General features: G+C 68.3%; 44 protein-coding genes and 1 riboswitch (1 of these 45 running past the window's edge). Of the genes, 24 read left to right on the top strand and 20 right to left on the bottom strand.

Translation table 11 applies throughout. The annotated features are described in order from the left end of the window. Positions 1 to 333 carry the 5' portion of a response regulator transcription factor gene (locus tag ACTOWK_RS16340; RefSeq protein ID WP_441331211.1) on the bottom strand. It extends 237 nt beyond the left edge of the window, so only the first 333 of its 570 coding nucleotides appear in the window; it begins with the start codon at positions 331 to 333; its stop codon lies off the left edge, out of view. Positions 334 to 500: 167 nt separating this feature from the next. Next, positions 501 to 3,104, bottom strand: a complete 2,604-nt coding sequence (locus ACTOWK_RS16335; RefSeq protein ID WP_441331172.1) for a glycoside hydrolase family 3 N-terminal domain-containing protein — start codon at positions 3,102 to 3,104, stop codon at positions 501 to 503. A 134-nt stretch (positions 3,105 to 3,238) separates the two neighbouring features. On the opposite strand from ACTOWK_RS16335, the gene ACTOWK_RS16330 reads away from it, so the two are divergent. Then, positions 3,239 to 4,264, top strand: coding sequence for a LacI family DNA-binding transcriptional regulator (locus tag ACTOWK_RS16330; RefSeq protein ID WP_441331171.1), 1,026 nt, complete (start codon positions 3,239 to 3,241; stop codon positions 4,262 to 4,264). A 71-nt stretch (positions 4,265 to 4,335) separates the two neighbouring features. On the opposite strand, the gene ACTOWK_RS16325 is transcribed toward ACTOWK_RS16330, so the two are convergent. The 9 genes from ACTOWK_RS16325 to glnA form a co-directional block, all read right to left on the bottom strand. Further along, the gene (locus tag ACTOWK_RS16325) at positions 4,336 to 5,898 is read right to left on the bottom strand and encodes a sodium/sugar symporter (protein WP_441331170.1); all 1,563 of its coding nucleotides are present in this window, start codon (positions 5,896 to 5,898) and stop codon (positions 4,336 to 4,338) included. 397 nt (positions 5,899 to 6,295) lie between these two features. Then, entirely contained in the window at positions 6,296 to 8,974 is a 2,679-nt protein-coding gene (locus ACTOWK_RS16320; RefSeq protein WP_441331169.1) for a TonB-dependent receptor, read from the bottom strand. Between the two features lie 478 nt (positions 8,975 to 9,452). After that, on the bottom strand, positions 9,453 to 10,835 hold the full coding sequence (locus ACTOWK_RS16315; protein ID WP_441331168.1) for a S8 family serine peptidase: 1,383 nt from the start codon (positions 10,833 to 10,835) through the stop codon (positions 9,453 to 9,455). 555 nt (positions 10,836 to 11,390) lie between these two features. After that, positions 11,391 to 11,750: a VOC family protein gene (locus ACTOWK_RS16310; protein WP_441331167.1), complete on the bottom strand. Its 360-nt coding sequence runs from the start codon at positions 11,748 to 11,750 to the stop codon at positions 11,391 to 11,393. 23 nt (positions 11,751 to 11,773) lie between these two features. Further along, positions 11,774 to 12,625, bottom strand: a complete 852-nt coding sequence (locus tag ACTOWK_RS16305; protein ID WP_441331166.1) for a helix-turn-helix transcriptional regulator — start codon at positions 12,623 to 12,625, stop codon at positions 11,774 to 11,776. Between the two features lie 172 nt (positions 12,626 to 12,797). Further along, a complete protein-coding gene (locus tag ACTOWK_RS16300; RefSeq protein WP_441331165.1) occupies positions 12,798 to 14,171 on the bottom strand; it encodes an ammonium transporter in 1,374 nt (457 codons plus the stop codon). Between the two features lie 20 nt (positions 14,172 to 14,191). Then, positions 14,192 to 14,530 (bottom strand): P-II family nitrogen regulator, encoded by a 339-nt coding sequence (locus ACTOWK_RS16295; protein WP_031373127.1) that lies wholly within the window; start codon positions 14,528 to 14,530, stop codon positions 14,192 to 14,194. Between the two features lie 46 nt (positions 14,531 to 14,576). Beyond that, entirely contained in the window at positions 14,577 to 15,392 is an 816-nt protein-coding gene (locus ACTOWK_RS16290; protein ID WP_441331164.1) for a TorF family putative porin, read from the bottom strand. 689 nt (positions 15,393 to 16,081) lie between these two features. Beyond that, positions 16,082 to 17,491, bottom strand: coding sequence for a type I glutamate--ammonia ligase (gene glnA / locus ACTOWK_RS16285; protein ID WP_441331163.1), 1,410 nt, complete (start codon positions 17,489 to 17,491; stop codon positions 16,082 to 16,084). Positions 17,492 to 17,783: 292 nt separating this feature from the next. Here glnA and ACTOWK_RS16280 point away from each other — a divergent pair, with 292 nt between their 5' ends. The 6 genes from ACTOWK_RS16280 to ACTOWK_RS16255 all read left to right on the top strand — a co-directional run bounded on the left by ACTOWK_RS16280 (position 17,784) and on the right by ACTOWK_RS16255 (position 21,727). Continuing rightward, complete coding sequence (locus ACTOWK_RS16280; protein WP_441331162.1) at positions 17,784 to 18,590, top strand: undecaprenyl-diphosphate phosphatase; 807 nt, start codon at positions 17,784 to 17,786, stop codon at positions 18,588 to 18,590. A 47-nt stretch (positions 18,591 to 18,637) separates the two neighbouring features. Continuing rightward, complete coding sequence (locus ACTOWK_RS16275) at positions 18,638 to 19,129, top strand: DUF2750 domain-containing protein (RefSeq protein ID WP_441331161.1); 492 nt, start codon at positions 18,638 to 18,640, stop codon at positions 19,127 to 19,129. Positions 19,130 to 19,166: 37 nt separating this feature from the next. Continuing rightward, a complete protein-coding gene (locus ACTOWK_RS16270) occupies positions 19,167 to 19,721 on the top strand; it encodes a hypothetical protein (protein WP_441331160.1) in 555 nt (184 codons plus the stop codon). 125 nt (positions 19,722 to 19,846) lie between these two features. Further along, a complete protein-coding gene (locus ACTOWK_RS16265; RefSeq protein WP_441331159.1) occupies positions 19,847 to 20,395 on the top strand; it encodes an META domain-containing protein in 549 nt (182 codons plus the stop codon). Continuing rightward, positions 20,392 to 20,784: a DUF4377 domain-containing protein gene (locus ACTOWK_RS16260; RefSeq protein WP_441331158.1), complete on the top strand. Its 393-nt coding sequence runs from the start codon at positions 20,392 to 20,394 to the stop codon at positions 20,782 to 20,784. Before ACTOWK_RS16265 ends, ACTOWK_RS16260 begins: the two co-directional genes overlap by 4 nt. Positions 20,785 to 20,872: 88 nt before the next feature. Next, positions 20,873 to 21,727, top strand: a complete 855-nt coding sequence (locus tag ACTOWK_RS16255) for a DUF4377 domain-containing protein (RefSeq protein WP_441331157.1) — start codon at positions 20,873 to 20,875, stop codon at positions 21,725 to 21,727. A 22-nt stretch (positions 21,728 to 21,749) separates the two neighbouring features. On the opposite strand, the gene ACTOWK_RS16250 is transcribed toward ACTOWK_RS16255, so the two are convergent. From ACTOWK_RS16250 to ACTOWK_RS16225, 6 genes are all read right to left on the bottom strand, one after another. Beyond that, the gene (locus ACTOWK_RS16250) at positions 21,750 to 22,223 is read right to left on the bottom strand and encodes an RDD family protein (protein ID WP_441331156.1); all 474 of its coding nucleotides are present in this window, start codon (positions 22,221 to 22,223) and stop codon (positions 21,750 to 21,752) included. Positions 22,224 to 22,317: 94 nt separating this feature from the next. Beyond that, complete coding sequence (locus ACTOWK_RS16245) at positions 22,318 to 22,944, bottom strand: YbhB/YbcL family Raf kinase inhibitor-like protein (protein WP_441331155.1); 627 nt, start codon at positions 22,942 to 22,944, stop codon at positions 22,318 to 22,320. Positions 22,945 to 23,005: 61 nt separating this feature from the next. Beyond that, a complete protein-coding gene (locus ACTOWK_RS16240) occupies positions 23,006 to 25,081 on the bottom strand; it encodes a tetratricopeptide repeat protein (RefSeq protein WP_441331154.1) in 2,076 nt (691 codons plus the stop codon). Between the two features lie 160 nt (positions 25,082 to 25,241). Beyond that, complete coding sequence (locus ACTOWK_RS16235) at positions 25,242 to 26,231, bottom strand: YheT family hydrolase (RefSeq protein WP_441331210.1); 990 nt, start codon at positions 26,229 to 26,231, stop codon at positions 25,242 to 25,244. A gap of 7 nt (positions 26,232 to 26,238) precedes the next feature. Then, on the bottom strand, positions 26,239 to 27,048 hold the full coding sequence (locus tag ACTOWK_RS16230) for a lysophospholipid acyltransferase family protein (protein ID WP_031373115.1): 810 nt from the start codon (positions 27,046 to 27,048) through the stop codon (positions 26,239 to 26,241). Between the two features lie 347 nt (positions 27,049 to 27,395). Then, complete coding sequence (locus tag ACTOWK_RS16225) at positions 27,396 to 28,715, bottom strand: sugar MFS transporter (protein WP_441331153.1); 1,320 nt, start codon at positions 28,713 to 28,715, stop codon at positions 27,396 to 27,398. Positions 28,716 to 29,122: 407 nt separating this feature from the next. Here ACTOWK_RS16225 and ACTOWK_RS16220 point away from each other — a divergent pair, with 407 nt between their 5' ends. The 6 genes from ACTOWK_RS16220 to ACTOWK_RS16195 all read left to right on the top strand — a co-directional run bounded on the left by ACTOWK_RS16220 (position 29,123) and on the right by ACTOWK_RS16195 (position 40,828). Then, on the top strand, positions 29,123 to 30,211 hold the full coding sequence (locus ACTOWK_RS16220) for a glucokinase (RefSeq protein WP_441331152.1): 1,089 nt from the start codon (positions 29,123 to 29,125) through the stop codon (positions 30,209 to 30,211). A 201-nt stretch (positions 30,212 to 30,412) separates the two neighbouring features. After that, on the top strand, positions 30,413 to 33,100 hold the full coding sequence (locus ACTOWK_RS16215; protein ID WP_441331151.1) for a TonB-dependent receptor: 2,688 nt from the start codon (positions 30,413 to 30,415) through the stop codon (positions 33,098 to 33,100). 194 nt (positions 33,101 to 33,294) lie between these two features. Continuing rightward, positions 33,295 to 35,700 carry a family 20 glycosylhydrolase gene (locus ACTOWK_RS16210; protein ID WP_441331150.1) on the top strand — a complete coding sequence of 802 codons (2,406 nt, stop codon included), beginning with the start codon at positions 33,295 to 33,297 and terminating at the stop codon, positions 35,698 to 35,700. Between the two features lie 226 nt (positions 35,701 to 35,926). Next, positions 35,927 to 36,565, top strand: coding sequence for a tetratricopeptide repeat protein (locus tag ACTOWK_RS16205; protein WP_441331149.1), 639 nt, complete (start codon positions 35,927 to 35,929; stop codon positions 36,563 to 36,565). A gap of 217 nt (positions 36,566 to 36,782) precedes the next feature. Then, positions 36,783 to 37,979, top strand: a complete 1,197-nt coding sequence (locus ACTOWK_RS16200) for an EAL domain-containing response regulator (protein WP_441331148.1) — start codon at positions 36,783 to 36,785, stop codon at positions 37,977 to 37,979. Between the two features lie 8 nt (positions 37,980 to 37,987). Beyond that, the gene (locus ACTOWK_RS16195; protein ID WP_441331147.1) at positions 37,988 to 40,828 is read left to right on the top strand and encodes an ATP-binding protein; all 2,841 of its coding nucleotides are present in this window, start codon (positions 37,988 to 37,990) and stop codon (positions 40,826 to 40,828) included. A 374-nt stretch (positions 40,829 to 41,202) separates the two neighbouring features. Here the strand turns inward: ACTOWK_RS16195 and ACTOWK_RS16190 are convergent, their stop codons facing one another. Together ACTOWK_RS16190 and ACTOWK_RS16185 are read right to left on the bottom strand one after the other, a co-directional pair. After that, positions 41,203 to 41,865 (bottom strand): ankyrin repeat domain-containing protein, encoded by a 663-nt coding sequence (locus tag ACTOWK_RS16190; protein ID WP_441331146.1) that lies wholly within the window; start codon positions 41,863 to 41,865, stop codon positions 41,203 to 41,205. 268 nt (positions 41,866 to 42,133) lie between these two features. After that, a complete protein-coding gene (locus tag ACTOWK_RS16185; RefSeq protein WP_441331145.1) occupies positions 42,134 to 43,639 on the bottom strand; it encodes a hypothetical protein in 1,506 nt (501 codons plus the stop codon). A gap of 344 nt (positions 43,640 to 43,983) precedes the next feature. On the opposite strand from ACTOWK_RS16185, the gene ggt reads away from it, so the two are divergent. The 3 genes from ggt to ACTOWK_RS16170 all read left to right on the top strand — a co-directional run bounded on the left by ggt (position 43,984) and on the right by ACTOWK_RS16170 (position 47,479). Next, positions 43,984 to 45,714, top strand: a complete 1,731-nt coding sequence (gene ggt / locus ACTOWK_RS16180) for a gamma-glutamyltransferase (RefSeq protein ID WP_441331144.1) — start codon at positions 43,984 to 43,986, stop codon at positions 45,712 to 45,714. A 294-nt stretch (positions 45,715 to 46,008) separates the two neighbouring features. Further along, positions 46,009 to 46,089: riboswitch (S-adenosyl-L-homocysteine riboswitch) on the top strand. A gap of 12 nt (positions 46,090 to 46,101) precedes the next feature. Beyond that, positions 46,102 to 47,082, top strand: coding sequence for an ATP-grasp domain-containing protein (locus tag ACTOWK_RS16175; RefSeq protein WP_441331143.1), 981 nt, complete (start codon positions 46,102 to 46,104; stop codon positions 47,080 to 47,082). A gap of 43 nt (positions 47,083 to 47,125) precedes the next feature. Continuing rightward, positions 47,126 to 47,479, top strand: a complete 354-nt coding sequence (locus ACTOWK_RS16170; protein WP_441331142.1) for a gamma-glutamylcyclotransferase family protein — start codon at positions 47,126 to 47,128, stop codon at positions 47,477 to 47,479. A 108-nt stretch (positions 47,480 to 47,587) separates the two neighbouring features. On the opposite strand, the gene ACTOWK_RS16165 is transcribed toward ACTOWK_RS16170, so the two are convergent. After that, entirely contained in the window at positions 47,588 to 49,078 is a 1,491-nt protein-coding gene (locus tag ACTOWK_RS16165) for an AAA family ATPase (RefSeq protein ID WP_441331140.1), read from the bottom strand. A 377-nt stretch (positions 49,079 to 49,455) separates the two neighbouring features. Between ACTOWK_RS16165 and ACTOWK_RS16160 the strand changes: the two genes are divergently transcribed. From ACTOWK_RS16160 to ACTOWK_RS16125, 8 genes are all read left to right on the top strand, one after another. Further along, entirely contained in the window at positions 49,456 to 50,364 is a 909-nt protein-coding gene (locus ACTOWK_RS16160; protein ID WP_441331139.1) for an AEC family transporter, read from the top strand. A gap of 181 nt (positions 50,365 to 50,545) precedes the next feature. Then, positions 50,546 to 51,175, top strand: coding sequence for a nucleotide-binding protein (locus ACTOWK_RS16155; RefSeq protein ID WP_441331138.1), 630 nt, complete (start codon positions 50,546 to 50,548; stop codon positions 51,173 to 51,175). A gap of 163 nt (positions 51,176 to 51,338) precedes the next feature. After that, the gene (locus ACTOWK_RS16150) at positions 51,339 to 51,815 is read left to right on the top strand and encodes a SixA phosphatase family protein (protein WP_031373099.1); all 477 of its coding nucleotides are present in this window, start codon (positions 51,339 to 51,341) and stop codon (positions 51,813 to 51,815) included. Further along, entirely contained in the window at positions 51,806 to 52,513 is a 708-nt protein-coding gene (locus ACTOWK_RS16145; protein ID WP_441331137.1) for a YceI family protein, read from the top strand. The genes ACTOWK_RS16150 and ACTOWK_RS16145 overlap by 10 nt, the downstream gene beginning before the upstream one ends. Continuing rightward, a complete protein-coding gene (locus tag ACTOWK_RS16140) occupies positions 52,510 to 54,444 on the top strand; it encodes a phospholipase D family protein (RefSeq protein WP_441331136.1) in 1,935 nt (644 codons plus the stop codon). Before ACTOWK_RS16145 ends, ACTOWK_RS16140 begins: the two co-directional genes overlap by 4 nt. Before the next feature lie 553 nt (positions 54,445 to 54,997). Next, positions 54,998 to 55,189, top strand: coding sequence for a hypothetical protein (locus ACTOWK_RS16135; RefSeq protein WP_441331135.1), 192 nt, complete (start codon positions 54,998 to 55,000; stop codon positions 55,187 to 55,189). A gap of 349 nt (positions 55,190 to 55,538) precedes the next feature. Continuing rightward, entirely contained in the window at positions 55,539 to 55,898 is a 360-nt protein-coding gene (locus ACTOWK_RS16130; RefSeq protein ID WP_441331209.1) for a hotdog fold thioesterase, read from the top strand. Between the two features lie 68 nt (positions 55,899 to 55,966). After that, the gene (locus ACTOWK_RS16125) at positions 55,967 to 57,013 is read left to right on the top strand and encodes a LacI family DNA-binding transcriptional regulator (RefSeq protein WP_441331134.1); all 1,047 of its coding nucleotides are present in this window, start codon (positions 55,967 to 55,969) and stop codon (positions 57,011 to 57,013) included. The last annotated feature ends 658 nt before the right edge of the window (positions 57,014 to 57,671 follow it).

Raw genomic sequence — 57,671 nt, 5'->3', positions numbered from 1 at the left:
GCTCGCCGGCTTGGGCAGATAGTCGTCGGCGCCGCGCTTGATCGCATCGACCGCGGTAGCGACGCTGGCGTAGCCGGTCACCAGCACGATGCGCATGTCGGCGCGCAGTTCGCGCAGCGGCCGGATCAGTTGCAGCCCGGATTCATGACCCAGCTTGAGGTCGATCAGGGCGAACGCCGGCACCTGCCGCAAGGCCAGTGCCAGGGTCTCGGCGATGCTTGCCGCGGTGCGGGTTTCGACGCCGCGGCGGCCCAGGCTGCGCTGCAGGGTCGCGGCATAGGCCGCGTCGTCGTCGACGATCAGGCCACTGAGAAGCGGGCGTGCACTGCTCATTGCGTTCATGCGCGGCATCCTAGTCGATGGCCGCGCGGCGGTCCTGCGGCAAACTGCCACAGGACAAAGTGTCCAGGGCGTGGTGCGCCCTCACCCCAGCCCCTCTCCCGTGAACGGAAGAGGGGCTCAAGCGATGAAGCGAGTACCCACGATTGCAACCGGGCGGCTCACTGGCGCTTGCAGTCCGCGACCCGGTCGGCGTCGGTGCCGTAGGCCACCTCGTGCAGGGTGATCGTGGTGCCGGCCGAGGCCTGCAGGCCGAACGGCACCTCGAGCTTGGCCATGTCGGCGCCGCCGGCCCGCACGCACTTCAAGGGCACACCGACGCGCAGCCACTGGCCGCGCGGCAGGCTGCGCAAGGTGTCGCCGAACGGGACCCTGGACTCGCACTTGGGGCCGCAGGCGGCGATCAGGTTGGTCTCGCCGGCGCCGACCGCATCGACCTTGAGATCGATCAACAACTGCACGTCGCCGTTGGTCTCGCGCACCAGTTCGACCGGCGTGTCGGCGACCCATTCCACTTTCGCATCGCCGTTCCATTGCAGGCGCCAGGCGTCTTCCTGCGCTTGATGGTCGACCGCGGTGATCGCGAGCGCACGATCGGCCGTCGCCAACGGCGGCTTGCTCGCCTCGCTGTGTTTGCCTTGCGAGCCGACGCGCAAACGCCAGGCCCGCGGCAAGGCGCCGCGGCCGAGGAACTGCATCGAACGCTGGTCGAGATCGGCCGTGCCCGGGTCTTCCGGCAGGGCCGCAACCTCACCGCCTTGGGCATAGCTGAGGCCGTAGCCGAAAGCGAACTGCGGCGCGTAGTCCGCATCGCCGACGTTGGCCACCTGCACCGCGGTCTTCGGCCACGAATAAGGCAGCTTGCCTTTGAAGTCGTGGACGATGCCGCCATTGGCGTCGCGCAACAGCACGTCGGCGATGCCGCCGCCTTCCGAACCCGGCAACCACGCAGCGACGAAGGCATCGGAGGCGTTGATCTCGCGATTGACCCACAGCGGCCGGCCCGACAGCAGCACGCTGACCACGGCGATGCCCTGCGACTTCAAACGCTGGATCAGCTCGAGTTCGCGATTGCGGGTCGGCCGGAACGCAAGCGTGCGCAGGTCGCCCTGGAATTCGGCGTAAGGGTCCTCGCCATAGACGACGATGGCGACGTCGGGCTTGTTCTTGTACTGGCCGTCGACGGCGAGTTCGACCTGCCCCCCCGCGGCCTGGATGCGTTCGCGCAGACCCGACCAGATCGATTGCGCGTTCGGGAAATCGGCCGGTTTCAAGCCGGTGCCCTGCCAGTTCAAGGTCCAGCCGCCGGATTGCTTGGCGATGTCGTCGGCACCGTCGCCGACCACCAGGATGCGCTGTTGCGGCCGCAACGGCAGCAGGCCGCCCCGGTTCTTGAGCAGCACCAGCGACTCGCGCACCGCCTGGCGCGCGACCGCGCGATGCTTGGGGCTGCCGAGCAATTCGAACTTGCCGCCGAGCGGGCGCTTGGACGGCGCGCCGGCTTCGAACAGGCCCAGACGCAGTTTGACCCGCAGGATGCGCGCCACCGCATCGTCGAGCCGCGCCATCGCGATCTCGCCGCTGCGCACTTGCTTGAGTGCGTTGTCGTAGTAGCCGCGCCAACTGTCGGGCGCCATCAACATGTCGACGCCGGCATTGAACGCCGCCGCGCAATTGTCGTTGCTGCAACCGGTCAACTGCCCGTGCGCGTTCCAGTCGCCGACCACGAAGCCGTCGAAACCCATGCGCTGCTTCAACACCTGGGTCAGCAACTCGCGGTTGCCGTGCATCTTCCGGCCCTGCCAACTCGAGAACGAGGCCATCACCGTCTGTGCGCCGGCGTCCAGCGCTGGCGGATAACCGGCGCCGTGCACGTCGCGCAGTTCCGCCTCGCCGATGCGCGCATCGCCCTGGTCGCGGCCCTCGAAAGTGCCGCCGTCGGCGAGGAAATGCTTGGCGGTGGCGATCACGTGCGCGCCGTCGAGGAATTGCCTGCTGCCGAGCTTGCCCTGCAGGCCTTCGATCGCCGCCGCGGCATAGCTGGCGACTACCCGCGGATCTTCCGAGTAGCCTTCGTAGGTACGGCCCCAGCGATCGTCGCGCGGCACCGTCAGGGTCGGCGCGAAAGTCCACTCCATGCCGGTCGCGCGCACTTCGGCCGCGGTGGCCTCGCCGATGCGCCGGATCAGCTCGGGGTTGCGGGTCGCGCCCAGGCCGATGTTGTGCGGGAACAGGGTCGCGCCGACCAGATTATTGTGGCCGTGCACGGCGTCGATGCCGAACAGGATCGGGATCGCGACCTTGCCGTCGCGGGCGTCCATCGAGGCCGCATAAAAGCGGTCGGCGATGTCGAGCCACTCCTGCGGCGGCGCGTCGTAGCGCCCACCGGGCTCGGAAATGCCGCCAGGTTCGGAGTTGCCGCCGGCCAATACCGAGCCCAGGTGGTATTTGCGCACATCCTCGGGCGTGGCGCTGTTGATGTCGGCCTGGACGATCTGGCCGACCTTTTCTTCGATGCTCATCTTCGCCATCAGCTCGACGATGCGCCGTTCCAGCGCCTCGTCGCGCGGCAAAGGCGTCTTGAGCGCCGGCCACTGGGCCGGATCGATCGTCGCCGCGCGATCGGCCCCGTCGCCAGCGGCCGCGGCGGCCAGGGCCGGCAGCAAGGCCAGGGCGAGCGCGCACAGCCGCCAGCGCCGCCGCGATCGGCACACTTGGATCGATGGAACCGTGGCGCGAACGCGTTCGCTCGTCGATGCATTCATGGTTCACTCCTGTTGGGGCGATACGATAGGGCGTGTTCTGCGAGTCCGTTCGTCGTCGTCGCACGCAATAGATGAGTATTCGGCGCGCATTCTGGCAAAATGCGCAGAACACGCGGCAAGGGAAAAGACCGGTCATGCGAGTACGCATCGAAGATGTAGCGGAAGCGGCGGGCGTGTCGATGAAGACCGTCTCGCGCGTACTCAACCAGGAACCGAACGTCAGCGAGGAGACGCGCAAGCGCGTCGAAGCCGCTGCGCGCAAGTTGCAGTACCGCCCCAATCCTTCCGCACGCAGCCTGGCCGGCCAGCGTTCGTTCCTGGTCGCACTGCTCTACGACAACCCGTCGAGCAACTATCTGATGGAAGTGCAGGCCGGCATGCTCGATGCCTGCATCGCCCATCACTACAACCTGATGCTGGCGCCGGTGACCTACGGCGAACGCAAGTTTCTCGCCCACGTCGACGAGATCATCCAGCACTCGCGCGCCGACGGTCTGGTGCTGACGCCGCCGTTGACCGACCACCCGGGCCTGATGAAGCGCCTGGGCCAGCTCGGCATTCCCTACGCCAATATTTCGCCGAAGTTGCGCGGCGGCCGCATCGGCGTGGTCCTCGACGAGGAACGCGCGGTGCGCGAGATGATGGCCCATCTGGTCTCGCTGGGTCATCGCCGCATCGCCCACATCAAGGGCCATCCCGAACACGGCGCCAGCCAGTGGCGCTTGAACGGTTACCGCGACGGGCTCGCCGCGGCCGGCATCGCCTACGATCCCGAACTGGTGATCGACGGCGACTTCCACTACGACACCGGCGCGATCTGCGCCCAGCGCCTGTTGTTGATGACCGACCGGCCGACCGCGATCTTCGCGGCCAACGACGACATGGCTGCGGGCACGATCCGCACCGCCAGCGAGATGGGCCTGTCGATTCCCGGCGATGTCTCGGTGTGCGGCTTCGACGACACGCCGATCGCGCGCCAGATCTATCCGCCGCTGACCACGGTGCGCCAACCGACCCGCGAGATGGGGCGCCTGGCGACCCACGAGCTGTTCAAGCGCATCAAGGCGCCCGACGGTGGCCAGATGATCACCGCCGGCTACGAGCTGCAGTTGCGCCAGTCGACCGGGCCGATCGGCAAGGGCCGCACGCGCCGGCGCTGAGCCGGCGCGCAGGCAGTGCGCCGGGTCGACAGGCGCGGCGCGCGGCGCCCACGGGCCTCGCGCGCACGCGCTCACCAGAACAGCGCGTACAGCGCGACCAGGATCGCCAGCACGGCGATCGCAGCGATGTTGAACGAAGACGCGGTGGCATAGCTCACGCCGTCGGTGTGGATGCGGTCGCGGCCGGCGCCCGACGGCGTCAGCAAGGACACCGCGACCGCCAGGATCGCCGCCAGCACGAACACCACGCCGACGCGGTTGACGAAGGGCAGCTCCGGCCAGGCTTGCTTGAGCACGATCGACAGCGCCACCGAGCCCACCGCCGCGGCGAGCGCGCCGGCTTCGTTGGCGCGTTTCCAGAACAGGCCTAGCACGAAGATCACCACGATGCCCGGGGTGAAGAAGCCGGTGTATTCCTGGATGTACTGGAAGCCCTGGTCGAAGCTGCCGAGCAGCGGCTGCGCGGTCATGATGCCGATCACGATCGACACGGCCGCGGTGATGCGGCCGATCCGCACCAGTTTGCGCTCCGATGCGTCGGGGCGATGCTTGGCGTAGAAGTCGAGAGTGAAGATGGTCGCGACCGAATTGATCTTCGACGCCAACGAGGCCACGATCGCCGCGATCAGGGCCGCGAACACCAGGCCCAGCGCGCCGGTCGGCAACAACGCCATCATCGCCGGATAGGCGTCGTCGTTGCGCTCCAGACCCGGCGCCAGCATCACCGCGGCGATGCCCGGCAGCACCACGATGATCGGCAGCACCAGCTTGAGGATCGCCGCGAACACGATGCCCTTCTGCGCCTCGCGCAGGTCCTTGGCGGCCAGGGCGCGCTGGATGATGTACTGGTTGAAACCCCAGTAGCTGACGTGCGCGACCCACAGGCCGCCGACCAGCACGCCGATGCCGGGCAGATCTTTGTAGAAGGGGCTGTCGGGCGGCAGGATCATCTTGAAGTGCTCCGGATGCGTCGCCCACAGCGTCTTGAAGCCGGCGACGATGCCGGCGCCGTCGCCGATCTTGCTCAGGGTCAGTCCGGCGACCACCAAACCGCCGAGCACCAGCAACGACACCTGCACGATGTCGGTCAGCGCGACCGCCTTGAGCCCGCCGTACAGTTGATAGGCCAGGGCGAAGCCACCGAGCAGGCTCAAGGCCAGCATCTGGTCCATGCCGGTCACCTGCACGATCGCCAGCGAACCCAGCCACAGGATCGAGGTCAGGTTGACGAACACGTACAGGCCGAGCCAGAACACCGCCATCAGGGTGCGGATGCGGTTGCCGTAACGCTCCTCGAGGAACTGCGGCATGGTGTAGATGCCGTTGCGCAGGAAGATCGGCAGGAAGAACTTGCCGACCACGAGCAAGGTCGCGGCGGCCATCCATTCGTAGGACGCGATCGCCAGGCCCAGCGCGTAGCCGGAACCGGACATGCCGATGATCTGTTCGGCGGAAATATTGGCGGCGATCAGCGAAGCGCCGATCGCCCACCACGGCAGCGCCTTGCTGGCGAGGAAGTAATCCTTCGCGGTTTTTTCGTGCCCGGCTTTCTCGCGCGAGACCCATTGCGCGAGAGCGAACACGCCGGCCAGGTAGACCAGGACGATAAGGGTATCGAGCAAGGAAAGTTTCATGCGTTCCTGTCTGTCCGGGGCGGTGTCTTTGCCGTTCTACGCGCTACCGCACGGCGCGGCCACGGCCGCGGCCGCTGTTCGTGCATGAATTCGATTGCAGTGACGATGGCGCGTGTCGGGGAGGCGGCTTGGCGGGGGGAGGATGGCGCTGGCGCCCGCCCCACTACAAAGCCGGATACGTCCGCCGCATCGATCTCTCCAAGCCGGCCTGAGCCAAAGTCCGCCCGCGAAACCCGACGGGCGTCATTCCCGCGAAGGCGGGAACGACCGATGAGAGATGAGGTCAGAACCGCAGCGTCTTCGTTTGCATGCTCCGCAAATATCCCCCGCCCCGCCCGCACGACGTGGGGTTTCGTGCGGCACGGAGCGAGGGGCTTGGAACATGGACCGACCGCCATCAGAAGTTCCAGCGCACCCGTACGCCGTAGCTGCGCGCATCGTTGAGGAAGCGCACGTTGACGCCGGAACCGACCAGGGCCTTCTGCGACACGTCTTTGTTGGTCAGGTTGCTGCCCCAGACTTCGAAACGCCAGGCGCCGTCGAGCGTGGTGAAGCCGGCGCCGGCGTTGATCTGGGTGAAGCCCTTCTGCTCGTCGGGGAAGCCCGCGGTCGCCGAGTCCTCGATGCGATCGACAGTGCCGGCGGTGTCGCGCAGGAAGATCACGTCGCGGTCGTTGTACTGGGTCAAGAAAAACGAGGAGCGGTACGCGGCCAGCACCTGCCAGTCGAAGGTGCCGCGCGAAAATTCGATCGCCTGCTGCAGGCGCGCGTTGACGGTGTACTTGGACGACAACGGCAGCTCGTTGCCGGACAGATCGATCTGCGAAGTGATGCCGCCGTTGCCGAAGTCCTGGCTGCGCACGTCGGCGACCATGCCTTCCTTGATCTCGGTCTGCAGGTACAGCGCATTGAGGTCGAGGGTGAAGCCGCCGCCGAAGCGCAGGCGGCTCTCGGCCTCGATGCCGTACAGCTCGGACTTGCCGACGTTGCGGTTGACCAGGGCGAAACCGGTGGCCTCGCCGTCGGGGTTGAAGGCGATCACGCTGAGGTCCTGGAAGACCTGGTCGTCGTAGTCGTAATAGAAGCCGCTGACGTTGAAGGTCGAGGTGCGGCCGAGAAACTCGAACGAATTCTTCGAGCCTATCTCGAATGCGGTCAGCTTCTCGGGCTTGTAGGTCTCCGGGATCACGTTGACGTCGAAGCTGTCGTTGAAGCCGCCGGCCTTGTGGCCGGTCGAGACGGTCGCGTACAGCAGGTTGCGGTCGCTGAGGTCGTACTCGAAGCCCAGACGCCAGTCGACGAAGTCGAAGGCGCTGGCGCCGTGCTGCGCCGACGGCACCCCGAGCACCAGGAAGCTGTGCTGGCCGTTGGCCGGGCAGTCGACGGTGTTGCCGCCGGTGTCGGGGCGGTCGACGCAGGTGCCGTTGGGGCGGCTGCCGTCGACGATGCCGGCCAGCTGCTGCTGCATGGTGTCGCGCGCACCGGCCCGGAGCACGCCCTGCAGCAGGAACCGCGCAAGGTCGGCATTGCTGGTCAGACCGGTGACGTCGAACGAAGGACGATCGAGCAGGGTCGGCTTGAAGCCTTCGGTGCCGAGGCGGGTCTGGAACACGCCGCCGTCGCCGCCCAGGCCGATGGTCCAGTTGCCGCCGATGCCGTCGCGCGACTTGCGCTCGTCGGTGTAGCGCACGCCGCCCTTGACCCGCAGACGATCGTTGACGTCGAAGGTGCCGTCGCCGAACGCCGCCCAGGACTTGCCGTCGACGTCGGGCATGGTGAACTCGGTGCCCGAGTAGAACGCGCCCTTGTCGGCGAGGGCGAAGAAGCCGACCTGTTGCTTCTCGTGGAAGTAAAAGCCGCCGGTGGTCCAGCGGAAGCGCGCGTCGTCGGCCGACGACAGGCGCAGCTCGTGGGTCTGCGACTGCGAACGCGCCTGCAGGTAGTTGGTGCCGAAGTTGTCGTAGTCGATCCCGCCCCAGCTCGCCGGCTGGCCGGCCGGGCGCTCGCGCAGATCGCGCCCGGGCCAGGTGTTGCCGTCGGACGCGGAGTTGATCTGGAAATAATCGACGTCGCGATAGCTGCCGTTGTACTCCAGGTTCACCGGGCCGAAGTCGTAGCGCACCGTGCCCTGGAAACCCCACAGCTTATTGTCGACCTTGCCCTGCACGCCGCGATAGACGATGTCGCGCAGCTCGATGTCGTCGGCCCCGAAGCCTTCCTGGGCGGCGCGGAACAGGTTCGCGCCCGGATAGCCGGTGCCGAGTTCGCGGCCGACGTCGAGCATCGCGAACACCGACAGCTTGTCGTCGGGTTCGTACAGGAACGACAAGCGCCCGGCGCTGTCGTCCTGGATGCCGGCCGGCTGGATGTGCCGCCACGCGCCGACGTTCTCGAACCCGGCCTCCTTCTCGATGTGGTAGCCGGCGAAGCGCAGCGCGGCGTACTCGCCGAGCGGGAAGTTCAGCGCGGTCTCGTAGCCTTTCTGATCGCGGTTGCCGACCTCGCCCTGCACGTAGCCGCTGAAGCGGCCGCCGAGCTCGGGTTTTTTGGTGACGATGTTGAGGGTGCCGGCCAGCGCGTTGCGGCCGCGCAAGGTGCCTTGCGGGCCCTTGTTGATCTCGACGCGTTCGAGGTCGTAGAACATGCCGCCGAGGCCGCGCGGGCGTGGGATGTAGGCGCCGTTGACATGCGGCGCGGCGCCGGGGTCGCCGAGTTCGGTGTTGTTGGACGAGCCCACGCCGCGGATGAAGACTTCGGTCGCGCCTTCCTGGTTGGCGATGCTCAGGCCGGGCACGGCGACCTGCATCTGGCGCAGTTCGTTGTTGATGCCGAGCCCGCGCAGATCGTCCTGCGACAGCGCCTGCGCGGTGCCGGCGTACTTCTGCAGGCTTTGTTCGCGGCGCTCGACGGTGACGATCACCGAATCCAGATCGGTGGCCGCCTTGCTCGACGACGGCTGCGCGTCGGCGGATGCCGGGGCGGCGTCCTGAGCGGCGGCATGGCCGGTCAGCAGCGCGGCGAAGATCGCAAGACTCAAGGTCGAACCGCGGACACGCTGGTGCATAGGCACGTTCATCAGGACATCCCCTCCCCGGGGCCGGCTGCGAGCCGATCGTGTTGTCTGTGGTGTAAGCGCGCGCCGGTCCGACAGGCCGGCGGCAGTGCGCAAAGCTTGTAGCGCGGCTATGACAGCGCTGTCAACTTACGGACAGGATGCGGCAACGCAGCATGGTTGCGTCGCGCCGCCGCTCGCCGCGGCGAAGCCAGGACGACTGTCCCGAGGGAGCGTGATGCGGATCACGCGCAGCGCGTATTCACCGGCGCGTAAGCGTTTTCAACGGGCGCGGCGCAGGCGTGCGTCTGCGACCAAAGTCGAGGGCGCGAGCGATCGCGCCGATAAAACCCGCGGCACATTGCTCGCCGCTTCATGCGCACGAGTTTGCGCAATGCATCACGCGTGCGCGCGCGTCGCCGCGGCGCTCGCGCGGCGCGCCAACGAAGAACCCCGGCCGCAGCCGGGGTTCCTGGTTCTGCCTTGCGAACGAGAGCTGCGCTTACGGCATCGCGTCGGTCGCCGCGTCGGCATCGACGATGCCGGTGCCGATCAGCTGCGGCGGCACAGGCGGGATCGGGAACGGACGCGCGGTGGCCTTGATCAGGCGTTCGATCACCGCCGGTACTTCGTCCGGCGCCGGCTTGGACTGCATCAGCGCGACCACGCCGGCCACGAACGGCGCCGCCATCGAGGTGCCGTTGTAGTTCGCGTAGCTGGGCGCGCCCGGCGTGGTCGTGCCGGTGTTGAGCGTGGACAGGATGCCGACGCCCGGCGCCGCCACGTCGACCACGTTGGTGGTGCCCCAGTTGGAGAAGCTGGCCTTACCGCCGGCCGAGGTGTTGGCGCCGACCGTGATCACGTTGAGACAGCTCGCCGGCTGGAAATTGGCCGCGTTGGCGTTGCTGTTGCCGGCCGCCACCACCACGGTCACGCCGCGTTGCACCGCGCCGTTGATCGCGGTCTGGAAGGTCGAGCTGCAGGTACCGCTGCCGCCGAGGCTGAGGTTGATGACCACGGCCTTGTTGGTGCCGACCGCAGGCACGCCGGCGACGCTGCCGCCCGAGGCCCAGGTGATCGCGTCGGCGATGTCGACCAGGGTGCCGCCGCATTTGCCGAGCGCGCGCGCGGTCAGCACCTTGGAGCCGAACGCCGTGCCGGCCACGCCGGTCTGGTTGTTGGTGACCGCCGCGGCGATGCCGGTGACGTGGGTGCCGTGCCAGCTCGACGGATTGGTGCCGCACCAGTCGCCCGGGTCGGCGGGATTGCTGTCGCGGGCATTGCCGTCGTTGGCGGTGGTGACGTTGGTGATGAAGTCGTAACCGGTCGGCGAGGTCAGGTTGGCGGCGAGATCGGGGTGCGCGGTGATGCCGGTGTCGATCACCGCGATGATCTTGCCCTGGCCCTGATAACCGTTGTCCCAGGCGGTGTTGGCGCGGATGCCGCCGGCGGCGCCGTGCAGGCCGTACTGCGAGGGATAGCCGGGGTCGTTCGGGGTCAGGATCGGCTGGAAGATCGAGTTGGGCTCGACGTAGGCGACATCGGGGTTGGCGGCGATTTGCTGCATCAGCGTGGTCGCCTCGACCACGTCGAGCGGACGACTGACTTCGATCAGTTCGGCGCCGGTCGAGACCGGGCCGGCGTGCTTGATGGTCAAGCCTCTATGGCCGAGCGTACCGACCGCGGCGCTGAGTTCGCGCTGCAAATACAGGGCTTTCGGCGTGCCCGACTTGTAGGCGACGACGAAGCCGGCGACCGGCCGGTCGGGATCGAGGCTGCTGAGGTTGACGCGGTCGGCGGCGAACGCCGGCGCGGTGAGGAGGATGGATACGCTGGCGACCGCCAGCGCATGCCGACGGAGCGTGGACTTTGATGGCTGAGACATTGCGAAACTCCCGTGAGGTTTCGTAAGCCGCACAATGCGGCGGAACCGTCCTGGTTCTCTCTCGCGATCGACTGTTCGAGGACTGCTGCCTTGCGCGAGCGCGTCCGGACGTGGAGCGGACACAGCGCTATGTCCGCGCTAGGCAGCCTAGGCGCTCATGCCGCGCACGCAAGGCGCAAACGCATCTGCATCACAGCGCGTTCGTGAACCCGCGGGATGGATACGGGATTCGCCTGCAAGCCTCGCGTGTTGGCTGAATGGCGAAGCGAATCGCGCGTGTTGAAGCCATACGTGCACACTCGCCGGAACTGCGACGGAACGCGTGAAGACGTCGCCTGGCGGTTTTTTCGTCATCGGAAAATCGCAACCGAGAGTGGCACGGCAACGCGTCGCGGCCGCTGCATCGCTGATGATTCGCTGTCTGCTTCATGAGGATGCACGCACGGCGATCGCAGCGAGGTCGCCGCGGCACTCGGGTGCGGCGGCTTAGTCGCTGCGATGCCGAAAACACCGAATACGAGCGATGCGTCCTGCCTCGTCGGTCCGGCTTCCCACTTACTCCATATAGACGGCTTCGACGTTGTGGCCGTCGGGATCGAGCAGGAAGGCGGCGTAATAGCCGGTGCCGTAATCCTCGCGCAAGCCGGCATCGCCGTTGTCGCGGCCGCCGGCCTTGACGCCTTCGCGATGGAAGCCGTCGACGGCAGCGCGGCTTTCGGCGCGGAAGGCGACGTGGGCGCCGCCGCGCGCACCGGCATCGGGATACAGCCATAGCGCCGGCGCGTCTTTCGGGCCGAGCCCGGCGCCGCTGTCGTCGCTGGAGCCGACGACGTGGCCGAGCGGCTTCAGTGCGGCACGGTAGAACTTTACGCTGGCGGCGAGATCGCGCACCTTCAAACCGATGTGGTCGTACATGACGGAACCTCCTCGAAGGGAGGTCAGCTTGCCGCGCCGCGGCCGATGCGTTCTTGGAAAATATTGCGGTCGCCGCGCGCGGCCTGGCGGAAACGGCGCGGCGAGACGCCGGCGGCGCGGTGGAAGCTGCGGCTGAAATTGGACAGGTCGGCGAAACCGCTGTCGTAGGCGACGTCGGTGATCGCCCGCTGCGGGTCGGCCAGCAGCGAGGCGGCACGGCGCAGGCGGGCGCGCAGCAGGTATTGATGCGGGGTGACGCCGAGCGCGGCGGCGAACAGGCGCAGGAAATGGAAGGCGCTGACCCCGGCGATGCGCGCGCCGTCGTCGAGACCGACCGCACGATGCGCATTCGCGTCCAGCCACATCGCCGCTTCCACCGCACGGCGGCGGTCCGCGGCGCGCGGCCGCAACCGCCTGCCGGTGGCGCCATCGACGGTGTCGATGCAACGCCGTGCCAGCAGCAAGCCGACTTCGTCGACGCCGAGATCGCTGCGGCCCTCGGCCGCGGCCTGGGCGAGTTCGCCCAAGACCATCAGTTCCGGCAAGGGCGGCACGCCGCCGGCGCGCCACAAGGCGCTGTCCGCACCGAGTTCGTCGACGAACGCCGGCGACAGATGAAACGACAGGCATTCGTCGCCGCAGCCGTGATGCTCGTGGGTGCACAGGAACTCATCGTCGGTGTGGCCGATCAACAGACTGCCGGCAACCAGTTCGTAGGCCTCGCCGCGCACGCGATAACCGAAGCTGCCGCGGCGCACGTAGGAGATGCAATGGCTGCGATGGCGCTCGACGAAGGGCGCATCCCGTGGACCGGCCCCGCAGCGGTAATCGACCGCGGCGAGCGATGCGCCTTCGCTGAGCGGGGTGATGTGCATGCGGCCGATGCTAGGCCTGCAGGGCAGCGGAGGCAATGGCCGTGGAACGCTTTTCGGGCTGCGGTGAAACTCTTCCGATTGGACGAGCTGTTCACCCCTCACCCCAACCCCTCTCCCGCAAGCGGGAGAGGGGCTTTACCGCGAGTGCTGCAGCCGCCGACGTGCTACGAACTCAACTCTCGTAAGCCGACTCGCCGTGGGTGGTGATGTCCAGGCCTTCGCGCTCGGACTCCTCCGGCACGCGCAGTCCGACCGCGAACTTGACGATCGCGAAGGCGATCACCGAGACCACGCCCGACCAGACCACGGTGATGCCGACGCTCAGCGCCTGCACGCCGACCTGCTGGGCGATGGTCTCGTTGCCGGCGCCGAGGCCGAAGCCACCGAGCGCGGGCGAACTGAACACACCGGTCAACAAGGCGCCGATGATGCCGCCCAGGCCATGCACGCCGAACACGTCGAGTGCGTCGTCGGCGCGCAACAGGCGCTTGAGGCCGTGCACGCCCCACACGCAGACCGCGCCGGCGATCGCGCCGATCGCGATCGCGCCGAACGGGCCGACCGTGCCGCAGGCCGGAGTGATCGCGACCAGGCCGGCGACCACGCCGGAAGCGCCGCCGAGCATCGACGGTTTGCCCTTGATCACCTTCTCCACCAGGCTCCAGGCCAAGGCGGCCGCGGCCGTCGCCAGCAAGGTGTTGAGGAAGGCCAGCGCCGCGCCGGCGGTGGCTTCGAGGTTGGAGCCGGCGTTGAAGCCGAACCAGCCCACCCACAGCAGCGATGCGCCGATCATGGTGAAGGTGACGTTGTGCGGCTTGATCGCCTCGCGTCCGTAACCTACGCGCTTGCCGACGAAGTAGGCGCCGACCAGGCCGGCGATACCGGCGTTGATATGCACCACCGTGCCGCCGGCGAAGTCGATCGCGCCCTTGGCGAACAGATAACCGTCGGGGCCGTACCAGACCATGTGCGCGATCGGCAGGTAGGCGAAGGTGAACCAGATCGCCGAGAACAGCAGCACCGCCGAGAACTTGATGCGCTCGGCGAAGGCGCCGACGATCAGCGCGCCGGTGATGCCGGCGAAGGTCGACTGGAAGGCGATGAAGACGTACTCCGGCAAGGACACGCCGGCGGTGAAGGTGGCCGCGAGCGAGGCCTTGTCGACGCCATTGAGGAACAGTTTGTCGAAGGTGCCGATGAAGGCGTTGCCGCCGCCGAAGGCCAGCGAGTAACCGTAGGTCACCCACAGCAATACGATCAGCGAGAACACCGCCAGCACCTGCATCAGCACCGACAGGACGTTCTTGGAGCGCACCAGGCCGCCGTAGAACAGGGCCAGGCCCGGCACGGTCATCAGCAGCACCAGCAGGGTCGAGGTCAGCATCCAGGCGACGTCGCCCTTGTCGACCACCGGTGCCGCCGCGGCGGCGGCCTCCTGCGCCTGCGCGGCGCCGGCCGACAACAGCGCCAGCACCGGTGCGGCGGCCAGGGCCAGCGCGCCTGCGTTCCGCTCGCGCGAGCGGGATTCGATCATCGTGTGTTTCATTTCGTTTCTCGCGTGGAGGGTCACAGGGCGTCGTCGTCGAGTTCGCCGGTGCGGATGCGCACCGTGTTCTCGACCGGCAGGACGATGATTTTTCCGTCGCCGACCTTGCCGGTGCGTGCGGCGTTCTGGATCGACTCCAAGGCCGCGTCGAGCAGGCTGTCGGGGACCGCGCACTCGATCTTGAGCTTGGGCAGGAAATCGACGACGTACTCGGCGCCGCGGTACAGCTCGGTGTGGCCCTTCTGGCGTCCGAAGCCTTTGACTTCGGTGACGGTGATGCCCGACACGCCGACTTCCGTCAGCGCCTCGCGCACCTCGTCGAGCTTGAACGGGCGGATGATGGCAATGATCAGTTTCATCTCGCAGCTCCGTGGTGGTTCGTGTGCAGTCGTGCGCCGGGCGTGCTCAGAACGCCTTGGTCACGGTCAGGGTGAAGGCGTCGTCGGCCAGGAAGTTGTCGTGGGCGTTGGTGTACAAGGCCTGTTCGGCATCGGTGTCGCTGTAGGCGGCGGCGACCGAGAAGCCGTTGTCGAAGCTCTTGGTCACGCCCACTTTCCAGTCGGCGTACTCGAAGTCCTTGTTGTGCTCGATCCACTGCTTGCCGCCGTGGACGTTGAGCGTCCAGCTCGGCTGGAAGGTCCAGTTGAGGTTGGCGTCGAGGTAGCCGCTGCCGTCGGAATCGGCATAGCCGAACAGGTCGGTCACGGCATAGGAGTACTTGAGTCCGACCGAGACCGTCTCCGACGGCGCCAAGGTGCCGCCTAGGTAGATCTCGGTGGTGTCGGGGCTGTTGAAGCCGCTCGGGTAATCGCCGGGGTAGTAATAGGTCAGCACGCCGACGTCGTAGGAGAACAGCTCGCCGGCCTTGCCGCGGTAGCCCACGTAGCCGTCGAGTTCGAGGCTGTTGGAGATGTCGTCGCCGATCACGACGGTGTCCGACAGCCAGCTGACGTTGCTGCCCCAGGCGCCGAGGTAGAAACCACTGTCGTGCGCGTACTCGATGCCGCCCTGCAAGGCGGGGTTCTGGTTGTTCTGCGACACCCCACGAAACAGGTAGTCGCTGGTCAGGCTCACCGAGCCCGAGGTTCCGGCGTGCGCGGACGCGGCCGCGAGTGTGGCGAACGCGAGCGCGGTGGCGAGCGCGGCCCTGGCTCGCGCGGTTTTGGCCCGCACGGTCTTGCCGGTGGCGCCGGCGTGTTCGGTTTTGCGATGTAACGACATGACGCAGGCTCCTCATAAGCGGTGGCCCCTCCCCGGTCATTGCTTCGTTGCGTTCCGGCCGCGTCGACGCGTGCATCGCGATGAGCCGGAGGGACGTGCGGTCGGACTCTGCGGTCCGCGCCTACGTCGAATGGCTGTCCTCCTGTGGTCGGTCGTGTCCGTGGCGGCGCCGGCCGATCGGTCGCGGCTCGATGGCTGCGTACTCGTCGCGCTGATGGCGATGCCGTGGTCGAAGATTTCGGTCGTCGTGCGCTTTGCTGTTTGTGTCCTGCGTTGGTTGCGGCAAGCCGCTCCCGCGACGTCGGCCGCAGGCCGATATCGGACGGATGAGGGCGAGTGGCGTCGCCCGGGTGGGTTCGTCTTCCCTGAAAGCGACACGGCCCGGAGCGTTAGCCCCGGGCCGTGTGCTGGTTTACCGCATGTCGCGCATCGCCTCCGCGCGCCGCCGCGTCGCATCCCGCCGCGCCGCATCGTAGCGGCGCGGGCGATCGGGATAACGCTTGGCTGGCACGAGGATGGATGCGTTCATGGCGATTAGACGGCGTAGTACATCTGGTATTCGAATGGGCGAGCCGGGAGCTTTCCGGAATGCGTTGAAGCGCATTCCGGCCCGGTGAGCGCCCGGTCCACAAGGACCGGGCCGGACATCCGCCGATCCGAAGATCCGATATACATCTGCGGCAATCTCCTTAGACGGCGTAGTACATCTGGTATTCGAGCGGATGAGTCGCGGCGCGGAACTTGGTCACTTCCTGCATCTTCAGCGTGATGTAGCTGTCGATGAAGTCGTCGGTGAACACGCCGCCGGCCTTGAGGAAGTCGCGGTCCTTGTCGAGCGCTTCGAGCGCCTGGTCGAGCGAGTGGCACACGGTCGGGATGCCCTTCTCCTCTTCCGGCGGCAGGTCGTAGAGGTCCTTGTCGCTCGGCGCGCCCGGGTCGATCTGGTTCTTGATGCCGTCCAGGCCGGCCATCATCAGCGCGGCGAAGGTCAGGTAGCCCGACTGGATCGGGTCGGGGAAGCGCATCTCGATGCGGCGCGCCTTCGGGTTGGCGACGTAGGGAATGCGGCAGCTGGCCGAACGGTTGCGGGCCGAATAGGCCAGCATCACCGGCGCTTCGTAGCCCGGCACCAGGCGCTTGTAGCTGTTGGTGCCCGAGTTGGTGAAGGCGTTGATCGCGCGCGCGTGCTTGAACACGCCGCCGATGTACCACAGCGCCATCTGCGACAGGCCGCCGTAGCCATCGCCGCTGAACAGGTTGACGCCGCCCTTGGCGAAGGACTGGTGCACGTGCATGCCGCTGCCGTTGTCGCCGACGATCGGCTTGGGCATGAAGGTCGCGGTCTTGCCGTTGCGGTGGGCGACGTTCTTGATGATGTACTTCATCGTCAACAGCTCGTCGGCCTTGGCGACCAGCGAGTTGAACTTGGTGCCGATCTCGCACTGACCGGCGTTGGCGACTTCGTGGTGGTGCACTTCGACTTCGATGCCGACCTGCTCGAGGGTCTTGCACATCTCGGCGCGGATGTCGTGCAGCGAGTCGAGCGGGGCGACCGGGAAGTAACCGCCCTTCACGCCCGGACGGTAACCGCTGTTGCCGCCTTCGTATTCCTTGCCCGAGTTCCAGGCGGCTTCTTCCGAATCGATGTGGAAGAAGGTGTGGCCCATCTCATTGGCGTAACGGACCGAGTCGAAGATGAAGAATTCGGGTTCCGGACCGAAGAAGGCCTGGTCGGCGACGCCGCTGGACTTCAGGTAAGCCTCGGCGCGCTTGGCGACGCCGCGCGGGTCGCGCGAATACGCCTGCATGGTCGCCGGGTCGAGGATGTCGCAGGTCAGCACGACGGTCGGGTCGGCGGTGAACGGGTCCAGGAACGCGGTCGAGGGATCCGGCAGCAGGATCATGTCCGACTCGTTGATGCCCTTCCAGCCGCTGATCGAGGAACCGTCGAACATCTTGCCGTCTTCGAACAGCGAGGGCTCGACGATGGACTTCGGGAAGGTCACGTGATGCTGCACGCCACGCATGTCGGTGAAACGCAGGTCGACGAATTCGACCTTGTGATCCTTGATGAGCTTTTCGACCTGTTCGAGAGACATGTTCGTTCCGGGAATGGGGAGTCAGGGTAAGAGTCGTGCAACGCGAGGGCATTGGAGCCGCCTGCCTTACAGGGAAGCAAGCGTCGTGCCAACTTTTATCTATCGCTAAGTTACTGAAATAAATGATAATCGCCGCTCCGCCGCCGTCTGGACGCACCATATAAAGGCACGAAACCGAGCAGTCGCACCAAGTTAGTGCAACACGCTTTCCGTTATTCTGGCGCGCCGCCGCGAACCCCCGATCGCGTCGCCGGCGCTCCTTTCCGCCCCCGACTCAAGACCCCCGCCCCTAATGACCGACCTGCTCGCCGCCCTGCTCCTCGGCATCATCGAAGGCATCACCGAATTCCTGCCGATCTCCAGCACCGGACATCTGCTGATCGCGCAACACTGGCTCGGCCACCGCTCCGACCTGTTCAACATCTCGATCCAGGCCGGCGCGATCCTGGCCGTGGTCGTCATTTACTGGCGCCGGCTGTGGACGTTGGCGACCGGCTTCGGCCAGCGCGACAACCGCGACTACCTGTTCAAGCTCGCCCTCGCCTTCGGGGTGACCGCGGTGCTCGGCATCGCGGTCAAGAAGGCCGGCTTCTCCTTGCCCGACCAGGTCCTTCCGATCGCCTGGGCGCTGGTGCTGGGCGGCGTGTGGATGATCGCGGCCGAACATTTCGCCGCCAAGCGCGCCGCCGCGCTCGGCGAACGCAGCGAGATCACCTGGGCCGTCGCCACCCTAGTCGGCATCGCCCAGGTCGTCGCCGGCGTGTTCCCGGGTACCTCGCGCTCGGGCGCGACGATCTTCATCGCCCTGCTCGCCGGCACCACCAGCCGCGCCGCGGCGACCGAGTTCACTTTCCTGATCGGCATCCCGACCATGTTCGCGGCCAGCGGCTACGAACTGCTCGGGGTGCTCGGCACGCCCGCCGCCGCCAACGAAGACTGGAACGCGCTCGGTGTGGCCTTCATCGCCTCGGCCGTGACCGCCTTCATCGCGGTGAAGTGGCTGTTGCGCTATATCCAGACCCACCGTTTCACGGCGTTCGCGATCTACCGCTTCGTGTTCGGCGCCGCGCTGTTGCTGTTGATGCCGTCCGGCAGTTGAATCGCATCGCCCCTGATCGCACCGCCCCACCGGCAGGAGCCGCCGCCATGAACGAAGCCGATCGCGCCGCCGAGCAGGAATTGCTCGACTACGCACAGCTGTCCGGGCCCGAACGCTACGCCGCCTTCGTCGCCGCCATCGCGCACACCGGGCAGCTATGGGTCGCCGAGTCCGGCGAGTTCGTGCTGACCCTGTTCGACGGCGATGGCCAGGAACTGCTGCCGGTCTGGCCCTCGACCGGCACCGCGCGCGCCGCCCTGGCGGCCGCGCCGAACCTCAAGGGCTATGCGCCGGTGCTGCGCGAGCTCGACGCCTGGCGCAGCAACGCCGCGCCGGCGCTGACCGAGGCCGGCCTCGGCGTCGGCGTGTTTCCGAACACCACGATGCAGTGCGCGGTGGTCACCCCGGCGGAACTGCTGGGGCATATCGACGCGGTGCTCGCCGATGAAAGCGAGCAGGAAGACGACGGCGACGGCGGCCTCGACCTGGAACGCGCCCAGCGCGAGCTGGCGCAGAAGTTCGCCAAGCCGAAGAGCTGAACCCCGAACGACGCAACGGCGCGTTTGCCCAGGAGCTGTGGGCATTATCGCGCTCGCGGCGCATCCTCTTCGACAAGGAGTCGTCATGCACCGAACCTGTTCTGCGGTAGCGCTCGTCGCGGCGCTCGCAGCCTGCGCGCAGGCTTCTTCCACCGGATCGAAACGCCCCGTCCCGACGTATCCGCAGCCGCAGACCCAAACCGGTCTGTTGCGCGCCTTCGATTGGTATCCGCTGACGGCCACCGACGCGCAAGGCCATCGCGTCCGCGAATTGCGCGGCGCGCGCAAACGTGGACTGATGGCGCGTTTTCGCGACGACGGTGCGTATGAACTCAAGGGCGTGTGCAATACCACCGGCGGTGCGTATCGGATCGAAGGCGAACGGATCGTGCACGACCAACGGATCGACGCGGTGCAGACCGTGGCAGGCTGCCGCCACGGCGCAATGATGGAGCGCGCTTTTTTCGCCCAGCCCCTGATCGGCGCGCGCTTCTCCATCGACACCCAGGGCCGCGCACCGATCCTGCGCGTCGCCGCCGACGACGGCGCACGCATGGAGCTGATCGGCCTGCCGGCCGCGCCGGCACGTTGAAGCGCGTTCGCGCGACCTGTTTTCTTCTTCGACAACGTGACCGAACTCGCGTTTACCCGAGCCGCGGCGATGGCGCGCAACGACACGCACGACTCAGGCTGTGCCCTCTGGCCAAGGAGGCCCTCATGCCCTCGTCCTGTTCCGTTTCCGTCGATTGCCGCCGTGTGCATCCGGTAGCGCTGGTCGCCGCACTGCTGTTCGCGCCGACCGCCTGCGGCGGCGACGGCCGGCCCGGCCACACCGAGGCGGCCGAGGCGACCGTGCCCGAGCGCGCGGTCGAACCGGGCGGCGTGCGCCCGGCCGCGACAACCCAGCGCCCGCCACCGCCGAAACCGGATCCGGGCCCGCAAGGCCTGGCCGGCTATCGCTGGCAGATCCTGCTCGCCACCACCGCCGACGGCCGCGCGCTGCCGGAGCTGCAATCGAACGAGTTTTCGCAGATCCATTTCGAGTTCGGCGACGACGGCCGCGTGAGCATCGAGGGACACTGCGGCGAAATGAGCGGCGACTATCGCCTGCGCGGCGACGTCGTCGAGGTGTCCGGTGAGGCCCAGCAGGCCCTGGGTGTACCAGCCCACTTGCCCAGGCGACTTCGATCGCGGTCCACGAACAGCTGCTCTCGCCTTACCGCTACCGCCTGGAAGGCCAGGGCGTGCGGCAGCGCCTGCGCTTGACCAGCCGTAACGGCACCCAGTTGGTCTTGCAGACGCAGGATGCGCTGTGGGGCAGCAAGCCGGTCGAGACGACGCTCGAGGTGGCGGCAAAAGAAGTCGATTGCGAAGGCCTGCCGGCCGCCGCATCCGGTTGCCTGTGGGTGCGCGAACTGCACTACGTCCTCGGCCGACGGGTGTCGGCCTCGGATTGGCAACGCTTCTACGGGCCGATCGAGGGCTATCGCCACCCACCCGGGGCGCACGAACTCGTGCGTGTGCGCCATTACCCGCTGAGGCTGCGCGACCGCCTCGTCAGTGCGTATGCGCTGGACTACGCCACGCCGTGGACGCCGGAACCGACCCACGAGAACGGCAGCGCAGGCGGAGCGGTCGCTCATGACCGGCCCTGACCGACCCGCGGCTGAACGCGGCCAACCCCATGGCTCGCGCAGGGCCGTTGATCCTGTCTTCGCAGCAAACATTGGATCATCGCGCCCCATGACTATCTCCCGCCCCCTGGTTTTCTCCGCCGCCGCGCTGTCGCTCGCCCTGCTGGCCGCCTGCGCCGCGCCTTCCACCCACAACAATGGCGATGCCGCCAAGCCCGCCGGCGACACCGCCGCTACGGCCGACCCCGCCGCGCCGGCGGCGGCCGCCATCGACCTGGGCGGCTACAAGTGGAATCTCGACTCGGCCACCGACAGCGCCGGCAAGCCGATCGCCACGCTCCAGCGCGAGGGCAAGTACGGCCTGCAACTGAGCTTCGTCAAGGACCGCGTCGGCGTGTCCGGCGGTTGCAACCACGTCGGCGCGATGTACGTGGCGAAGGGCGACCGTATCGAGATCAAGCAATTCCAGACCACGCTGATGGCCTGCCAGGACCAGCGCCTGATGCAGATGGACAGCGAGATCGCCAAGCAGCTCGAAGGCAACGCGAAGTTCGCCATCGAAGGCGAGGCGCCGCAGCCGCGCCTGCTGTTGACCACCGCTTCGGGCAGCAAGCTCAGCCTGAGCGGCGAGCCGACCGCGCAAACGCGCTACGGCAGCGCCGGCACGACGATGTTCTTCGAAGTCGACGCGCAGCGCCGCACCTGCCCGCATCCGCTGATGCCCAAGCACCAGTGCCTGTGGGTGCGCGAACGCAGTTACGACGCCAACGGCGTCTCGCAGGCGCCCGGCGAGTGGCAGTTCCTGTACCAGGACATCGAGGGCTATAAGCACGAAGCCGGCGTGCGCAACGTCGTGCGGGTCAAGAAGTTCGACATCAAGAACCCGCCGGCCGACGCCTCGTCGGTGGCCTACGTGCTCGACATGGTGGTCGAGAGCGAATTGGTGCCGGCGCCGAAGTCGTAAGTCGTTACCGCGGACGCGCCGCTCAGCGCGTCCGCACCACCAGGGTTTTCGGCAGGCGGTCGTGCCAGCCGCTGATACGACCGTCCTCGCTGAACAACACAGTGAACGGCTCGAACGGGATCAGGCGCGCGAACGTGCGTCCGATCACCTGGCCCCAACTCGGTGGGCGTCCCTGTTCGTCGACCACGCGGGTGCCGGTGATGAGCTTGCCGATGGTCGCCCCGAACATGCCTTCGAGCGGAATGTAATAGACCAGCATCAGGCCGATGCCGAGGGCGTAGTCGCGCAGGAAACTCGGCTCTTCCAACGAAGCCAGCGCGGCTTCCCCGCCGAATAGAGCAGCCGCGATGGCGAGCACGAAACCGAGCGCAGAGCAGGCGACGAAGTCGATGACGTAGTTGAGGAAGCGGCGGCCGCGACTGGCGTGCTCCAGCTTTGCCAGCCGCTCGTCCGAATGCACCGCGGTCCGCGGTGCGTCATACGGGTTGTCGTCCATGTCGGTGCGGCTCCCTGTCGGTCCCGAAGCGGGCCGCCTCGGCGGACTCTAGCCAGCCGGCGGCGCGCCCGCAATCGCGCTGCGCCGCCGTCGATCAGCCGGCGACCGCCGGATTCAGCGCATACGTCGCATAGGTCGTGGCCTGGCCGAGCACATGGCCCTGCATCGCGTACAACACGTCCCCGGCGGTGAAGCGCGCACCGACCTCGAGACGCTCGACGTCGAGGGCGAAGATGCGGAAGAAATAGCGGTGCAGGCGCAGGTCGTTCGGCGGCGGGAAAGCGCCGTCGTAGCCGTACCAGTCGCCGGCCATGTCCGGGTTGCCGGCGAACCAGCCGGTGTAGTCGTTGATGCCCTGACGCGCGCCCGCGGGGCCGGCCGGGTGTTGCTTGCCGTGCGCGGTCACGCCGTCGCTGCAGCTGCCGGCGGCGATCTCGGTGACGGCGGCGGGGATATCGATCATCGCCCAATGGAAGAAATCGCCGCGCACCTGGTCGACCGGGATCTGCACGTCGTCGCGGTCGACCATTTCCGCCACGGTCGGCGCGTCCGGGTCGATGCACAGCAGGGCGAACGAACGGGTACCGGCGGGCACGCCGTCCCAGGCCAGGTGCGGATTGCGGTTGGCGGCGAAGCCGAAACCGTCGGCGGTCGGCTGGCCGGCGGCGAACTCGGCCGGCAGGCGCTGGCCGTGTTCGAAACTGTTGCTGCGGATACGCATGTCGTGCTCCTGATCGACGGCGCGCCGGGCGCGCCGTCCATGTCGTGGAAAGGCTAGGGGCTCAGTTTTCCGAATAACCCAGGCGGCGCGCGACCGGCTTGAGCAGGGCGAAGGCATCGCCGAGCGGACCGGTGTATTCGCGCCAGCGGCCCGGCGCCAGGCGCGCGCCGCCGAGCGACAGATCGTTCGGCAGCGACACCTGGATGCGCAAGGTGTCGGCGACGGCCTGGGCGAGCGCGCCCGGGTCGTCGACGATCTCGTCGAGCTTGACCAGGTTGTGCGGGAACAGATTGTGTTCGTGCAGGTCGGCGACCTGGTCCAGAGTCTGGGCCAGCCAGCGCGCGCCGGCCTCGGGCGTTTCCAGCGCGTACGGCGTGGTGCTGCCGAAGGCCAGCCAGTCCAGCAGCATGTCGCGCGGGTCGCGCACCGCGATCAGCATCATCGCTTCGGGCAGATACGGACGCAGCGCGCGCAGCAGGGCGTTGTCCCACCACAGCAGCCAGTCGAACACCGGGCCTTCGGCGGCGCCGCGCGCCGGCAAGGCGGCGCGGTACATCTTGACCAGGAACGCCGGGTCGAGGCTGCCGGCGAGCAGTTCCTCGACCGTGCCGTAGCGCTGCATCGGATCGGTCGGCGGCTGTTCGCTGTAGCGATCGACCAGCAGCGGCGCACCGACCGCACCGAGCATCTGGGCGAAGCGCTCGACCCGCGAACCCGGCGCGCCCCACAGCAGCAGGATGCCCTGGGTGCCGTCGGCGACCGTCGCCATCGCCGGCCACTCGGCGCCGTTGCGGCGGCTGAGGGTGTTGCGCGGCAGGCGCTGGTCGATGACTTCGGCATGCAGCTCGGCCCAGGTCGCGGCTGCGGCTTCGGGCTGGCCGGCCAGATCGAAGGCGCGGCCGAGCAACTGGCGCAGCTCGCGCTTGACCAGCGGATCGGGCGCCAGGCTGATCAGGCGTTCGATGCGTTCGGCGGCGGCGTCGGGATCGGTCTCCGCCAGGCCCTGGACGATGCGCATCTCGGCGCGCACGTCGCCGGGATGCAGCTCGACGATGCGCTGGGCGATGGCCTCGGCCTGTGCGTGTTCGCCGACCTGATCGTGCACCGCCGCGCGCGCTTCGAGCGCGCCCAGGTGCCCGGGCATGGCCTGCTGCCAGCGTTCGATGACTTCGATCGAGCCGGCCTCGGCGAACGGCTCCAGGGCCAGGCGCGCGCGCCACAGGTTGGGCAGGTCGGCGTGGGTGGCGAGCGCGGATTCGAGGGTGCGGCGCGCATCGTCGACATCGTCGAGGCGGCGCCAGGCTTCCATGATCGCGTTGAGGGTGCGCGGGTCGTCGGGAAGGATGGCCAGCGCCGAACGCAGCGCCGGCAGCGCGCGCTCGGGACGGCCGGCGTCGAGTTCGAGCTCGCCGAGCCAACGCTGCACGCCGAAGCCGGCGTCGTCGCGCTGGGCCACCGCGGCGACGCGGTCGGCGGCTTCGCCGAAGCGCTGCTGGCGGCGCATCAGGTCGGCGATCATCAACTGCAGGGTGGGCTGGTCGGGCTGGCGCTCGGCGAGGGTCAGGAAAGCCTGCTCGGCGAAGGCCAGATGGCCCTTGGCGAGATAGGCGAAGGCCAGCGCATGGATGATCTGCGCGTCTTCCGGCGCCAGCGAGGCGGCATGGCTGAGCACCGCCAGAGCGCGGTCGGCGTCGCCACGGCGCAGCGCCAGCGAACCTTCGACTGCAGCGACCTGCGGATGGCCCGGGGCGATGCGCGCCGCGGTGCGGCCGAGGCGCTCGGCTTCGTCGAGGTCGCCGCGCGCGATCGCCAGGTGAGCTTTGACGATGTAGGCCGGGAACTGGTTGGGGTCGAGCCCGATCGCGGTGGCCAGCGCAGCCTGGGCCTCGTCGAGCTGGCGGCCGTCGAGCAGCGCGCCGGCGCGTTCCAGATGCAGCTGCGCATCCTCGGGGGTCAGGCCCAGCGCGCGGTCGAGCGCGGCGACGGCGCCTTCGCGTTCGCCGCTCAGGCGCAGCGCGGCGGCGTGCAGGCGATGCGCGCCGGCGTCTTGCGGGTCGGCGGCCACGGCCTGCTCGGCGGCGGACAACGCCTCCGCGGCGGCGCCGCGGCGCAGGGCGTCGAGGATGGGTTCGTACATTCGTGTGCTTCGGGTGGGATGAGAACCGCAATTGTAGGCGGGCCGCGCCGGTTTTCCCGGCCCGGCCCCGGGCTCGTGCCGCAATGCGCGCACGCGGGCCGTCCGCCGCCGCCGACGAACCGCTCGCGGCGCGGCCGCGACGCCGGGCTCACGCCGAGGCTCAGGCCGAGGCGCAGGCGCTCAGGCGGTCGGCGATCCAGCGCTCGGCGAAGCCGTCGAGCTGGGCGTTCTCGAGGAAGCCGCAGTGCCCGCCCCAGGGCGCGATTTCCACGCGTGCGTGTTCGGGCAGGACCAGTTCCTGGAAACCGGCGACCGGTATCACCGGGTCGTCGGCGGCCATCAGGATGCTGACCGGTATTTCCAGCCGGGCCATGCGCTGGCCGGCGATCGAGTAGCCGTCGAAATAGCGGTCGAGGGTGCCGAAGTCGGTATGCCGCTCGACCATCCATTGGGTTAGCGGCCGCATGCTCAGGCCGAGGGTGCGGTCGTCGAAGTCGTGCAGCGCCGGGAACAGGGCACGCTTGCGCGCCAGCGAGTCGCGCCATTTGCGCTCGAAGTACCACAGGTACAGCGGCAGGCCGGATTCCATCGAGTCCATGGTCCGGGCCGGATCGAGCACCGGGCAGACCGCGGCGACGTGGGCCAGCGGCAGGCCGGCCTCGGTCGCGCGCAAGGCCAGGCGCAGGGCGAAATTGCCGCCCAGCGAATAACCGGCGACCGACAACGGCCGCAACGGAAAGCGGCGCGCGATTTCGGCCGTGGCCTGCACCACCTCGTCGATGCGGTTGGAGTGGAACAGGCCTTCGTTGAGGTGGTGGGTGTCGCCGTGGTCGCGGAAATTGAGCCGGAACACCTCGAAGCCGCGCGCCAGCAACTGCGCCGCGGTCAGGCGCATGTAGTTGGAATCGGCGCTGCCTTCCCAGCCGTGCAGCAACATCACCAGCCCGCGCGCGACAGTACCGGGCACGGCGCTGTGCAGGCCGTGCAGGCGCACGCCGTCGCTGGCGTCGATCAGGTGTTCGGTGGTCTGCGCGCCGATCTGGGCGAAGCGTTGCTCGGCGCGACGCCGGCGCAGCGGGCTGGAGCCCAGCGCCGACTGGACGTGCGCGTTCCTCAGCCAGCGTGGAGGCGCGTAGTCGGCTGCGGTCAGCATGGCCTCAGCTCGCCATCGCCTCGACGATGCGCTGCCGCGCCAGGTCGGCGATGCGGCGGCGGCCATCGGCTTCGCCGGGACCGATCGGGGTCAGGAAATGGATCTCGGCGACGCAACCGGGCTCGCCGAGCAGGCGCAGGAAGTTGGCGAAGAAGCTTTCCTTGCCCTGGAACGCGACCACCGACTGGGCGTTGCCGCGTTCGCCGTAGCGCAGCGCGACCGGCTGCACCGGCACGTTGGCCTCGACCGCGGCCAGGAAGATGCGCGCATGGAAGGGGCCGATCTCGCCGCCGCCGCGCGTACCGCCTTCGGGGAACACGCCGACCGAGCGCCCGGCGCGCAGGCGCGCGAGCATCTCGTGCAGCACGCCGCCGAGCGACTCGGTATTGCCGCGGTGGTGGAAGATGGTCTCGCCGCGCGCCGCCAGCCAGCCGACCACCGGCCAGCTCTCGATTTCGCGCTTGGCCACGAAGCCCATCATGCGCTGGCTGTGCAGGGTCTCGATGTCGATCCAGCTGACGTGGTTGGCGACGAACAAGGTCGCCCCCGGCAGCGGCGTGCCGACGCGGCGCAGGCGGAAACCGAACACGTGCATGAGCCCGGCCGACCAGGCGCGGATCAGGCGATGGCCCAGGGTTTCGCCGCCACCGACCGGAATGCGGGTGGTCAAGGGCGTGGTCAGCAGCAGCACGAGCGGCAAGTGGACGAGCACATGCCAGAGCAGCAGAGGCACACGAATCAAGTAACGCAGCGCGCGCGCGGTCGACGCACCCGTAGGCGCGACCGCGCCGGCGTGGGGAGGCGGCGCATTCATTGTGTGCACGATACCGAAGCGCCGTCGCAGCGGCCAGCGGCGATTGCGACGGATGCCGGGTTTTCGATCCGGCGGTGAAAAGTGACCGCTCGTTCGGGCACGAGCGCGGGCATCAGAGGTCGCGGGCTCGGCCAGAGCGCCGGATCGCCGCGGGTACGCAGGCGAAGCGGCCGCCCTGAATGCGGCGCTTGAACGGGCCTTCGATTGGGGCTGGCCTGAGCCGGATTAGTGCAACGACTCGGGATCGAGCGAAGCGCTCGCCCGACCGCTCCACGCCGCATCGACCAAGCGGGTCGCCCCTCGCACTGCGCCTGCGGCAGTACGAGGGGACGCGCGCCAGGCCGGCCTCAGTTCGAAACCGCGGCCGTGGCGGTGGCCGAAGCCGTCGCCCGATGGGCCAGGCCGACCTTATGCCCGGCCTTGGCGAAGTACAGGATGTACAGGTAGCACGGCACCATCAGCAGCAGGAACACCAGCTGGAAGTCGAAGTGCTGCTTGAGCGCCGCGAACAGCTGCGGGATCACCGCGCCGCCGGCGATGCCCATCACCAGCAGGGCCGAACCGCGTTCGGTCAGACGCCCCAGGCCCTCGATCGCGAGCGGGAAGATCGCCGGCCACATCATCGCGTTGGCGAAACCCAGCGCGGCGACGAAGCCGACCGAGACATAGCCCTTGGTGAAGAACGCGCCGACGGTGAAGGCGATGCCGAGCACGGCCGAGACCGCAAGATATTTCTGCTGGCTGACGAAACGCGGAATCACCACCAGCCCGACCAGGTAGCCGACCAGCATCGCGATCAGGGTGAAGGTGGTGAAGAAGCTGGTCTCGCTCGGCGGCAGGCCCAGGGCCGCGCCGTAAGTGCCGATCGCATCGCCGGCCATCACTTCGGCGCCGACATAAACGAAGATGCACAGGGCGCCGAGCCACACGTGGGGGTAATGCGCCAGGCTCTTCTTGCGGCCGCTGCCGCTGTCGGCCGGGGTCGCGTTGACGTCCTCGGCGCGGATTTCCGGCAACGGCGAGCGCAGCAGCAACCCCGCCAACACCGCCAGCACGGCGGCCATCGCGACATAGGGCACGTGCACTTTCGCGGCGAATTCGTCGAGCAGGGTCTGGCGCCCGGCCGGGGTGGCCGCGGCGAGCTGCGCATCGAACTTGTTGATGCCGGCCAGGACCAGGGTCGCGAACGCGAACGGCGCCAGTGCGCCGGCGATCTTGTTGCAGATGCCCATCACCGCGATGCGCTGCGCCGCGCCTTCGATCGGGCCGAGGATGCTGATGTAGGGATTGGCTGCGGTCTGCAGGATCGCCAGGCCCGCGCCGATGGTGAACAGTCCGGCCAGCGCGCCCGGGTAGGAACCGCGCAGGACGAATTCGCCGAAAGCGAAGGCGCCGATCGCCATCACGAACAGACCCAGCGACATGCCTTTCTTCATGCCGGTGCGCTTGAGGATGCTCGATGCCGGCAAGGCCAGGAACAGGTAGGACAGATAGAACACCGTCAGCACCAGGAACGCGTTGAAGTCGTTCAACTCGAACCGGTATTTGACGAAGGTGATCAACGGGCCGTTGAGCCAGGTGACGAAACCGAACACGAAGAACAGCGCGCCGATGATCGCGATCGAACCCAGGTGACGCGGCCGAGCGCTGGCGTTGGAAACCGACATGAGACTCCCCTCCCAGAGCAGCGGGTACCGCCCGCCACGTCCCGCTGGTCATCCGGATGACCGGCACGACAAGCGTCGGCCCAACGTTGTCACAAGTCGCTCCTGCATACCAGCCACAAGGCCAAGAAGCCCGCCAAACCGTGATCTTGCGCGCGCGCCGCCATGTTGCGGCGCATCAATAATCCGGGCGCCGAAACCCGGTTTTGTGGCCTGGGAGACACATTGGCGCGAACTTGTTGACAACGTTGTCAAACCCAGAGCACTCTCGGCGCCGCCAAGGGGAAACACACCGGCAGCCGCGGAGGGCGCATGCAGTGGGAATGGAACGGGACGTCGTCGATGTCCTTGCGGGGACGCATCATGAACACACACGCCGGTGCACCGACCGCCGTCGCCGGAGCCTGCGCATGAGTGCGGCTGCACGGCTGAATACGGCCACGCCCCAGTTCATCGCCGCCGACGTCGGCGGCACCCATACCCGGGTCGGCCTGGTCCGTCCCGGCAACGGCGGCGAGTCCACCGTGACCGTGCTCGCCCACCGCAAGTACGTCTGCGCGGATTACCCGAGCCTGGCCGCGATCCTGGCCGAGTTCATCGCCAGCAACGGCGTCGGCATCGACCGCGTGGTGATCGCCTCCGCCGGCGTGGTGCTCGACGACCAGGTCATCAATTCCAACCTGCCGTGGCGAATCTCGCTGTCGGAACTGCGCCGCGAACTCGGCCTGCGCCAGGTGCTGGTCATCAACGATTTCCAGGCCAACGCCAACGCCGCCCAGTGCATGGCGCCGAACGATTCGACCCTGCTCACGCCCGGCGTCAGCGAGTCGACGCCCGGCCCGGTGCTGGTGATCGGCCCCGGCACCGGCCTCGGCGCGGCGGTGCGCATTCCGCACGGCAAGACCACCGTGGTGCTGCCGACCGAAGCCGGCCACACCGCTTTCGCGCCGGGCAATTCGCGCGAAGTCGAAATGCTGAGCCTGGCCCAGCAACGCGGCCAGACCCACGTGCCGACCGAGTATTTCGTCTCCGGTCCCGGCCTGGTCAACCTGTATAGCGCGCTGTGCACGCTCAACGGCGTCGAGCCGTCGCTGCGTGCGCCGGCTGCGATCACCGAAGCGGCGCGGCGCGGCGAAGCGATCGCGCGCGAAGCGGTGCTGACGTTCTGCGCGCTGCTCGGCAGCGTGATCGGCGATCTGGCGGTGATCAGCGGCGCCAAGTCGGTGTTCATCGCCGGCGGCATCCTGCCCCAGCTCAAGGACTTCGTGCCCGAGAGCGAATTCCACGCGCGCATGCTCGACAAGGGCGCGATGCGTCCGGTGCTCGAACGCGTGCCGGTGCGGTTGATCGAGAACGAACGGCTCGGCGTGATCGGTGCGGCGAGCTGGTATCTGGAACATGGTCAGTACGAGCCGGGCCAGTACGAGCAGGGCCCGCAGCAAAGCGAACCCGGCGATGGCGCGACGGCGCCGGCGAATCGCCAACAAAAAACGCAGTAGGCGCAAGGCCTCAGGCGCACGCGCGCAAGGCGCGTGCGCGAAACCGCGGCCTCGCATCGAAGGCGGCAACACCGAAACCGGAAACGGCGTCGCCGCGACCGGCTGCACCAAGACAAACAAGACAAGACAAACCGGACTTCGCGACGAACCGGCTTTCCCCGGTCGATCGCCGAGCCATCACCGCCCGAGGGAGGAACAGTAATGAAAGCGCGCAAGAGCATCCTGTCAGCCAGCATCGTCGCGGTCCTGACCTGTATCGGTCCGGGCCTGGCGGCCGCCCAGGACACCCAGGCAGCAACCAGCCCGTCCGCAACGTCGGACGCCACCGAGCTCGACACCGTCGTCGTCACCGGCATCCGGGCGAGTCTGGAAAAATCGCTCGATACCAAGCGGGCCAACGTGACCGTGTCGGAAGCGATCACCGCCGAGGACATCGGCAAGTTCGCCAACACCAACGTCGCCGAAGCGATGTCGCAGATTCCCGGCGTCACCCTCGACCGCCGCTTCGGCCAGGGCGAGCGGGTCAGCATCGACGGCACCGACCCGAGCCTCAACCTGACCTTCCTCGACGGCCATCCGGTCGCGCAGGCGATCTGGCTGTACGGCGAACAGCCGAACCGCGGTTTCGACTACACCCTGCTCGCGCCGGAAATCCTCGGCCGTCTGGAAATCATCAAGTCGTCGGAAGCGCGCATCACCGAAGGCAGCCTCGGCGGCACCGTGCTCATGCACACCCGCCAGCCGCTCGACATGGACGCCAACTCGGTCGCCGGCTCGGTCAGCTATAACTACAGCGACCAGGGCAGCAAGGGCCGCCCCAGCGCTTCGTTGCTGTACAGCTGGAAGAACCCGGAAGAAACCTTCGGCGTCTCGGTCGCCGCGCAGCACTACGAAGAGCAGGTCGATCGCCAGGGCCTGGAAATCTTCGGCTACGCGAAGGCCTCGACCTTCGCCAACGCCGCGCGCGCCGGTCTCGACCCGAACGCGGAAGTGCCGAACTCGATCAACGCCGCCTGGTTCCAGCAGCACCGCAAGCGCGACAGCGCCGTGGTCAACCTGCAGTTCAAGCCGAGCGACGAGTGGGAGTTCAACCTCAGCGGCCTGTACATCAAGGAAAACTTCGACAACTACAACCAGTCGCTGTACAGCTTCCTGACCTGGAACGACGGCACCGTCGCCGCGGTCAACCGCCTCGGCGACGCGAAGAACGGCGTGGTCACCAGCGGCCACTCCAACGCCAACGCCGATGCCACCGGCGGCACGGTGCTGTACGACAACAACGTGCGCGAGTCGGAAGTCGAGACCAAGGGCCTGGACCTGCGCACCGCGTTCGACGGCGAGGGTTGGGGCTTCAAGGGCCAGATCGGCCGCAGCAAGTCCGAGAACAAGCACCTCGCCCAGTACTTCATCGAGCCGGTCTACAACGGCGGCTTCAGCTGGGACATCGACCGCGGCATCACCTTCGACAACCCCGACGCCGCGCGCAATCCGGCCAACTGGGGTCCGTCGGGCGGCCTGGTCAACGGCTGGATGGGCAACAACGGCGTGTTCTCGACCGAGAGCAAGGACACCTACGGACAGGTCGACTTCAACGTCGAGTTCGACAGCGTGTTCAACAACCTCCAGTTCGGCGTGCGTCGCGCCAAGCATGAAGAGTCGTTCGAGCTCAACATCTACGGCCCGGTCAACCGCGGCACCCTGGCGAACGTCGGCACCGTCGGCCTGACCGACATCCGCGGTTTCAGCAACGACCACGGACGCCACATCCAGGTCGGCCGCGGCAACGTGCTCGACTGGGTCAAGGGCAGCCCGCTGAACTTCGCCAACCCCGACCCGGCCGGCTTCCTCAACAACACCTGGGCGCTGGAACAGACCAATACCGCGGCCTATGTGCAGGCCGATTTCGCTAGCGGCGCCTGGCGCGGCAACTTCGGTCTGCGTTACGTCGAATCCAAGACCGACGCCAGCGGCTTCGTCTACGGCGGCGCGCCGACCCTCGACAACCTGGCCAGCAAGTGGAAGACCAAGTCGAAGAAGGAAGACTTCGTGCTGCCGTCGCTGAACGTGGTCTACGACACCGGCAACGACGTGCTGCTGCGCTTCGCCGCGGCCAAGGTGATCGCCTGGGCGCCGTACAACCAGATGGTCAACAACACCTTCCTCAACGACACCACGTATAACGGCAGCGGCGGCAACGCCGACCTGTCGCCGTACGAGTCGACCAACTTCAACCTGTCGGCCGAGTGGTATTTCGCCGAGCAGTCGGTGTTGGCGGCGTCGGTGTTCTACAAGGACATCTCCAACTACATCGACAGCGCGGCCCGGATCGAACGCCAGTACAACTCGATCCGCGACACCAACCGGGTCGTGTTCGACACCACCCTGGTCGGTTTCCACGGCTGCACCAGCGACGGCTATTGCGATTACGACATCCAGCGTCCGCGCAACGCCGGCAAGGGCAAGGTCAAGGGCTTCAACGTCAGCTACCAGCAGCCGTTCGCCGACACCGGCTTCGGCCTGACCGCGAACTACACCTACGCCGACGGCGAGAACAACACCGGCGACCCGCTGCCGTACCAGTCGCGCGACAGCGTCGCGATCAGCCCGTACTACGAGAGCGGCCCGCTGACCGTGCGCCTGTCCTACAACTGGCGCAGCCATTACCTGGCCGGCGGCTACGTGGCCGGCGCGGCGCCGGCGAGCGTGGACGCCTACTCGGAACTCGGCGCCAGCGTGGGTTGGAAGTTCAACGAGAACATGGCCTTGTCGTTCGACGCGATGAACATCCTCGACGAGGAGTACGTGCAGTACTCCGGCAGCAAGAGCAAGCCGGTCGGTACCTACCACAGCGGCCGCCGCTACATGGCCGCGTTCCGGTTCAACTTCTGATCCGCACCGCAACCCGCACGCGCCGGCCGCAAGGCCGGACGCGTGGCAACGCCGCCGGGATCGCTTCGATCCCGCCGGCGCTTCGTACCCGGAGCCCGGCACTCACCCTGCCGGGCTTCGCCGCATTGAGCACCGCACACTGACACCGCCGGCGCGCCTCCACGCACGCCGGCCACGAACGGAGCAGCGCAACGATGAAGACGCGTACCGCCTGGAACCTGGCCCTGGCCAGTGCCGCGGCGATCGGACTGGCCGCCTGCCAGAACACGACCCCGCCGGCCGGCTCCAGCTCGACCGACGCCACCTCCACTGCCGCGAGCGGCGCCGAACCGGCGGTCGCCGCGCACACAACGGCGGTGATTCCGCGGCCGGCGCAGGTCGTCGCCGGCGAAGGGCGGTTCGTGTTCGGGCCGCAGACCCGCCTGGTGGTCGCCGCCGACGATGCCGCCGCGCGGCGCGTCGCCGAGGATTTCGCCGCGCGCGTCCGGCAGCTGCGCGGCTTCGCGCCGAGCATCGACAGCGGCGGCAAGCCCGGCGCCGATGCGATCGTGTTCGCGCTCGACCCCAAGTCCGCCGCCAGCGGCGACGAGGCCTACACCCTGGAGATCGGCCGCGACGGCGTGCGCGTGCAGGCGCGCGCCGCGGCCGGCCTGTTCTACGGCGCGGTCACCCTGTGGCAGCTGGCCACCGCCGACGGCGGCAAGGGCGCGGCGAGCATCGCCGCGCAGCGCATCGACGACGCACCGCGCTTCGTCTGGCGCGGCCTGATGCTCGACGTCGCCCGCCACTTCCGCAGCGTCGACGAGGTCAAGTCGGTGCTCGACCAGATGGCGCTGCACAAGCTCAACACCTTCCACTGGCATCTCACCGACGACCAGGGCTGGCGCGTGGAGATCAAGAAGTACCCGCGCCTGACCGAGGTCGGCGGTTGCCGCATCCTCGCCGGCGCCGCCGGCCGCGATGCCGAGGGCAAACCCAAACCTTATTGCGGCTATTACACCCAGGAACAGATCCGCGACGTCGTGCGCTACGCCGCCGAGCGCCACATCACCGTGGTCCCGGAAATCGAAATGCCCGGCCACGCGCAGGCGGCGATCGCCGCCTATCCCGAACTCGGCGTCGGCGACGTCGTGCGCAACGCGCCGCCGGTGTCGCCGGACTGGGGCGTGCACACCTATCTGTACGGCGTCGACGACGCGACCTTCGGTTTCCTCGAGAACGTGCTCGACGAAGTCGCCGGGCTGTTCCCGTCGCGCTACATCCACATCGGCGGCGACGAGGCGGCCAAGGACCAGTGGATCGCCTCGCCGAGCGTGCAGGCCAAGATCAAGTCGCTCGGGCTCAAGGACGAGATGGCGCTGCAGAGCTGGTTCGTCGGCCGCATCGCCGGCCACCTGCAGAAGCACGACCGCATCCTGCTCGGCTGGGACGAAATCCTCGAAGGCGGCAAGCTGCCGGCGAGCGCGACGGTGATGTCCTGGCGCGGTACCAAGGGCGCGGTCGAAGCCGCGCGCGAAGGCCACGACGTGATCGTCGCGCCGGACCGCCAGCTCTACCTCGACTACGTCCAGAGCGACCGCGACGACGAGCCGAGCGGGCGCTTCCCGATCAGCACCCTGCGCGACTTCTATCAGTTCTCGGTGGTGCCGGCCGAGCTCGACGCAGCCCAGGGCCGGCACGTGCTCGGCGCCCAGGCCAATCTGTGGAGCGAGCATCGCCGTAGCTTCGAGCGCATCCAGACCGCGCTGTACCCGCGCCTGGATGCATTGGCGGAAGTGGTCTGGTCGCCGCAGGCGCGGATCGACTGGAACGACTTCCAACAGCGCCTGGCCGCGCAGATGGCGCGCTACCGCGCCCAGGACGTGAAGGCCTCCGACGTCGCCTACGCGGTCAAGTTCAAGGTCGAGGACGGCGCCGACGGCGCCGCGCCGAGGCTGGCGCTGAGCAACCAGACCGGATTCGGCGAGATCCGCTACCGCACCGACGGCCAGGACCCCGGCGTCGATGCCCCGCTGTACCAGCAGCCGCTCGCCGCGGCCCTGCCGCTGGACGTGGTCGCGACCACCTTCGTCGAGGGCAAGGCGATTTCCGCGCCGCGCCGTTTCAGTGCCCGCGACCTGGCCGACCTGAGCACCCGCACCAGCGCCGGCCTGCGGCCCTGCCGCGAGGGCTACAACCTGCGCCTGGAGGACGATGCGGCGATCGAAGGCAAGGGCGACGGCGCCCGCGCCTCGCTGACCGCCAACCTGATCGACCCGTGCTGGATCTACGAAGGCGCCCGCCTCGACGGGGTCGGCCGGATCGAGGTCCGGGTCGGCCAGGTGCCTTACAACTTCCAGCTCTGGCACGACACCAAGAACATCGTGACCCGCAAGGCCGAGCTCGGCGGCGCCCTGGAAGTGCGCGTCGACGACTGCAAGAGCGCACCGATCGCGCGCCTGCCGCTGGCCGAGGCCAAGCGTTCGGACGGTCTGAGCACGCTGCAGGCCGCCCTGCCCAAGCTCGCCGGCCGCCACGACCTGTGTTTCGTCTTCGCCAGCGGCGGCCACGACCCGCTGTGGGCGCTCGACCGCGTGACCCTGCGCCCCGCCGCCGACTGACCGGCCGGGCCCTGCGCTCCGCCGCGGCGACCGCGGCGGCGCGCGTCCGCCGACCGCTGCTGCCCATCCGTGTCCGCCGGGGATGGCGGACCCGGTCGCAAGCGGGCGATATCGCCCGGTGCTATCACGCTATTCGCCCGCTTGCGTCAAATAAATTATGTGCGCGGATTCATGGATTGTGCATCGCAGCGGTTAGCATGTAGGGGTTCCAGGGGGATCTATAAACATGCCTATTCGCAAGTTGTTGTTGGCTGCGGCGCTCGCCGCCGCCGTGGTATCCGGCTCCGCCGGCGCCCAGGCTCTGTCGAAGCCGGGTGAGTTCTATTTCGACGCCGACGCTCAGACCACCAAGCCGGTGGTCGCGATCAAAGAGACCGGCGACGCCGCCATGGAACGGCTGGCCAAGATCGTCGAGCGCAAGGCGCACGCGCCGAACGAGGCCGCCCAACTCGCCCACCTGGCGATGGAAAGCGGCCGCACCGAGCTGGCGCGCCAGCTGTATGCGCGGGCGTTGCGCGAGATCGACAGCGGCAGCACCTACTGGCGCGCGATCATGTGGAACTACGCCTGGGATCTGTATCACCTCGGCGCCCACGAGGAGGCGTTCAAGTACTGGACGATCCTGCACGGCGCGCGCAACGTCAGCGCCGCATGGATGCCGCCGACCTACGCGGTCGCGCTGTGGTCGCTGGGACGCAAGGACGAGGCGGTGGAGTGGTATGCCGCCGCGGTGCGCAGCGAGCCGGACCTGTGGCGCGACAGCTCGCGTTACGCCGAGTTGTTGCCGGCGTGGCGCGACAGCGACCGCGCCACCCTCGCCCAGGTGCGACAGGCCTGGGCCGAGAACCCGCCGCGCTGGCCGTAAGGCCGCGCAAGACAGCGCCGGGCGCCACGCCCGGCCTGCGCGAAAGCAGCGGCGCGGCGTGATGCCGCGCCGCTTTTTTGTTGCGAAAACCCTCACCGCGACCGTTCGTCGCCGTGGTTTCCGTTCGACTGTGTACACGGCTACAGTCGGCCGTCCGCAGCCGCGCGTTCGCTCGACGACGTCGGTCTGTCGATGCGCCGTCGCAGCCGAGGATCGGATGTCTCTTTCGCTATTGAGCGTGGTGGTGGTCGAAGACCACGGCTTCCAACGCCGCATGGCGCTGCGCCTGTTGTCCGAACTCGGTGTCGTCCGCCTGCACGAGGCCGGCGACGGCGCTTCGGCCCTGCGCCTGTTGCGTTCGCTGTCGCAGGTGCCGGACGTGGTGCTGGTCGACCTGGACATGCCGGGCATGGACGGCATCGAGTTCATCGATCATCTCGCCCGCGAACACCTGGCCCGCGCGATCCTGGTGGTCAGCGCGCTCGACGCGGCCCTGCTCCACACCGTCCAGACCATGGCCCGCGCCTGCGGCCTGCGCGTGCTGGAGGCGGTGCCCAAGCCGCTGACCCGGGCCAAGCTCGCCCAGGCCCTGGCCGGCCTGGAACGGGTGGCCGCCGCGGTCGCCGACGACGACCCCGGCGAGATCGGCCTCGACAGCCTGCGCGCGGCTTTGGCGGCCGGCGAGATCGTGCCCTGGTTCCAACCGCAGGTCGAACTCGGCAACGGCCGCGCGATCGGCGTCGAGGCTTTGGCGCGCTGGCCCCGCAGCGACGGCCGCGTGGTGCTGCCGCAGCATTTCCTGCCGTTGCTGGAAAGCGAAGACCTGGTCGACGAACTCACCGAACAGATGCTCGGCCAGGCCTGCCACTGGAAACGCCAGTGGGACCGCAGCGGGCTGCGCCTGAAGCTGTCGGTCAACGTCTCCGCCTCGACCCTCGACGATGCCGGCGCCGCCGACCGCTATCAGCGCATCGTCCGCGAGGCCGGCGTCGACCCGTCCGAGGTCGTGCTCGAACTCACCGAAAGCTCGCTGATCGCCGATGCTGCGCGCGGGCTCGGCGTGCTTGCGCGCCTGCGCCTGAAGGGCTTCGGCCTGTCGATCGACGACTTCGGCACCGGCTGGTCGTCGCTGTCGCAACTCTCGCAGGTGCCGTTCACCGAATTGAAGATCGACCAGGAATTCATCGCCGGCGCCAGCCAGCAACCGCGCAAGCGCGCGGTGGTCGAGGCCAGCCTGGACCTGGCGCGCAAGCTCGGCCTGGATGCGGTCGCCGAAGGCGTGGAGACCGTCGAAGACTGGCAGATGCTGGCCGAACTGGGCTGCGCGATCGCCCAGGGCCGGCTGATCGGCGATGCGGTGCCGGGCGAAGAGCTGCCGGCCCTGCTCGGCCGCTGGCGCCGGCCCGAACATTGAAGCGCACGGTGTTCGCCTGGCTCGACCGCTTCAGCATCCGTCGCCAACTGTGGGGGTTGTTCGGCCTGTTCCTGCTGACCGGCGCCAGCGTGCTGGTGATCGACGAGATCGAGCAGTACCGCGCGCGCCGCACCCTGCAGACGTTGCAGGACGACGCCCTGCTCGGCCTGCGCCTGATCAAGACCGTGTCCGATGGCTACGGCCTGGATGTGGTCGACACCACCTTCCGGGTGCGCAACTACCTGGTCGACTGGGACGAAGGCCTGCAGCGCGTCGACAACGCGCAACGCCGCGTCGACCAGGCCTGGCCGCGCCTGCAGGCCCTGCCGCATTCGGCCGAGGAACGCGCGCAGTTGTACGCCGCCGCCCAGGCCCGCCGCACCGCCGACGCGGCCGCGGCCGAGCTGCGCGCGATCCTGCGCCACCGCGACATCCGCGCCTTGGGCCAGTTCGCCGACAAACGCCTGTACCCGGCGATCGACCCGCTGACCCAACGCCTGCAGTCGCTGTCCGACCTCAAGCTGGTCCAGGCCGACAGCGTGGTGCGCGCCGACATCGTCCGCAGCGAACGGGTCAGCCTGATCCGCATCGCCTTGTCGCTGTTCGCGCTGCTGACCGCGGCGCTGATCGGCCGGCGCATCCTGCGCAACGCCTCGCGCGGCATCGACCGCCTGACCTGGCTGGCGCGGCGCATGCGCGAGCACGACTACACCGCCGAACCCGGCGAGTTGCCGACCGGCGAACTCGGTGCGGTGATGCAGGCGTTCATCGACATGCGCCGCGACGTGCTCGGCTTCGAGACCGAACTGACCGGTCAGCTGATCCGCAACGAACGCACCCGCGCCGAACTCGAACAACGCGAGCGCTTCCAGCGTTCGCTGTTGGATTCGGCGCAGATCGCCATCCTCGCCGTCGACGGCGACGGCTGCCTGACCCTGGTCAATCCCTTCGCCGAACGCCTGCTCGGGGTCTGCGCGCGGGACGTGATCGGCCACGAGCGCTTGCACACGGTGTTCGAGCCGCGCGCCCTGCAGGCGCTGGCGAGCGAGCTCAGCGCGCAGACCGGGCAGACCGTGCGCGCCGACTGGACCGCCCTGCGCGAACTCGCCCTGGCCCAGGCCGCGCCGCGCGAGACCCGCCTGCGCCATCGCAACGGCACCTGGGTGCCGGCGCTGGTCGCGGTGTCGGCCACCCACGAAGACGAAGACGCGCCGGGCCTGCTGCTGATCGCCGCCGACCTGAGCCCGCTCAAGCGGCTCGAACGCGAGCTGCGCGCCAGCGAAGCGCGCGCCCAGGACGCCAACCGCGCCAAGTCCTCGTTCCTGGCGGCGATGAGCCACGAGATCCGCACCCCGATGATCGGGGTCACCGGCATGATCGAGGTGCTGGCGCATTCGCGTCTGGACGCCGAGCAACGCCGCGCGCTCGACGTGATCGAACAATCGGCGCAATCGCTGCTGCAGATCATCGGCGGCATCCTCGACTTCTCCAAGATCGAAGCCGGGCGCCTGGAGCTCGTCACCGAGGCAGTCGACCTGGCCGCGCTGGTGCGCAGCACGATGGCCGGTTTCGTCGGCGCCGCCGCCAGCCGCGGCGTGACCGTGAGCTGCCGCATCGATCCCGGCATCGCCCCGGCGCATCGCGCCGACGCCCTGCGCCTGCGCCAGATCCTCGGCAACTTCCTCTCCAACGCGGTCAAGTTCACCGAGCGCGGCACCATCCAGGTCGCGCTCGAATATCTCGGTCCGGCCACTGCCGACGACGACGGGCCGCGCGATGCGCTGTGCCTGTGCGTCAGCGACACCGGCATCGGCGTCAGCGCCGAGCAGCAACGGCGTTTGTTCGAGCCTTTCAGCCAGGCCGACAGCGACACCACCCGCCGTTACGGCGGCACCGGCCTGGGCCTGGCGATCTGCCGGCGCCTGGCGGCGTTGATGGGCGGCGAGGTGACGATGGAAAGCGCGCCCGGCGTCGGCACGACCATGCGTTTGCGCGTCGCCCTGGCGCACGCGCCGGCCTCGGAACTGCAGGCGTCGATCGCGAGCGACGCCGACACGGCCGCGCTGGTACCGCGGCCCTTGCCCGACCTCGCCACCGCCGAGCGCGAACGCAGCCTGATCCTGCTGATCGACGATCACCCGACCAACCGGCTGGTGATCGCACGCCAGCTCGCCCTGGCCGGTTATGCCAGCGAAGCCGCCAGCAGCGGCCAGGAAGGCCTGCAGCGCTGGCGCAGCGGGCGCTATGCCCTGTTGTTGTCCGACGTGCACATGCCGGGTCTCGACGGCTACGGCCTGGCCCGCGCGGTGCGCGAAGAAGAAGCGAGCGACGGCCTGTCGCGCACCCCGATCGTCGCCCTGACCGCTTCGGCGTTGAAGGGCGAAGCCGAGGCCTGTCATGCCGCGGGCATGGACGACTACCTGGTCAAGCCGGTCGCGGTCGCGCGCCTGGCCGCCACCTTGCAGCGTTGGCTGCCGCATACCGTGCCGCCGCCGGGCACATCGCCCGCGCTGGCCGGCGACGACCGCGCACGCGTGCTCGATGGCGAGGTACTGCGGCACCTGCTCAGCGACAGCGGCGGCGATGCCGCCGAAGTGCTCGACGATTTCCTCGCCGTCACCCGCCAGGACCTGGCCGAGTTGCAGGCTGCACGCACCCAGGGCGACCTGGACGGCGTGCGCCGCCAGGCCCACCGCATCAAGGGCGCCGCCGCCTTGATCGGCGCCAGCGAACTGGGCGAAGCCGCGCACGCGGTCGAGCAGACCGCGCAGGCGGAAGACTGGGCCTCGTTGCTGGCGGTGCTGAGCGACCTGGAAACCGCATTGGAGCGCTTGCGGCGGCTGCGGTGAGGGCGGTGGTGACAATGAGTCCCGACGCGAGGACGCGAAGAGCAAATCCCCCCTAGCCCCCCTTTTCCAAAGGGGGGAACTGCCGCTGCGGCGGCCATGACGCAGGCAGCGGCAGCGGCAGTGGGCAGTGGCAGTGGCAGTGGCGGCCGCAATGGCGGTGGCAGCCGCAGTGGCGGTGGCAGCCGCAACCGCAACAACGATCGCCTCAAGTCCTTCCGAACGAGCCCGCCGATTCGCCCCCTTTGAAAAAGGGGGCGGCGCCCGGCGCGGAACCGGAAGCCATCGCCTCCGCAGCGCGGGGGATTTGCTGTTGCTGTTGCTGTTGCTGTTGCTGTTGCAGTTGCGGTTGCTGCTTCCGTCGCCCCAGCGCGCGGTTACTTCGCCTGCGCATCCTCGATCGGGATCTGGTGCTCGCGCAACCATTTGATCACCGCTTCGCGTTCGCGACGGGCCTGGCCGGTGAGGACGCTCTCCGGGGTCATGAACATGAAGCGCTGGAAGCTCGCGCCTTGCACGTTGCGGGCGTTCGGGCTCGCGCCGGCCTGCAGCAGTTCCAGGGCATGGCCGAATTCGTTGACCTTGGCGGCCTGGTGCAGCGGGGTGTTGCCCATGCGGTCGGCCAGGTCGGGCTTGGCGCCGGCGGCGAGCAAGGCCTTGAAGTTGTCGGCGCGTTCGCCCATCAGGGCCGCCGCGAGCGGGGTGGCCTGGGTGACGGTGTTCGGGGTGTCGGGGTTCGCGCCGCGATCCAGCAGCACCCGCAGGTAACGCGGGTCGTTGGCCATCGCCGCCAGATGCACCACGGTCATGCCATCGTCGCTGCCGACCGTCGGGTCGGCGCCGACCCCCAGCAGGGCCTCCATGCCGCCGCTGCTGCGGTGATACAGCGCCCACTGCAGCGGCGTGGTGCCCTTGGCGCCGCGCGCGTTCGGGTTGGCGCCGGCCGCGGCGAGCTCGCGCACGCGGGCGGCATTGCCGTCGGCGGCGGCCTCGGCCAGTTCGGCGCTACGCAGGTCGGGGAAGACTTCGCTGGCTTGCATCGATCGGTTTCCCGGGCCTGCACACGCCGTGCAGACCGACAGCATAAGCAGGATGGCGGCGGCCATCACGCGCGAGGCTGCGCCACGCGGGTTCGGATGCGGAAGATTCATGACGAGGCGCCTGCTCTGGAAGACGACCGTAGCCGGATGCATGGATCGTAGCGCAGCCGCGCCGACGGGTAAGCGATGCCGATGCGGTTCGCGCGCGGACGCGGCGACCGAGCCCGCTGCCGCGCGCTCATGCCGTCACCGCGCTCGCATCCGAGTCTCAGTCGAAGGGATTGAGGAAGCTGCCGACGTCGTCGAGGACCTTGACCGTGCCTTCGGCGACATCGCCGGCGAAGTCGAGGGTGGCCTCGGTCGCGGTGCCCAGGCCATCGAACACGATCTCGGTCAGTTCGCCGGCACCTTCGGACACGTCGCCGAGGATCTGCCCGCCGTCCTCGATCCAGCCGCCGAGGGTGTCGCCGGCATCCTTGAGGCCGACGTATTCGCCGAGGTCGCGGATCAGGCCGCCGGCCAGTTCGCCGCTGCCTTCGGCAACGTCGCCGACCAGGTTGAAGCCGCCGCGGCCGACGTCGCCGGCCAGGTTCAGCGTGCCCTCGGCGAGGTCGCCGGTGAGCTTGAAGGTGCCGTCGATGTAGCGGCCGTCGGCGTATTCGTTGTTGATCACGCCGTCGAGGTCGCCGCCGAAGTCGTAGCCGACGTTGAAGGCGTCGACGCCGAGGTCGATCAGTTCCTGGGCGCCGTCGCCGAGCAGGTCGATCGCGGTTTCCGAACCGGTCTCGGCCATGCGGTCGAGGACGCCGAGTTCGTCGCCTTCGATGCTCTCGGTCGGGGTCGGGGTCTGGGTCTTCATCGCCTCGATCACGGTCGCGGCGCCGTGCGCGCTGAGCACGTTCGGCCAGCCCTCGGGATGCTCGAGGTTGAGCTCGTAACCGACCGCATCGGGCGTGCCGTTGAGCACTTCGACGCTCTGCTGCACGCCGGTCAGCGGGTCGCCGTCGACGTTGTAGCGGCGGATCTGCCCGTCCTCGGCCTGCGAACGCGCGTCGTGCGGGCTGAAGCCCAGGTCGCGCAAGGTGTCGTTGCTGAGGCCGGCGGCATTGAAGGTCACCGCGGTGTTGCCGGTGGCCAGCGCCGCGGTCGAGGCCAGGCCGCCGCCGAGCGAGTGACCGGTGAACACGACGTTGTCGCCGAACGCGGCCTCGGCTTCCTTGGCCAGCGCGACCGCCTGCTTGTACTGGCTGGTCTCGAAGCCCAGGCCCTGGCCGACGTCGTTGGCGATGTCGCCGTCGCCGAACGGGCTGAAGCCGTTGGTGCCGGCGAAGGCCACCACGTACTGGCCGTTGTTGTTGGTGTAGACCGCGGCGCGGAAGCTGGTGCCTTCGGTCTCCAGCGAGGCCGGGTCGATGCCGGCCGGCTTGCCGTCGGGCCCCTTGAGGTCGATCAGCTGCTCGGGGGTGAGCCGGGTCCAGCCGGTGGTGCCGGTGCCGTCGGTCTTGTAGACGTCGCTGGACAGCTCGGCCAGCGAAGTGTCGATGGCCTTCTGCGGCTGCTGGCCGTAGAGCTGTTCACTGAAAGGCTCCTGCGCGGTGGTGTCGACCGGCGCATACGGCGAGTACGGCAGCTCGACCGGAGCGCTCGCCAGGGTGACCGGCGGCGCGGTCTCCTGCGGCAGCGGCTGCGACGACGGCTGTGGGTGCAGCAGGTGATCGATCAGATTCGGCAACTGGGCGAAACGGAACGCACTGTCGAACTCTGGAAAGCTCATCGCGGCCACCCCCTGGGTACTTGAACGCAGCGTATGGACGCGGATTGTGCAGAAACAGCTGGTACGTGCCCGAGCTAGGGTTAACCCTAGGGTACTTCGGGACTTGGGACTTGGGACTTGGGACTGGGGACTCGGGACTCGGGACTCGGGACTCGGGACTCGGGACTCGGAGAGCGAAGCAGAAGCAGGAGCGGAAAGCAGCAGCAGGAGCGGAAAGCGGCAGGGGCGGAAAGCGAGGTAGCCAAGCCGCCCGATCCGGTTCGGCGCCTGGCGGGTCAACCTTCGGCCCAGGCGCGCGGTCGCCGGGCTGCGTTATGGTCGGGCTTCACCTGGAGAGGCACCGCATGTCCCGACCGATCACCGCGCCCCGCCGCGGCCTGGCGCTGCTCGCCCTGGCCTGCGCGCTCGCCCTGCCGCTGTCCGCACCGGCCGCCGACCGCATCAGCGGCAAGGCCTTCGCCACCCGCAGCGAGGTCTATGCCCCGCACGCGATCGCCGCGACCTCGCATCCGCTGACCACCCAGATCGCGCTCGACGTGATGAAGGCCGGCGGCAGCGCGGTCGATGCGGCCATCGCCGCCAACGCCGCGCTCGGCCTGATGGAGCCGACCGGCAACGGCATCGGCGGCGATCTGTTCGCGATCGTGTGGGACCCGAAGAGCAAAAAACTCTACGGCTACAACGGCTCGGGCCGTTCGCCCAAGTCGCTGAGCCTGGCCGAGTTCCAGAAACGCGGGCTCAAGGACATTCCGCCGCACGGCCCGCTGCCGGTGACCGTGCCCGGCACCGTCGACGGCTGGTTCGCCCTGCACGAACGCTTCGGCCGCAAGCCGATGGCCGAGAACCTGGCGCCGGCGATCCGCTATGCGCGCGACGGCCATCCGGTGCATGAGGTCATCGCCTATTACTGGAACGCCTCGGTGCCGCGTTTGTCGAAGTGGCCGGGCTTCAAGGAGCAGTTCACCATCGACGGCCGCGCCCCGCGCACCGGCGAGATGTGGAAGAACCCGAACCTCGCCAACACCCTGGAGAAGATCGCGAAGGGCGGGCGCGATGCGTTCTACAAGGGCGAGATCGCCCACACCATCGACGCCTACTTCAAGGCCAACGACGGTTTCCTGAGCTACGACGACCTCGCCGCCCACCATGGCGAATGGGTCGAGCCGGTCAGCACCAACTACCGCGGCTACGACGTCTGGGAACTGCCGCCGAACGGCCAGGGCATCGCCGCGCTGCAGATCCTCAACCTGCTCGAACCCTACGACCTGAAGTCCTACGGCTTCGGCAGCGTCGAGCACCTGCACCTGTTCACCGAGGCCAAGAAACTGGCCTTCGCCGACCGCGCGCGCTGGTACGCCGACCCGGCGTTCTCGAAATCGCCGGTCGCGAAATTGATCTCCAAGGAGTACGCGGCGCAGCGGCGCAAGCTGATTTCGATGGACAAGGCCTTGCGCGAAGTGCAGCCCGCCACGCCGAAGGAACTCGACGAAGGCGACACCATCTACATGACCGTGGCCGATGCCGACGGCATGATGGTGTCGCTGATCCAGTCCAACTACCGCGGCATGGGCAGCGGCATGGCCCCGCCGGGCCTGGGCTTCATCTTCCAGGACCGCGGCGAGCAGTTCGTGCTCAAGGAAGGCCACCCCAATTCGTTCGCGCCGGGCAAGCGCCCCTTCCACACCATCATTCCCGCGTTCGTGACCAAGGACGGCAAGCCCTGGCTGTCGTTCGGCGTGATGGGCGGGGCGATGCAGCCGCAGGGCCATGCCCAGATCGTCATCAACCTGATCGACTTCGGCATGAACCTGCAGGAAGCCGGCGACGCCCCGCGCCTGCAGCACGACGGCTCGACCGAACCGGCCGGCCAAGCCACGGTCATGAGCGACGGCGGCGAACTCGACCTGGAGAGCGGCTTCGCCTACGAGACCGTGCGCGAGCTGATGCGCCGCGGCCACAGCGTGCGCTTCGCCCACGGCCCCTACGGCGGTTACCAGGCGATCATGGTCAACCCGAACGGCGGCTACGTCGGCGCCAGCGAGTCGCGCAAGGACGGCCAGGCCGCGGGGTATTGAGAAAGTTTCTGCTTCAAGGGTAGGAGCGACGCGAGTCGCGACCGCGCAGCGTCATGAACCGACGCAACCGCGGATCACGCCGTTCCCACAACCCCCAGCGGCTTCGGGGTAGGAGCGACGCAAGTCGCGACCTCGCAGCGTCACGAACCAGCGCGGTCGCGGCTCGCGCCGCTCCTACTCATAAAGCGACCGCCGCGATTGACAGCAGTGACACCGCTGTCGAACACTATTCGCGCGGCGTCGTCACGACGCCGCGCACCAGTTGCGGATCGCCCTCATGGCCGATCCGCAGTCCGGACCGAGGGGTGCTGCGACGGAACCGACGCGTTCCGCCACGCTCGATCCGCGATGCCGAGACAAGGGCGCCCTCCCGATCCAGGAGGCGTCATGCCCGTTGTTTCTCATACCGCGTCCGACGACGCGAAGCTCCACCTCGGTGCCGCGATCGGCGCCCATGCCCTGTCCTCGAAGCCCTTCCAGCTCGCCCTGGTCACCTCGACGGTCTATGCCGAATTCCACCCCGACGATGCCGGTCTCGTCGACGCCCTGCACGGCCACGGCATCGAGCCGGTCGCTTGCGTCTGGAACGACCCGGCCGTGGACTGGACGCGCTTCGACGCGGTCCTGGTCCGCACCACCTGGGACTATTTCCGCCATTACGACGACTTCCTCGCCTGGTACGACCGCATCGAGGCGCTCGGCCTGCCGATCGCCAACGAACTGCCCTTGCTGCGCTGGAACAGCAACAAGCGCTACCTGCTCGAACTCGCCGCTCAAGGCGTCGCCATCATCCCGACCGTCTCGGCGCGCGGCGATGCGCTCGCCGAGACGGTCGCGGCGATGGCCGGCCAGGACGTGGTGATCAAGCCCACGGTCAGCGGCGGCGCCTGGCATACCGTGCGCGGCCGGGTCGGCCAGGCCGCCTTCGCCGAATCGCTGGCGGCCTTGCCGCGCGAACTCGATTACCTGGTGCAGCCGTTCATGGCCGAGATCGTCGCCGAGGGCGAGTGGTCGCTGATGTTCTTCGACGGCCACTACAGCCACGCCGTGCTCAAGAAACCCCATGCCGGCGACTACCGCGTGCAGACCGATTTCGGCGGCAGCGCGAGCTTGACCGAGCCCGATCCGGCGATTCTCGCCGCAGCCCGGCACGCGCTCGACGCGGTCGCCGAGCTCGGCTATCGCGACCAGGCCTATGTGCGCGTGGACGGGGTGATGACCGCCGACGGCTTCCGTCTGATGGAGCTGGAATTCATCGAACCCTTCCTGCACTTCGCCGCGTATCCGCCGGCGGCGGCCTTGTTCGCCGCACAACTGGCGCGGCGCTGGCCGAGCGTGCGCGAATCGGCGACGCTCGACGCTGGATAAGCCTTTACACCGCGCCGCCGCGAGGCGGCGCAACCGAGCCCGCATGCCTACCGAACTCAGCGAATCCTTGTTTTCCTACGGCACCCTGCAGCAGGCCGGCGTGCAGCAGGCCACCTTCGGCCGCCTGCTCGCCGGTGAGGCCGATGCGCTGGTCGGCTATCGCCGCAGCCTGGTCAAGATCGAAGACGCGCAGGTCCTCGCCACCAGCGGCGAGGCCTATCACCCCATCGTCGAAGCCAGCGGCGACCCGCACGACCGCGTCGACGGCATGGTGTTCGCGATCACCGCCGCAGAACTGGCTCACGCCGACGCCTACGAAGTCGACGATTACGAACGCGTGCCGGCCGAGTTGGCGTCGGGCCGGCGCGCGTGGGTGTACGTGAAGCGGCGCGGCTGATGCGGCGGTCGGCGCTTGACGGCAGACCGATCAAGCGCTCGCCGCAAAACCCTCCCGCAAAAACGCACGCCGGGGATCGCCGCGCGATCCCCGGCGTTGCAAGAACCCTCAGTCCGCCGCGACCGTGCGCCCGCGCGCCCATTCGCGCAGAGCCGCGACCTGCTCGCTCATCACCACCGACAAGGGCCGGGTCTGCTTGAGCTCGGCGCGCAACTGGAACTCCGCCAGCGGCGTGTTCGCCGCATGCGCGGCGTACATCGCCGCGACGATGGCCTGCTCGATCTCGGCGCCGGAGAAGCCGTCGCTGGCCAGCGCGAGCCCGGCCAGGTCGAACCCTTCCGGCTTCAACGCGCGCTTGCGCAGATGGCCGGCGAACAATTCCTCGCGCACTTCGGCGACCGGCAGGTCGACGAAAAAGATCTCGTCGAAACGGCCCTTGCGCAGCAATTCCGGCGGCAGCGCATCGATCTGGTTGGCGGTCGCGACCAGGAACAGCCGCGACTTGCGCTCGGCCATCCAGGTCAGCAGATAACCGAGCACGCGCCGCGACACCCCGCCGTCGCTGTCGCCGCCGTCGCCGGCCAGGCCTTTCTCGATCTCGTCGATCCACAGCACCGCCGGCGACAACTGTTCCGCCGAACTCAAGGCCGCGCGCAGATTCTTCTCGGTCTCGCCGTGGAACTTGTCGTACAGGGTGCCGAAGTCCAGGCGCACCAGCGGCACCCCGAAACCGGCCGCGACCGCCTTGGCGATCATCGACTTGCCGCAGCCCTGCACGCCGAGCAGCAAAATGCCTTTGGGCGGGTCCAGCCCGGGCGGCGCATCGCCGCTGACGAACACGCCGCGGCGCTGTTCGATCCAGCGCTTGATCCGGCGCGCGCCGGCGACCTCGCTCATGCGCGCACTGTCGTATTCGTAATGCAGGTGGCCGGAGCGGTTGAGCAGCTCGAACTTCAGCTTGGCCAGTTCCGGCAGGTCGTCCGGGCCGATCGCGCCGTCGCGGAAGATCAGATGGCGCGCGATGCGGCGCGCATCGACCGGGTCCAGGCCCTGCAGATTGCGCACGATCTGCTTGACCACCTCGGCGTCGCTCTCGACCCGGCGCCCGCCGTGCTCGCGCATGTAGTTCTCGGCTTCCTCGCGCACCAGCTTGAGCAAAGCGTTGGCGTCCGGCAGGCTCGGCCGGTGGCGCACCGCCAGCGACTCCAGGTCCGGCGGCAACTCGACCTTGTGCCCGATCAGCACCAGCACGTGCGGCTGGCAACCGCGGCGCTGGACGATCTCGCGCAGTTGGCGTTGGGTGCTGGCGTAGCCCAGGTAGGGGTGCGCATCGAACATCAGATAGATGCCGCGCTGGTCGGCGTCGCGGATCGACTGCAAGGTGTTGGAGATGTCCGGCGCGACCTCGGTTTCCTCGTCGTCGCGGTCGAAATCGACCCGGCGCAGGCCTTCGGTGATCGACCAGCGGTACAGCGCCCGCCAGACGTTCATCAACACCTGGCGGAACAGCTCGATCACCCGCGACTCGTCGCGGGTCTCGATCACGATCAATGCAGTGTTGGCGCGGATCAGCGCCGTCAGGTCTTGCAGTTCGCTCATGAGGCCGTTCTTCCGTGGACGCGACATGATACGGCGCGCGGATCGGTAGGCTTCGGAAAGTGAGAGCAGGAGCAACGGCAAATCCCCCACGCCCGCTGCGCGGTCGTTCGCCCCCTTTGCCAAAGGGGGCAACGGCCTGGGCCGCCGCATCGACGACGATTCCCCATCGAATGCGGCCCCTTTACGAACCCACCCGATGCGTCCCCCCCTTTGAAAAAGGGAGGCCAGGGGGGATTTGCTCTTGCTCTTGCTCTTGCTCTTGCTCTTGCTCTTGCTTCCAACCCGCCCGCTAAAGTGCAGCTACGCCTAAAGCCGCCTTGAGCCCGCGCCGCGCAACCGCGACCATGCCCTACCGCCGACGTTCGCGATTCCCGCCCATGGCTTTCGACGCCTTCGCCCTGGTCCTGGCCATGCTGGGGCTGGGCTATCTGTTCCAGCGCTCGCGCGTGTTGCCCGACAACGCCGCGCAGACGCTCAACCTGGTCGTGCTGTATGTCTGCCTGCCGGCGGCGGTGTTGCGCTATGCACCGCGCCTGCATCTGGAACCGGCCCTGATCGGCATCGCCGCGGTGCCGTGGCTGCTGTTGGCCGCGACCGTGCTGTGCGTCGGCGCGCTGTCGCGCTGGCTGAAGTTCCGCCGCGACGAACATGCGGTGCTGCTGCTCACCGTCGCCCACGGCAACACCAGCTTTCTCGGCTACCCGCTGACCCGCGCCCTGATCGGCGAGCACGCCCTGCCGTACGCGGTGATCTACGACCAGTTCGGCGCCTTCCTGATCCTGTCGACCTTCGGCCTGTGGGTGCTGGCGCGCTACGGCGGCGACCGCCCGCCGGGCGCCGCCGACATGCTGCGCCGGGTCCTGCGCTTCCCGCCATTGTGGGCACTGCTGATCGGGTTCACGGTGATGCCGGCCGAGCCGCCGGGCTGGATCGCCGGCGGCCTGCAACGCCTGTCCGACGCCTTGCTGCCGCTGGCGATGCTGACCATCGGCCTGTCGGTGCGGTTGGCCCTGCCGCGCGATGAGCTCAAGCCGCTGCTGTCGGGCCTGGCCCTGAAGCTGGCGCTGATGCCGGCCCTGGCCTGGGCGCTGGTGCCGTTGCTGGGCCTGCACGGCGAGATGGCCCGCACCACCGTGCTCGAATCGGCGATGCCGTCGATGGTCACCGCCAGCGCCCTGGCGATCGCCCACCGACTCGCCCCGCGCCTGGCCGCGGCCATGGTCGGGTACGGCCTGCTGCTGTCGCTGCTGACCCTGCCGCTGTGGGCGCGGGTCGCCCCGAGCTAGTCGCAAGCGGGCCGATCACGAGCGGGCCGATCAAAGCCGGGCTGATCACAGGGCAGTCGTGACCGCCCGCCGCGAGCCGACACCCGGCCGCGGATCGTTCCACAACGTGATCGCCCCACCTCGTGATGGCCCCGGCCACACCCCCGGTGTACGCTGCGGATTCCATCCGGAGGGAGCTCGCATGAAGACCGTGCTGGTGGCCAGTTCGAAGGGCGGCGTCGGCAAGACCACGATCGCCACCCACCTTGCCGCCCAGGCGGCCCTCGATGGCCTGCGTACGGCCTTGATCGACGCCGATCCCCAGGGTTCCTCGACCCGCTGGGCGCAACGCCGCTCGGTCCTGGAGAGCGCGGTGCTGCCGCTCGACGGCACCCGCCGCAAGGCCTGGCGCAAAAGCCTGCCCGACGACGCCCAGCGCACCGTGATCGATGCGCCGGCCGGGGCGATGGCCGACGATCTGGAAAGTTTCCTGGAGATCGCCGACGCGGTGGTGGTGCCGATCCAGCCCTCGACCCTCGACATCGAAGCGACCGTGCCCTTCCTCGACACCCTGGCCCAGCACCCGCGGGTGCGCCGCGGCCAGCTCCGCGTCGGCCTGGTCGGCAACAAACTCAAGCCCTGGACCAACGCCTCGCAGCAGGCCATCGAGCTGCTGCGCGAATGGCCCTACCCGGTGGTCGGGCAGATCCGCGACAGCCAGGCCTATGTGGTGATGACCGCGCTCGGCAAGAGCCTGTTCGACTACCACTCCGCACAGATCCGCGAACACCAGGCCGACTGGCAGCCGCTGCTGAAGTGGATCCGGAAGTAACGGGGACGCCGCCTCGGCCGCGTTCGGCGCCGACGCTACCCTTATTCCGATCCGACAGGCATCCTCCTACCGTCGCTCTTCGCACGTCGCAACGATTCGTCCAGCCTTCGCGCGCTTGTCGTTTCCGACCCCGTTTTCCTCCGCCGCCAGAACTGCCCACTCCATGCGCGAATTGATCCTGCTCCGCCACGCCCACGCCGAGCCGGCCGCCCAAGGCCAGGCCGACCTCGACCGTCCCCTGTCCGCCGAAGGCCTGGCCGAAGCCGAAGCCGCCGGCCGCTGGCTCGCCGAGAACAAACTGGTCCCGGACTGCGTGCTGTGCTCGCCCTCGCGACGAACGCGCGAGACCCTGGAAGCCGTGCTCGGCGCGATCGGCTATGTCGAACAGCGCATCGAGCCGTCGGTTTACGACGCGACGCCCGGCACGCTGATCGGCCTGGCCGACACCCACATCGAAGCCGAACGCCTGATGCTGGTCGGCCACAACCCGGGCCTGGAACGTCTCGCCGCGCTGCTGCACAGCGGCCAATCGGGCGATTACCGCGGCATGCCGCCGGGCGGGATCGCGGTACTGAGCGTTCCGGTCGGCACCGGACTGGAACCGGGAGTGGCCCAGCTCAGCGCTTTTTGGTGGCCGTGAACCCGGCGCGGCCGGCGCCGTCGCGCTGGCGGCGCCTCCGCAGTCGGGTCGTCGCCGCAGCCGCCCTGGCGGCGGTGTTCGCCTGCCCGGCCTGGGCGCAGTCGACGTTCCAGGTGTTCGACCCCGATCACACCCGTTTCAGCTTCGAGTTGCGCACGCGCTGGGGCCAGAAGGTCGCCGGGGTGTTCCCGCGTTACGACGGCGAGGTCACCACCCTGGCCGACGGCCGTCACCAGGTGCGCATCCGCCTGGCCACCGGCGCGGTGCAGCTCGGCGACTCCGAGCGCTACACCCGCCTGGCCCGCGGCGAGCGCTTCTTCAATGCCCCGCTGTATCCCTACATCGAATTCCTGTCCGAACCGCACGCGCCCGACCTGGTCCGCATCGGCGGCGCCTTGCGCGGCAAGCTGACCCTGCACGGGGTCAGCCGCATGGAAACCTTCGTACTCAGCGCGCCGGCCTGCGCCCGTCCCGGCGAGGACTGCGACGCCATCGCCCACGGCAGCGTCAGCCGTTACGACTACGGTCTGGACGGTTGGCAGTTCGCACTCGGCGACCGGGTGCGTTTCACCATGCAGGTCCGGCTCAAGCCGGGCATGTTCAAGCATCTCGAATCCAAGCCGGGCGAGGTGCGCCCGGGCGAGGGCCGGCCGACCGCCCCTGGCGGGGTTCCGGAACGAAAGGAGTCTTTCCGTTGAATGCGGTATCACGCGGGCTCACCGCCCTGCTCGTCCTGTCGTTGTCGGCCTGCGCGACGCTGAGCCCGGCGCAGCGCGACCGCGCCAGCCAGATCGCGGCGCAGGCGCGCTCGACCCAGATCGACTGCGACGCCGCCGACGCCTGCGCGCAACCCTCGCCGCTGCGCGAACTGGGCAGCAAGGCCCTGGCCGCGTCGACCCCGGAGCAGCCGCGCCACTACGCGGTGATCCTCGACCGCGGCCCCGACGCCCTGCTCGCGCGCATCGACCTGATCCGCGGCGCCACCCACACCCTCGACCTGCAGACCTACATCTACGACGAGGACGACGCCGGCAAGCTCGTGCTCGACGAACTGCTCGCCGCCGCCCGCCGCGGCGTGCGCGTGCGCCTGCTGATGGACCAGCTTGCGGCGCTGCGCCATATCGACACCCTGGCCGCGCTGTCCGGCGCCCACGTCAACCTGGAAGTGCGGCTTTACAACCCGGTGCTGCACCGCGCCCGCATCACCTATCCGCAGTATGTGCTGGCCGCGGCTTGCTGCTGGCGCCGGCTCAACCAGCGCATGCACACCAAGCTGCTGCTCGCCGACGGCCGGGTCGGCATCGCCGGCGGCCGCAACTACCAGGACGACTATTACGACTGGGACGACGAGTACAACTTCCGCGACCGCGACGTGCTGGTCGCCGGCCCGGTCGCCGACGTCATGGGCACCGATTTCGAACTGTTCTGGAGCGACCGCCGCAGCGTGCCGGTCGAACGTCTCAGCGACGTCGGCCGGCGCCTGCTCGCCTATGGCGTGCCGGCCCTGCCGAAGACCGAATTCGAGCGCCCCAAGCGCGCCCAGGCCATGCTCGACGACGCCGCCAACGCCGGGACCGTGCGCGAGCGCCTTGCCGCCCATGCGCTCGAAGTCGGCCCGGTGCGCTATATCTCCGACACGCCCGACAAGCATCGCGAGAACAGCGACGCCAGCGCGCTGGCCTCCGACTCGCTGCGCAACCTGATCGCCAATTCGCGCAAGGAAGTGATGTTGCAGACGCCGTACCTGGTGTTGTCGAAGGCCGCGCAGAAATTGTTCAGCGATCTGCACGAACGCCCCGACGCGCCGCGCGTGATCGTCTCCACCAACAGCCTCGCCGCGACCGACGCCTTCATCGCCTACGCCCTGTCGTACAAGTACAAGCGCCGCTACCTGCGCGAGTTCGGCTTCAACATCTACGAATACAAACCGTTCCCGGCCGATGCCCCGATCGACATCACCGCGACCGGCGCGACCCTGCCCGCGCTCGGCCTGCCGGGACTGCCCGAGCAGGCACCGCCGCCGGCGCGCTGGCGGCGCCAGGATCGCAGCAGCGTCGCCTACCCCTACCAGTACCGGCGGCCACTCGAGCGCGAATACGTCGCCACGCGCTATGCGCGCCGACGCAGCAACGAACCGGTGCCGCTCAAGCGCGCCGGCGTACGCATCGGCATGCACGCCAAGTCGATGGTCATCGACGACCGCATCAGCGTGATCGGCACCCACAACTTCGACCCGCGCGGCGACCACTACAACACCGAGAGCGCGGTGGTGATCGAAGACGAAGCCTTCGCCCGCGCGCTGGGCGACAGCATCCGCCGCGACATCGCCCCGGCCAACTCCTGGGTGATCGCGCGCCGCGACAAACCGCCGGTGTTCTCCGGGCTGGAGTATTCGATCGCGAAGATCTCCGAACACCTGCCGTTGTTCGACCTGTGGCCGGTGCGTTACGCGACCAGCTACGAATTCGTGCCCGGCCCGAACTGCCCGAGCCCGCTGTACCGCACCGACCCGGGCTTCCGCGCCTGCTACAAGCCGGTCGGCGACTTCCCCGAGGTCAACCTTGGCGTGAAGAGCCTGACCACGCGCATGTTCACCGCCTTCGGCGCGGGGCTGGCTCCGATTCTCTGATCGAGACGCGGCGGCGTCGCGTCGTTGACTCTCATACGTCCCTGCTCATGCAGGGCATGCTTCTTAGCCTTGCGCTTCCTTCAATCGACGCAGGCGGAAACAGGAAGAGCGGCTGTCTCTCCGCCCACTTCGCTCTAAACCTCGGAAAGAGGGTTGAGGTAGGGCGCACTCCCCAAGACCGATCCGCTCGAAGCCCCTCTCCCGCTTGCGGGAGAGGGGTTGGGGTGAGGGTGTGCGCGGGCGAAAAGCCGGGATGAGGCCCGCGTCTTCGGAGGGAAACATCTCCCATCCGATTTCAGTCCCCTTCGGTTGGTCACATCCGCCGCCTGATCTAGGTCTTCAGTCATAGGTGCTCGATTGCAACCTCCGCGCCCCTCGGCACATCTCTATCCACAATCCCGGCGCTTGCATCCAGCCGCCGGGGCCCGGAACCCCCACCGGGCACCCCGAAACACCGGGGCATGACTTCCAGCACATAGGCAAGATTGTTTAGGTGTTGTACTTTACCAACACACCGAGTCACTACAGCCCCCCACGACACAGGAAGACCGCCATGAACGCCCACAACGCCCGCACCGTTTCCCCGACCGCCACGACCGCTCCGGCCACCGTCCAGGCCGCCCCGACCGTCCGCCACCAGCACCGCCAGCGCGACTTCGGCGTCGGCTACGGCAACAGCAGCGGCTACGCCAGCAATCGCAGCTACGCCAGCAACTGGGTCCAGCCGCGCTTCCGCTTCGCCTGATCGCAGTCGTTCGTCCATGGGCCGGCCGAACGCGGTGAAGACCTTCCACTCCTCTTTCCGACCCGGACCGGCGCGCACAGTCCCCACTGTTCAACGCGCGCCGTTCCGGGCTTTTTGAGGCCGCCAGGTCCAGCCGTCCACCGCCCCGGCACCGCTCGACCCATCTATCGCTGCACCGGATGCCCAAGCGCATCGCCTGCGACCCGCGCGGTTGCGACTGGCTCCACCGCGGCATCGCCGCTATCGTGAGGCGATGACTGCCTCCGACACCGCTCCCTCCGCCGCGCGTCCCCTGTTCCGCGGCCACGACACCGTCGCCGACCTCAACCGGCTCTCGCGCAACACCGCGATGGAACCGCTCGGCATCGTCTTCACCGAAATCGGCCCGGACTACGTCCGCGGCACCATGCCGGTCGACGCCCGCACCCACCAGCCCTACGGCCTGCTCCACGGCGGCGCCTCGGTGCTGCTCGCCGAAACCCTGGGCAGCAGCGCGGCCAACCTGTCGGTCGCCGAAGGCAAGATGTGCGTCGGCATCGAGATCAACGCCAACCACGTCCGCGGGGTACGCAGCGGCACCGTCACCGGCACCGCCCGGCCCGTGCACGTCGGCGCCAGCACCCAGGTCTGGGAAATCCGCATCGAGGACGAGGCCGGCAAACTGGCCTGCATCTCGCGCCTGACCCTGGCCGTGGTACCCAAGCCCTGACCCGGCGAGTAGGCTAGGCCCTCATCCGGCGCAGCAGCGCCGGTTTTGCGCTGACTCGCGAGAACCCCGTGCGCCGACCCACCATCAAAGACGTCGCCGAACTCGCTCAGGTCTCGCTGAAGACCGTCTCGCGGGTGATCAACGACGAGTCCGGCGTTCGCGCCCGTACCCGCGCCCGGGTCCACGAGGCGATCGCCGAACTCGACTACCGCCCCGACCCGTCCGCGCGCAGCCTGCGCAGCGCGCAGCCGTATGCGCTCGGCGTGGTCTACGACAACCCGAACCCGTACTACATCATCAGCGTGCAGAACGGCGTCCTCGCCGCCTGCCGCGAAACCGGCTACGGCCTGCAGATTCATCCCTGCGATTCGTCCTCACCGCTGCTCGCCGCCGACCTGATCGACCTGGTCCAGGGCGCGCGTCTGGCCGGCCTGGTCCTGGCGCCGCCGATGTCCGAGCGCATGGAACTGGTCAGCGAACTGGTCGCCCACGGCATCCGCCTGGTGCGCATCGTCTCGGCCGCCGAAGACCCGAAGGACGGCTCGCCCTGCGTCTGGGTCGACGACCGCGACGCCGCCTACGACATCACCGAGCACCTGATCCAGCTCGGCCACCAGCGCATCGGTTTCCTGTGGGGCGGCAAGTCGCACCGTTCCAGTTGGGAACGCTACAAGGGTTATGCCCAGGCGCTCAACGACTACGGCATCGCCGAAGACGAAAACCTGGTGCTGCCGGGCGATTACTCCTTCGACGACGGCTTCCGCGGCGCGCGGCGCTTGTTCGCCCTGCCCGACCGCCCGACCGCGATCTTCGGCAGCAACGACGAGATCGCCGCCGGCGTGCTGGCTGCGGCGAAGTCGAGCGGCATGCACGTGCCCTACGACCTGTCGATCGCCGGCTTCGAAGACAGCCCGTTCTCCAAGCAATCCTGGCCGACCCTGACCACCGCGCGCCAGGCCACCGAAGAGATCGCCCGTCATGCAGCCTATCGCCTGATCGCCGAATTGCGTCGCGACGCGGACCAACCCCTGGAAGTGCCGCCGAACGAAGGCTTCAGCCCGATCCTGGTGGTACGCGGTTCGACCGCACCGCCGCGTCCGTTGCAGACGCCCTAAGCCGCAGCAACCCAACCACGACGACGCGCCTTTGCCGTTCCCCCCTTTGCAAAAGGGGGCCAGGGGGGATTTGCCGTTGCCGTTGCCGTTGCCGTTGCCGTTGCCGTTGCCGTTGCCGTTGCCGTTGCCGTTGCCGTTGCCGTGAAAGTTTGGCGCAACGCCGACCTTGCGATGCAACCGGAGACCCGGAGGGCGGCGCACAGGACGTGCGCCGGGCTTCTAAATGGAATGCCCCGATAGGACAGGGACGTCTTATCGGAAAATCCCGGCGCAAGCTGCGTGCTCGCAGGGGAGCTTCGTCAAGGAAGGCCTTTTCTTTGGTTAGCTTTCTTTTGGGCCACGGGACACGCAGAGTCCGCAACGCCTTTGCCATCGATCGAAGGAATGCATCGTCGCGAGGGTAGGAGCGGCGCAAGCCGCGACCGCGCTGCGTCGGTCTTGCGGCGTCTCGCTCAAGCAAGATCAGGATCTAGATCAAACGCCAAAAGCTTCCGCCACTAAAGCGGCGGGTTACTTTCTTTTGTCATAAGCAACTGCACTGTCTAACCTCAAGCGCATCACTCGCCTTTGAGGTCAGCGCATGGGAACCCGGTACAGCCACTTCAGCGCCGAAGAGCGCGGTGTGATCATGGCCATGAAGCAGCACGGCCATAGCGGC

The sequence above is a fragment of the Lysobacter sp. CA196 genome, from assembly GCF_052078695.1.
Taxonomy (GTDB): domain Bacteria; phylum Pseudomonadota; class Gammaproteobacteria; order Xanthomonadales; family Xanthomonadaceae; genus Lysobacter.
Note: the sequence above shows the minus strand (reverse complement) of the source record. Positions and strands in the feature narration are given on the sequence as shown.

Excerpts from the sequence above, each read along its gene's own strand:
- ACTOWK_RS16290 (WP_441331164.1), bottom strand. The coding sequence starts at position 15,392 with ATGTCGTTACATCGCAAAACCGAACACGCCGGCGCCACCGGCAAGACC.
- ACTOWK_RS16215 (WP_441331151.1), top strand. The coding sequence starts at position 30,413 with ATGAAAGCGCGCAAGAGCATCCTGTCAGCCAGCATCGTCGCGGTCCTG.
- ACTOWK_RS16310 (WP_441331167.1), bottom strand. The coding sequence starts at position 11,750 with ATGTACGACCACATCGGTTTGAAGGTGCGCGATCTCGCCGCCAGCGTA.
- ggt (WP_441331144.1), top strand. The coding sequence starts at position 43,984 with ATGTCCCGACCGATCACCGCGCCCCGCCGCGGCCTGGCGCTGCTCGCC.
- ACTOWK_RS16315 (WP_441331168.1), bottom strand. The coding sequence starts at position 10,835 with ATGTCTCAGCCATCAAAGTCCACGCTCCGTCGGCATGCGCTGGCGGTC.
- ACTOWK_RS16160 (WP_441331139.1), top strand. The coding sequence starts at position 49,456 with ATGGCTTTCGACGCCTTCGCCCTGGTCCTGGCCATGCTGGGGCTGGGC.
- ACTOWK_RS16210 (WP_441331150.1), top strand. The coding sequence starts at position 33,295 with ATGAAGACGCGTACCGCCTGGAACCTGGCCCTGGCCAGTGCCGCGGCG.
- ACTOWK_RS16265 (WP_441331159.1), top strand. The coding sequence starts at position 19,847 with ATGCCCTCGTCCTGTTCCGTTTCCGTCGATTGCCGCCGTGTGCATCCG.
- ACTOWK_RS16280 (WP_441331162.1), top strand. The coding sequence starts at position 17,784 with ATGACCGACCTGCTCGCCGCCCTGCTCCTCGGCATCATCGAAGGCATC.
- ACTOWK_RS16295 (WP_031373127.1), bottom strand. The coding sequence starts at position 14,530 with ATGAAACTGATCATTGCCATCATCCGCCCGTTCAAGCTCGACGAGGTG.
- ACTOWK_RS16300 (WP_441331165.1), bottom strand. The coding sequence starts at position 14,171 with ATGAAACACACGATGATCGAATCCCGCTCGCGCGAGCGGAACGCAGGC.
- ACTOWK_RS16275 (WP_441331161.1), top strand. The coding sequence starts at position 18,638 with ATGAACGAAGCCGATCGCGCCGCCGAGCAGGAATTGCTCGACTACGCA.
- ACTOWK_RS16220 (WP_441331152.1), top strand. The coding sequence starts at position 29,123 with ATGAGTGCGGCTGCACGGCTGAATACGGCCACGCCCCAGTTCATCGCC.
- ACTOWK_RS16245 (WP_441331155.1), bottom strand. The coding sequence starts at position 22,944 with ATGCGTATCCGCAGCAACAGTTTCGAACACGGCCAGCGCCTGCCGGCC.
- glnA (WP_441331163.1), bottom strand. The coding sequence starts at position 17,491 with ATGTCTCTCGAACAGGTCGAAAAGCTCATCAAGGATCACAAGGTCGAA.
- ACTOWK_RS16150 (WP_031373099.1), top strand. The coding sequence starts at position 51,339 with ATGCGCGAATTGATCCTGCTCCGCCACGCCCACGCCGAGCCGGCCGCC.
- ACTOWK_RS16205 (WP_441331149.1), top strand. The coding sequence starts at position 35,927 with ATGCCTATTCGCAAGTTGTTGTTGGCTGCGGCGCTCGCCGCCGCCGTG.
- ACTOWK_RS16130 (WP_441331209.1), top strand. The coding sequence starts at position 55,539 with ATGGAACCGCTCGGCATCGTCTTCACCGAAATCGGCCCGGACTACGTC.
- ACTOWK_RS16305 (WP_441331166.1), bottom strand. The coding sequence starts at position 12,625 with ATGCACATCACCCCGCTCAGCGAAGGCGCATCGCTCGCCGCGGTCGAT.
- ACTOWK_RS16255 (WP_441331157.1), top strand. The coding sequence starts at position 20,873 with ATGACTATCTCCCGCCCCCTGGTTTTCTCCGCCGCCGCGCTGTCGCTC.
- ACTOWK_RS16190 (WP_441331146.1), bottom strand. The coding sequence starts at position 41,865 with ATGCAAGCCAGCGAAGTCTTCCCCGACCTGCGTAGCGCCGAACTGGCC.
- ACTOWK_RS16230 (WP_031373115.1), bottom strand. The coding sequence starts at position 27,048 with ATGAATGCGCCGCCTCCCCACGCCGGCGCGGTCGCGCCTACGGGTGCG.
- ACTOWK_RS16185 (WP_441331145.1), bottom strand. The coding sequence starts at position 43,639 with ATGAGCTTTCCAGAGTTCGACAGTGCGTTCCGTTTCGCCCAGTTGCCG.
- ACTOWK_RS16175 (WP_441331143.1), top strand. The coding sequence starts at position 46,102 with ATGCCCGTTGTTTCTCATACCGCGTCCGACGACGCGAAGCTCCACCTC.
- ACTOWK_RS16330 (WP_441331171.1), top strand. The coding sequence starts at position 3,239 with ATGCGAGTACGCATCGAAGATGTAGCGGAAGCGGCGGGCGTGTCGATG.
- ACTOWK_RS16170 (WP_441331142.1), top strand. The coding sequence starts at position 47,126 with ATGCCTACCGAACTCAGCGAATCCTTGTTTTCCTACGGCACCCTGCAG.
- ACTOWK_RS16240 (WP_441331154.1), bottom strand. The coding sequence starts at position 25,081 with ATGTACGAACCCATCCTCGACGCCCTGCGCCGCGGCGCCGCCGCGGAG.
- ACTOWK_RS16335 (WP_441331172.1), bottom strand. The coding sequence starts at position 3,104 with ATGAATGCATCGACGAGCGAACGCGTTCGCGCCACGGTTCCATCGATC.
- ACTOWK_RS16325 (WP_441331170.1), bottom strand. The coding sequence starts at position 5,898 with ATGAAACTTTCCTTGCTCGATACCCTTATCGTCCTGGTCTACCTGGCC.
- ACTOWK_RS16225 (WP_441331153.1), bottom strand. The coding sequence starts at position 28,715 with ATGTCGGTTTCCAACGCCAGCGCTCGGCCGCGTCACCTGGGTTCGATC.
- ACTOWK_RS16135 (WP_441331135.1), top strand. The coding sequence starts at position 54,998 with ATGAACGCCCACAACGCCCGCACCGTTTCCCCGACCGCCACGACCGCT.
- ACTOWK_RS16155 (WP_441331138.1), top strand. The coding sequence starts at position 50,546 with ATGAAGACCGTGCTGGTGGCCAGTTCGAAGGGCGGCGTCGGCAAGACC.
- ACTOWK_RS16320 (WP_441331169.1), bottom strand. The coding sequence starts at position 8,974 with ATGAACGTGCCTATGCACCAGCGTGTCCGCGGTTCGACCTTGAGTCTT.
- ACTOWK_RS16250 (WP_441331156.1), bottom strand. The coding sequence starts at position 22,223 with ATGGACGACAACCCGTATGACGCACCGCGGACCGCGGTGCATTCGGAC.
- ACTOWK_RS16165 (WP_441331140.1), bottom strand. The coding sequence starts at position 49,078 with ATGAGCGAACTGCAAGACCTGACGGCGCTGATCCGCGCCAACACTGCA.
- ACTOWK_RS16200 (WP_441331148.1), top strand. The coding sequence starts at position 36,783 with ATGTCTCTTTCGCTATTGAGCGTGGTGGTGGTCGAAGACCACGGCTTC.